At 50.9% G+C, this 42,662-nt stretch carries 39 protein-coding genes, 2 tRNA genes, 2 rRNA genes and 3 pseudogenes; 36 read left to right on the top strand and 10 right to left on the bottom strand.

Annotation, left to right across the window (positions count from 1 at the left end; translation table 11 throughout):
• The 4 genes from AACU94_RS16925 to dkgB form a co-directional block, all read left to right on the top strand.
• Nucleotides 1-151, top strand: a 23S ribosomal RNA gene (locus AACU94_RS16925); the annotation flags it as partial.
• Nucleotides 152-252: 101 nt separating this feature from the next.
• Nucleotides 253-368 (top strand): 5S ribosomal RNA (gene rrf / locus AACU94_RS16920).
• 54 nt (nucleotides 369-422) lie between these two features.
• Nucleotides 423-499, top strand: a tRNA-Asp gene (locus tag AACU94_RS16915).
• Between the two features lie 162 nt (nucleotides 500-661).
• Nucleotides 662-1,465: a 2,5-didehydrogluconate reductase DkgB gene (gene dkgB, locus AACU94_RS16910; RefSeq protein ID WP_135489853.1), complete on the top strand. Its 804-nt coding sequence runs from the start codon at nucleotides 662-664 to the stop codon at nucleotides 1,463-1,465.
• Here the strand turns inward: dkgB and yafC are convergent.
• The gene (gene yafC / locus AACU94_RS16905) at nucleotides 1,462-2,376 is read right to left on the bottom strand and encodes a DNA-binding transcriptional regulator YafC (protein WP_135489851.1); all 915 of its coding nucleotides are present in this window, start codon (nucleotides 2,374-2,376) and stop codon (nucleotides 1,462-1,464) included. The genes dkgB and yafC overlap by 4 nt on opposite strands.
• A 240-nt stretch (nucleotides 2,377-2,616) precedes the next feature.
• On the opposite strand from yafC, the gene AACU94_RS16900 reads away from it, so the two are divergent.
• Complete coding sequence (locus AACU94_RS16900; RefSeq protein ID WP_089628352.1) at nucleotides 2,617-3,417, top strand: endonuclease/exonuclease/phosphatase family protein; 801 nt, start codon at nucleotides 2,617-2,619, stop codon at nucleotides 3,415-3,417.
• Between the two features lie 76 nt (nucleotides 3,418-3,493).
• Complete coding sequence (locus AACU94_RS16895; RefSeq protein ID WP_130224082.1) at nucleotides 3,494-4,264, top strand: class I SAM-dependent methyltransferase; 771 nt, start codon at nucleotides 3,494-3,496, stop codon at nucleotides 4,262-4,264.
• Between the two features lie 47 nt (nucleotides 4,265-4,311).
• Here the strand turns inward: AACU94_RS16895 and mltD are convergent, their stop codons facing one another.
• Together mltD and gloB are read right to left on the bottom strand one after the other, a co-directional pair.
• A complete protein-coding gene (gene mltD / locus AACU94_RS16890) occupies nucleotides 4,312-5,670 on the bottom strand; it encodes a murein transglycosylase D (RefSeq protein WP_130218530.1) in 1,359 nt (452 codons plus the stop codon).
• A gap of 71 nt (nucleotides 5,671-5,741) precedes the next feature.
• On the bottom strand, nucleotides 5,742-6,497 hold the full coding sequence (gene gloB / locus AACU94_RS16885) for a hydroxyacylglutathione hydrolase (RefSeq protein WP_135489849.1): 756 nt from the start codon (nucleotides 6,495-6,497) through the stop codon (nucleotides 5,742-5,744).
• 33 nt (nucleotides 6,498-6,530) lie between these two features.
• Here gloB and AACU94_RS16880 point away from each other — a divergent pair, with 33 nt between their 5' ends.
• The gene (locus AACU94_RS16880; protein ID WP_130224088.1) at nucleotides 6,531-7,253 is read left to right on the top strand and encodes a class I SAM-dependent methyltransferase; all 723 of its coding nucleotides are present in this window, start codon (nucleotides 6,531-6,533) and stop codon (nucleotides 7,251-7,253) included.
• Here AACU94_RS16880 and rnhA read toward each other — a convergent pair.
• Nucleotides 7,250-7,717, bottom strand: a complete 468-nt coding sequence (gene rnhA / locus AACU94_RS16875; protein WP_000917883.1) for a ribonuclease HI — start codon at nucleotides 7,715-7,717, stop codon at nucleotides 7,250-7,252. The two genes, AACU94_RS16880 and rnhA, sit on opposite strands and share 4 nt — an antisense overlap.
• A 64-nt stretch (nucleotides 7,718-7,781) precedes the next feature.
• On the opposite strand from rnhA, the gene dnaQ reads away from it, so the two are divergent.
• Together dnaQ and AACU94_RS16865 are read left to right on the top strand one after the other, a co-directional pair.
• On the top strand, nucleotides 7,782-8,513 hold the full coding sequence (dnaQ, locus tag AACU94_RS16870) for a DNA polymerase III subunit epsilon (RefSeq protein ID WP_001366128.1): 732 nt from the start codon (nucleotides 7,782-7,784) through the stop codon (nucleotides 8,511-8,513).
• Nucleotides 8,514-8,645: 132 nt separating this feature from the next.
• Nucleotides 8,646-8,722: transfer RNA gene (locus AACU94_RS16865), tRNA-Asp, on the top strand.
• Nucleotides 8,723-8,872: 150 nt separating this feature from the next.
• Here the strand turns inward: AACU94_RS16865 and AACU94_RS16860 are convergent.
• Genes AACU94_RS16860 through tagK form a run of 6 tightly spaced genes read right to left on the bottom strand, consistent with a single transcriptional unit; the run spans nucleotide 8,873 to nucleotide 15,043 of the window.
• A complete protein-coding gene (locus tag AACU94_RS16860) occupies nucleotides 8,873-9,922 on the bottom strand; it encodes a type VI secretion system protein TssA (protein WP_131162117.1) in 1,050 nt (349 codons plus the stop codon).
• A 10-nt stretch (nucleotides 9,923-9,932) separates the two neighbouring features.
• The gene (gene tssG, locus AACU94_RS16855; RefSeq protein ID WP_135489847.1) at nucleotides 9,933-10,928 is read right to left on the bottom strand and encodes a type VI secretion system baseplate subunit TssG; all 996 of its coding nucleotides are present in this window, start codon (nucleotides 10,926-10,928) and stop codon (nucleotides 9,933-9,935) included.
• Nucleotides 10,925-12,808, bottom strand: a complete 1,884-nt coding sequence (gene tssF, locus AACU94_RS16850) for a type VI secretion system baseplate subunit TssF (RefSeq protein WP_135489846.1) — start codon at nucleotides 12,806-12,808, stop codon at nucleotides 10,925-10,927. The genes tssG and tssF overlap by 4 nt, the downstream gene beginning before the upstream one ends.
• Nucleotides 12,809-12,823: 15 nt before the next feature.
• Nucleotides 12,824-13,318, bottom strand: a complete 495-nt coding sequence (tssE, locus tag AACU94_RS16845; protein ID WP_130209743.1) for a type VI secretion system baseplate subunit TssE — start codon at nucleotides 13,316-13,318, stop codon at nucleotides 12,824-12,826.
• Nucleotides 13,315-14,145 carry a type VI secretion system accessory protein TagJ gene (locus AACU94_RS16840; protein ID WP_130218518.1) on the bottom strand — a complete coding sequence of 277 codons (831 nt, stop codon included), beginning with the start codon at nucleotides 14,143-14,145 and terminating at the stop codon, nucleotides 13,315-13,317. The genes tssE and AACU94_RS16840 overlap by 4 nt, the downstream gene beginning before the upstream one ends.
• Entirely contained in the window at nucleotides 14,132-15,043 is a 912-nt protein-coding gene (gene tagK, locus AACU94_RS16835) for a type VI secretion system-associated protein TagK (protein WP_135489844.1), read from the bottom strand. Before tagK ends, AACU94_RS16840 begins: the two co-directional genes overlap by 14 nt.
• Nucleotides 15,044-15,374: 331 nt before the next feature.
• Here tagK and tssH point away from each other — a divergent pair, with 331 nt between their 5' ends.
• The 27 genes and pseudogenes from tssH to AACU94_RS16700 all read left to right on the top strand — a co-directional run.
• Nucleotides 15,375-18,008 carry a type VI secretion system ATPase TssH gene (gene tssH / locus AACU94_RS16830; RefSeq protein ID WP_135489843.1) on the top strand — a complete coding sequence of 878 codons (2,634 nt, stop codon included), beginning with the start codon at nucleotides 15,375-15,377 and terminating at the stop codon, nucleotides 18,006-18,008.
• Between the two features lie 12 nt (nucleotides 18,009-18,020).
• Entirely contained in the window at nucleotides 18,021-18,224 is a 204-nt protein-coding gene (locus tag AACU94_RS16825; RefSeq protein WP_240725548.1) for a hypothetical protein, read from the top strand.
• Nucleotides 18,225-18,226: 2 nt separating this feature from the next.
• Nucleotides 18,227-18,517: a hypothetical protein gene (locus AACU94_RS16820; RefSeq protein WP_130218512.1), complete on the top strand. Its 291-nt coding sequence runs from the start codon at nucleotides 18,227-18,229 to the stop codon at nucleotides 18,515-18,517.
• Nucleotides 18,518-18,577: 60 nt separating this feature from the next.
• Nucleotides 18,578-19,123, top strand: coding sequence for a type VI secretion system contractile sheath small subunit (tssB, locus tag AACU94_RS16815; protein WP_130218510.1), 546 nt, complete (start codon nucleotides 18,578-18,580; stop codon nucleotides 19,121-19,123).
• 24 nt (nucleotides 19,124-19,147) lie between these two features.
• Nucleotides 19,148-20,662 carry a type VI secretion system contractile sheath large subunit gene (gene tssC, locus AACU94_RS16810; RefSeq protein WP_165383470.1) on the top strand — a complete coding sequence of 505 codons (1,515 nt, stop codon included), beginning with the start codon at nucleotides 19,148-19,150 and terminating at the stop codon, nucleotides 20,660-20,662.
• Nucleotides 20,663-20,712: 50 nt separating this feature from the next.
• The gene (locus AACU94_RS16805) at nucleotides 20,713-21,120 is read left to right on the top strand and encodes a BPSL0067 family protein (RefSeq protein ID WP_042102253.1); all 408 of its coding nucleotides are present in this window, start codon (nucleotides 20,713-20,715) and stop codon (nucleotides 21,118-21,120) included.
• Between the two features lie 12 nt (nucleotides 21,121-21,132).
• Nucleotides 21,133-21,585, top strand: coding sequence for an STY0301 family protein (locus AACU94_RS16800; RefSeq protein WP_072018659.1), 453 nt, complete (start codon nucleotides 21,133-21,135; stop codon nucleotides 21,583-21,585).
• 179 nt (nucleotides 21,586-21,764) lie between these two features.
• On the top strand, nucleotides 21,765-22,250 hold the full coding sequence (locus tag AACU94_RS16795; RefSeq protein ID WP_000312804.1) for an Hcp family type VI secretion system effector: 486 nt from the start codon (nucleotides 21,765-21,767) through the stop codon (nucleotides 22,248-22,250).
• A gap of 67 nt (nucleotides 22,251-22,317) precedes the next feature.
• Nucleotides 22,318-22,851, top strand: a complete 534-nt coding sequence (tssJ, locus tag AACU94_RS16790) for a type VI secretion system lipoprotein TssJ (RefSeq protein ID WP_130218544.1) — start codon at nucleotides 22,318-22,320, stop codon at nucleotides 22,849-22,851.
• A gap of 3 nt (nucleotides 22,852-22,854) precedes the next feature.
• Nucleotides 22,855-24,198 carry a type VI secretion system baseplate subunit TssK gene (tssK, locus tag AACU94_RS16785; protein WP_130209727.1) on the top strand — a complete coding sequence of 448 codons (1,344 nt, stop codon included), beginning with the start codon at nucleotides 22,855-22,857 and terminating at the stop codon, nucleotides 24,196-24,198.
• On the top strand, nucleotides 24,195-25,496 hold the full coding sequence (gene tssL, locus AACU94_RS16780; RefSeq protein ID WP_130218508.1) for a type VI secretion system protein TssL, long form: 1,302 nt from the start codon (nucleotides 24,195-24,197) through the stop codon (nucleotides 25,494-25,496). Before tssK ends, tssL begins: the two co-directional genes overlap by 4 nt.
• A gap of 7 nt (nucleotides 25,497-25,503) precedes the next feature.
• The gene (locus AACU94_RS16775; RefSeq protein ID WP_130218506.1) at nucleotides 25,504-26,190 is read left to right on the top strand and encodes a hypothetical protein; all 687 of its coding nucleotides are present in this window, start codon (nucleotides 25,504-25,506) and stop codon (nucleotides 26,188-26,190) included.
• A complete protein-coding gene (locus AACU94_RS16770) occupies nucleotides 26,187-26,474 on the top strand; it encodes a hypothetical protein (RefSeq protein WP_016233840.1) in 288 nt (95 codons plus the stop codon). The genes AACU94_RS16775 and AACU94_RS16770 overlap by 4 nt, the downstream gene beginning before the upstream one ends.
• On the top strand, nucleotides 26,474-30,340 hold the full coding sequence (gene tssM / locus AACU94_RS16765) for a type VI secretion system membrane subunit TssM (RefSeq protein WP_135489841.1): 3,867 nt from the start codon (nucleotides 26,474-26,476) through the stop codon (nucleotides 30,338-30,340). The genes AACU94_RS16770 and tssM overlap by 1 nt, the downstream gene beginning before the upstream one ends.
• Nucleotides 30,340-31,110, top strand: a complete 771-nt coding sequence (locus AACU94_RS16760; RefSeq protein ID WP_135489840.1) for a TagF domain-containing protein — start codon at nucleotides 30,340-30,342, stop codon at nucleotides 31,108-31,110. Before tssM ends, AACU94_RS16760 begins: the two co-directional genes overlap by 1 nt.
• Nucleotides 31,111-31,134: 24 nt before the next feature.
• On the top strand, nucleotides 31,135-31,551 hold the full coding sequence (locus AACU94_RS16755) for a glucosaminidase domain-containing protein (RefSeq protein WP_135489838.1): 417 nt from the start codon (nucleotides 31,135-31,137) through the stop codon (nucleotides 31,549-31,551).
• 38 nt (nucleotides 31,552-31,589) lie between these two features.
• A complete protein-coding gene (locus AACU94_RS16750; protein ID WP_130218498.1) occupies nucleotides 31,590-32,063 on the top strand; it encodes a hypothetical protein in 474 nt (157 codons plus the stop codon).
• A 27-nt stretch (nucleotides 32,064-32,090) separates the two neighbouring features.
• A pseudogene (locus AACU94_RS16745) lies at nucleotides 32,091-32,201 on the top strand (TagF domain-containing protein); the annotation flags it as partial.
• 192 nt (nucleotides 32,202-32,393) lie between these two features.
• The gene (locus AACU94_RS16740; RefSeq protein ID WP_135489836.1) at nucleotides 32,394-33,128 is read left to right on the top strand and encodes a hypothetical protein; all 735 of its coding nucleotides are present in this window, start codon (nucleotides 32,394-32,396) and stop codon (nucleotides 33,126-33,128) included.
• Nucleotides 33,125-33,496 (top strand): hypothetical protein, encoded by a 372-nt coding sequence (locus tag AACU94_RS16735; RefSeq protein ID WP_089621603.1) that lies wholly within the window; start codon nucleotides 33,125-33,127, stop codon nucleotides 33,494-33,496. The genes AACU94_RS16740 and AACU94_RS16735 overlap by 4 nt, the downstream gene beginning before the upstream one ends.
• Before the next feature lie 24 nt (nucleotides 33,497-33,520).
• Complete coding sequence (locus tag AACU94_RS16730; protein ID WP_135489834.1) at nucleotides 33,521-35,734, top strand: type VI secretion system Vgr family protein; 2,214 nt, start codon at nucleotides 33,521-33,523, stop codon at nucleotides 35,732-35,734.
• A 23-nt stretch (nucleotides 35,735-35,757) separates the two neighbouring features.
• On the top strand, nucleotides 35,758-36,201 hold the full coding sequence (locus AACU94_RS16725) for a DcrB-related protein (protein ID WP_135489832.1): 444 nt from the start codon (nucleotides 35,758-35,760) through the stop codon (nucleotides 36,199-36,201).
• A 20-nt stretch (nucleotides 36,202-36,221) separates the two neighbouring features.
• A pseudogene (locus tag AACU94_RS16720) lies at nucleotides 36,222-39,973 on the top strand (RHS repeat-associated core domain-containing protein); the annotation flags it as partial.
• Between the two features lie 291 nt (nucleotides 39,974-40,264).
• Entirely contained in the window at nucleotides 40,265-40,693 is a 429-nt protein-coding gene (locus tag AACU94_RS16715) for a hypothetical protein (RefSeq protein ID WP_135403844.1), read from the top strand.
• A gap of 39 nt (nucleotides 40,694-40,732) precedes the next feature.
• Nucleotides 40,733-40,910: pseudogene (locus tag AACU94_RS24785) on the top strand (RHS repeat-associated core domain-containing protein); the annotation flags it as partial.
• A 397-nt stretch (nucleotides 40,911-41,307) separates the two neighbouring features.
• Nucleotides 41,308-41,787, top strand: a complete 480-nt coding sequence (locus tag AACU94_RS16705; protein ID WP_135403843.1) for a HEAT repeat domain-containing protein — start codon at nucleotides 41,308-41,310, stop codon at nucleotides 41,785-41,787.
• 217 nt (nucleotides 41,788-42,004) lie between these two features.
• A partial coding sequence (locus AACU94_RS16700; protein WP_135489831.1) for an ISAs1 family transposase occupies nucleotides 42,005-42,662 on the top strand: 658 nt, incomplete at its 3' end.

Here is a 42,662-nt window from a genome sequence, read left to right as displayed (position 1 = left end):
ATCTAAGCACGAACTTGCCCCGAGATGAGTTCTCCCTGACCCTTTAAGGGTCCTGAAGGAACGTTGAAGACGACGACGTTGATAGGCCGGGTGTGTAAGCGCAGCGATGCGTTGAGCTAACCGGTACTAATGAACCGTGAGGCTTAACCTTACAACGCCGAAGATGTTTTGGCGGATGAGACATCGATAAGTAAGCTTGATACAGATTAAATCGACAGGTCAGAACAGGACATGTTGATAAAACAGAATTTGCCTGGCGGCCGTAGCGCGGTGGTCCCACCTGACCCCATGCCGAACTCAGAAGTGAAACGCCGTAGCGCCGATGGTAGTGTGGGGTTTCCCCATGCGAGAGTAGGGAACTGCCAGGCATCAAATAAAGCAGTAAGCCGGTCATAAAACCGGTGGTTGTAAAAGAATTCGGTGGAGCGGTAGTTCAGTCGGTTAGAATACCTGCCTGTCACGCAGGGGGTCGCGGGTTCGAGTCCCGTCCGTTCCGCCACTTATTAAGAAGCCTCGAGTTAACGCTCGAGGTTTTTTTTCGTCTGTATTTCTATTATTGCCAAAATCGCAAAAATCCTCTGCGTTTTACGCCCTTTTTCCGCAACAGTCTAAAGCTCATAATCACCTTAGTTAACGAAAATAGCATTAAAAGAGGCATATTATGGCTATCCCTGCATTTGGTTTAGGTACTTTCCGTCTCAAAGACGACGTTGTTATTTCATCTGTGAAAACGGCGCTAGAACTTGGTTATCGCGCAATTGATACCGCACAAATCTATGATAACGAAGCTGCAGTAGGTCAGGCGATTGCAGAAAGTGGCGTGCCACGTCATGAACTCTACATCACCACTAAAATCTGGATTGAAAATCTCAGCAAAGACAAATTGATCCCGAGTCTGAAAGAGAGCCTGCAAAAATTGCGTACTGATTATGTTGATCTGACGCTAATCCACTGGCCGTCACCAAACGATGAAGTCTCTGTTGAAGAGTTTATGCAGGCGCTGCTGGAAGCCAAAAAACAAGGGCGGACTCGTGAGATCGGTATTTCCAACTTCACGATCCCGCTGATGGAAAAAGCGATTGCTGCTGTTGGCGCTGAAAACATCGCCACCAACCAGATTGAACTCTCTCCTTATCTGCAAAACCGTAAAGTGGTCGCTTGGGCGAAACAGCACGGCATCCATATTACTTCCTATATGACGCTGGCTTATGGGAAGGCCCTGAAAGATGAGGTTATTGCTCGTATCGCAGCTAAACACAATGCGACTCCGGCACAAGTGATTCTGGCGTGGGCTATGGGGGAAGGTTACTCAGTAATTCCTTCTTCTACTAAACGTGAAAACCTGGCGAGTAACCTTAAGGCACAAAATTTACAGCTTGATGCCGAAGATAAAAAAGCGATAGCCACACTGGATTGCAACGACCGCCTGGTTAGCCCGGAAGGTCTGGCTCCTGAATGGGATTAAGTCTCTCTGACAGCTCCTCCGGGAGCTGTTTTCACATGCTCGCTAAGGAAATCGATAAAAGCCCGGATGCGCGTACTTACCGCACGGTCGCTGTAATAGACTGCACTGAATGGCATTTCCACTGGCAACACTTTATCTGCCATTAACTCCACCAATTCTCCGCGAGCGATTTCTCTGTCGATCATATAGTCGGACAAACACGCAATCCCGTTGCCACTCAGGCAAAGCTGTTTCAGTGTTTCCCCACTATTGGATGACAAACCGTACTCCACCTCATGTAATTGTCCATCACTACAGGCTATCGGCCAGGTATTGAGGGAAGCGGGTTCAGTGAATCCCAGGCAAACATGTTGCTTTAAATCGTCGATCGTTTCTGGCTTCCCGTAGCGGGAAATATAATCGGGGGAGGCGATAATTTTTCGATAACTGTTAAATAATGGCCTGGCACGTAAGCTGGAATCCGTTAACGTACCGGCGCGTATCGCGACATCCACTTTTCTTTCGATCAAATTAATAATCGTTTCGGAGGAGACTAGCGATAAAGTGACTTCCGGATAGCGTTCACGAAAAGGCTTAATCAACGGCATCAGAAAGTGCAGCACCACTGGAGTTGCGGCATCGATCCGTAACAGTCCACGCGGTGTATTACGCGTCTCCATAATTTCTGATTCTGCCGCTGCCATCTCCTGCAAAATTGACTGTACGCGACGAAAATAACGCTCGCCTTCTTCCGTCAGGCTAAGTTGTCGCGTGGTCCGATTAAGCAGGCTAACGCCTAGTTTCATCTCCAGCTTTTTCACCGCCCGGCTTATCGCTGAGTTTGCTTGCCCTAATTGTTCCGCTGCCCGGCTAAAGCTGCCGCTTTCGACGACCGAAACAAAAATGGCGAGTTCTTCCGACGTGGCTTTCATTTTTGCTCCTGTTGCAAAATAGAAGAGATATTTTGAATTTATTTGTCATTAAACCATCAGGATACGTGATATGTCATCCGATTTAATGATATCTATAAAGAGTAAAATTCAGCCTGGTGTAAGTACTTGCTTACATAACAATCTACAATTGCTCGTTGAAAGAGTGAGCTAAAATCCCTATAACAGTAGAACCCTCCTGAATGCGGAAGGGGTGACGTAATCGAGGTTTCAAAGTCAAAAGTGCGAAAAAACACCTATGCCATGCGCTATGTTGCCGGACAACCTGCGGAAAGGATTTTACCGCCGGGGTCTTTTGCGAGCATTGGCCAGGCATTACCGCCCGGCGAACCGTTAAGTACCGAAGAGCGTATTCGGATCCTGGTGTGGAACATATACAAACAGCAACGCGCTGAATGGTTGTCGGTATTAAAGAACTACGGCAAAGATGCACATCTGGTGTTATTGCAGGAAGCGCAAACAACGCCAGAGTTAGTACAGTTTGCGACTGCTAACTATCTTGCTGCCGATCAGGTACCCGCTTTCGTGCTGCCGCAGCATCCTTCCGGTGTCATGACCCTTTCGGCGGCGCATCCCATTTATTGCTGCCCGTTACGTGAACGTGAACCTATTTTACGTCTGGCGAAATCAGCGCTGGTGACGGTCTACCCATTACCTGATACCCGCCTGTTGATGGTCGTCAATATTCACGCCGTCAACTTTAGTCTGGGCGTAGATGTTTACAGTAAGCAGTTGCTTCCTATTGGCGATCAGATTGCCCATCACAGCGGCCCGGTCATTATGGCGGGAGATTTCAATGCCTGGAGCCGTAGAAGGATGAACGCGTTATATCGCTTTGCGCGGGAAATGTCGCTGCGCCAGGTGCGTTTTACCGATGATCAGCGCCGTCGGGCGTTTGGTCGCCCGCTCGATTTTGTTTTCTACCGTGGTCTGAACGTCAGCGAAGCTTCTGTACTGGTTACGCGCGCTTCCGATCACAATCCGCTACTCGTTGAATTCAGTCCCGGCAAGCCTGATAAATAAGGTATGTCAGGTCTGCCACAGGGCAGACCAACGTTTGGCGCTGCCCTTTATACTCAAACAACAAAAGGACAGCGCAATGACAACACAATCCCACCATGACCACGTAGAAAAGCAGTTTAGCTCGCAGGCCAGTGAGTATTTAACCAGTACCGTACATGCATCCGGGCGAGACTTACAGCGCCTGGCGGTGCGTCTGGCTGATTATCCTGATGCAAGTGTACTTGATATGGGCTGCGGAGCAGGGCATGCCAGCTTTGTCGCTGCGCAAAACGTGAGCACGGTGGTGGCGTATGACTTATCTGCCCATATGCTGGATGTCGTGGCACAAGCTGCCGAAGCCCGGCAACTGAAAAATATCACCACCCGCCAGGGATATGCCGAAAGTCTGCCATTTGCCGATAACGCATTTGATATTGTTATCAGCCGTTATTCTGCCCATCACTGGCATGATGTTGGTGCAGCACTGCGTGAAGTGAATAGGATATTGAAACCCAGCGGTAGGCTGATTGTGATGGACGTAATGTCTCCGGGTCACCCAGTGCGCGACATCTGGTTACAGACGGTAGAAGCATTACGCGATACCTCTCACGTACGAAACTACGCCAGCGGTGAGTGGTTGACGTTAATCAATGAAGCCAATCTGATAGTTGATAATTTAATTACAGATAAGTTACCACTGGAATTTTCTTCATGGGTCGCCAGAATGCGTACGCCAGAAGCGTTAGTAGATGCTATTCGCATTTACCAACAGAGCGCATCGACAGAGGTGAAAACGTACTTTGCCTTGCAGAATGATGGCTCTTTCACCAGTGATATCATCATGGTAGAAGCACATAAAGCGGCATAAATAAAAAAGGCACCGGGGGAATCGGTGCCTTTTTATTATCTGGTTTGTCAGGAATCTGGCATGTTGTTGTTTTTCACAAACAACGTCAGCTTATCGCCTGGTTGCAGATTCGCAGTGTCGCTGTTCCAGCGCATCACATCTTTGATGTTCACGCCGTGGCGTTTAGCAATGCTTGAAAGCGAATCGCCTTTGCGCACACGATACGTAATGCTATCGCTGTTGTTTGCCAGTCGCTGTGCGCTACTACCTGCGCCAATCGTCAAACTTTGGCCTGGTTTCAGCTTAGATCCGCGCAATTTATTCCACTGCTGCAAATCTTTGGTGCTTACGCCGAGACGTGAAGCGATACTTGAAAGCGTGTCGCCAGAACGAACGGTGTAAACACGACTGTTAAGCGGCGTATTGTCGGCAACCAGTGTCGACTGTACAGCAGCAATTTCGCCGGAAGCCAGAGATTCACGCAGTTGATCTGCATGCTTCTTTGGCACCATCACGTACTGCGGACCACTTGCGCCCAGCGTGGAGCCTTTTACACCAGCGTTGAATGTCTTCAGCTTGCTGACGGAAATTCCCGCCATATCTGCAACCTTCGCCATATCAACCGGGCTACTCAGGTGTACACGCGCCAGAGCACGGCTTTCATCGGTCGTCGGCAGACGTACACCATAACGTTTGCTGTTTTTGAGAATATCGCTCAATGCCAGCATTTTAGGCACGTACTGCTTCGTTTCCTGCGGCAACGGTAACGACCAAAAGTCCGTGGATTTCCCACGTGCTTTGTTCGTTTTAATTGCCTTCATGACCCGACCTTCGCCGCTATTATAAGCCGCTACGGTCAAAAGCCAGTCGCCGTCAAACATCTTGTTCAGACGTTGCATCATGTTCAGCGCGGCGGTTGTTGAAGCAACAACATCGCGACGCGCGTCATAAGTGCGAGTCTGTTTCAAACCATAATTGCGCCCCGTGCTCGGAATGATCTGCCAGATGCCTGCGGCATTGGCGCCAGACGTCGCGTGAGGATCAAAAGCGCTCTCCACTATGGGTAGTAGTACCAGTTCCATAGGCATGTTACGTTTTTTAACTTGCCCGGCGATCCAGTACATATACGGCTCTGCCCGTAAAGTTACATCGTGGAGATAGCTCTTATTGCGTAAATATTTCTGTTTCTGTTCGCGAATCCGGTCATTTTCCGGAATTCCCATCTTTAGCTCGTCGCCAATGAAAGCCCACAAGTCACCATCTGGCGCGATAGACGTCCCATCGTCCATCCATCGTGCCTGACTTGTAAACTTTGCTGCTTCCCCTTGACCAGCTGCAGAAAGGCTCTGTGCGTGCTGTTGGACGTTACCGGTACTCTGGCAACCCACGAGCAGGACAGAGGCGAGTAATATCGCTTTTGCCTTCATGTGTGTGTCAATAGTTGCTTAAAAGACGACCGATCATAACGGCGAACGAAGCCGATGACAAGAAAGTTTTATCAGAATCTATCTTTCTTTGACCTTAACCAGGCAAAACGCTCCTCAGGTTGTTGCAATAATGTTTCTTTATTAATTACATTAATTAAATCAATATCTTCTGTTCTTAAAAAAACATTAATTTTCCGCTCATTTTTGAGAATAACGGGGAGTGTAATTTGATTTTTTGCCCGTAACTCAATAACTTTACGATAATAATCATTTATGGACAAATCGTGCGGAAGAATACTCAAGGCAAACTTCATATTTGATAAAGTATATTCATGAGCACAACATACCAGTGTATCGTCAGGTAGAGCACTTAATTTTTTAAGTGATTGATACATTTGATAAGCTGTACCTTCAAATAATCGCCCGCAGCCACCAGAGAAAAGAGTATCACCGCAAAATAGATAAGGATTACTGAAGTAACAGATATGTCCTAAAGTGTGACCTGGTGTAGCAATTACACTAAATTCATGCCCCAAAACGAAGGCAGTATCACCATCTTTGACTACCTGCGTTGTTCCCTTATCTTGTGTCTCTTGTGGACCGTAGACCACAATTTGCGGAAACTTTTCCACCAGTTCTTTTACGCCGCCAACGTGATCGTGATGATGGTGGGTGAGAAATATGGCCTCCGGTTGCCAGTTATTGGCGGCAATGGCCTTTACTACCGGCTCCGCTTCTCCAGGATCGACAATCAGGCAACGGCCTGCTTCATCATTCAAAACCCAGATGTAATTGTCATCAAAGGCAGGAATACTGTTAAGATTCATATATTACCTCTCAGTGTGAAACGGAAGGTTGTGATGAAACCGGCAAGGAACCCTCAAACAGTCGTGGCTCCTGATTGCTGGGGCGATTTGCCCTGGGGAGAGCTTTATCGCAAGGCGCTGGAGCGCCAGCTCAACCCATGGTTCACGAAAATGTATGGTTTTCATCTGCTTAAGATTGGCAATTTAAGCGCAGAAATCAATTGCGAAGCGTGCGCGGTTTCTCATCAAGTGAATGTTTCTGCGCAAGGAATGCCCGTACAGGTGCAGGCGGACCCACTTCATCTTCCTTTTGCCGATAAATCCGTCGATGTTTGTTTACTGGCGCATACGCTGCCATGGTGCACCGATCCGCATCGTTTGTTGCGTGAAGCCGATCGGGTATTGATTGATGATGGCTGGTTGGTCATTAGTGGCTTCAATCCCATCAGTTTAATGGGATTACGTAAACTTGTGCCAGTCTTGCGAAAAACATCGCCTTATAACAGCCGGATGTTTACCCTGATGCGGCAACTGGACTGGCTCTCTTTGTTGAATTTTGAAGTGCTACACGCCAGCCGTTTCCACGTTCTCCCGTGGAATAAACATGGTGGAAAACTATTGAGCGCGCATATTCCTGCGCTTGGTTGCTTACAACTTATCGTTGCCCGGAAACGGACTATTCCTTTAACGCTCAACCCGATGAAACAGAGCAAAAACAAACCGCGAATTCGCCAGGCGGTCGGCGCCACCCGGCAATTTCGTAAACCACAGGCTTAAACTTCGACTTGGTAGCCTGTATCTTCCAGTGTGGGATTCATTGCCGCGGCACGAGCCAGTTCATCGCAACGTTCGTTTTCTGGATGACCGGCATGGCCTTTTACCCATTCCCATTTGATTTGATGCTGCCCCAACGCGGCATCAAGACGTTGCCAGAGATCGACATTTTTTACTGGTTTTTTGTCTGCTGTTTTCCAGCCACGTTTTTTCCAGTTATGGATCCACTGGGTGATCCCCTGGCGGACATACTGGCTGTCGGTACTCAAAATGACTTCGCAATGTTCTTTTAACGCCTCCAGCGCGACAATAGCGGCCATCAACTCCATACGGTTGTTGGTGGTGCGGGTGTAGCCAGCGCTAAAAGTTTTTTCGCGTCCACGATAGCGTAAAATAGCACCGTAACCCCCAGGTCCAGGATTACCCAGACACGAACCATCGGTGAAAATTTCTACCTGTTTAAGCATCTCTGGTAGACTTCCTGTAATTGAATCGAACTGTAAAACGACAAGTCTGACATAAATGACCGCTATGAGCACTGCAATTACACGCCAGATCGTTCTCGATACCGAAACCACCGGTATGAACCAGATTGGTGCGCACTATGAAGGCCACAAGATCATTGAGATTGGTGCCGTTGAAGTGGTGAACCGTCGCCTGACGGGCAATAACTTCCATGTTTATCTCAAACCTGATCGGCTGGTGGATCCGGAAGCCTTTGGCGTACATGGTATTGCCGATGAATTTTTGCTCGATAAGCCCACGTTTGCCGAAGTAGCCGATGAGTTCATGGACTATATCCGCGGCGCGGAGTTGGTGATCCATAACGCAGCGTTTGATATCGGCTTTATGGACTACGAGTTTTCGTTGCTTAAGCGCGATATTCCGAAGACCAATACCTTCTGTAAGGTCACCGATAGCCTTGCGGTGGCGAGGAAAATGTTTCCCGGTAAGCGCAACAGCCTCGATGCGCTATGTGCTCGCTACGAAATAGATAACAGTAAACGAACGCTGCACGGGGCATTACTCGATGCCCAGATCCTTGCGGAAGTTTATCTGGCAATGACCGGTGGTCAAACGTCGATGGCTTTTGCGATGGAAGGAGAGACACAACAGCAGCAAGGTGAAGCAACAATTCAGCGCATTGTACGTCAGGCAAGTAAGTTACGCGTTGTTTTTGCGACAGATGAAGAGCTTGCAGCACATGAAGCCCGTCTCGATCTGGTGCAGAAGAAGGGCGGAAGCTGCCTCTGGCGGGCATAAATACCTGTGAAAGGCGCTAAAAATAGCGACTTGGGCGATTTTTGCAGCAAACGATTCAAAAGATGAGAAAAATCGTTGACGAAGGCTGAGGCAATCCGTAATATTCGCCTCGTTCCCAAAGGAACACAACATGGAGCGGTAGTTCAGTCGGTTAGAATACCTGCCTGTCACGCAGGGGGTCGCGGGTTCGAGTCCCGTCCGTTCCGCCAATATTCAGAAAGCCTGAGTCAGTAATGATTCAGGCTTTCGTCGTTTTAGCCTTCAGGAGAGTTTGTTGCCCCTGAAGGCAAATAGATATAATCTAAAAAACTGTCACATCATATATAATGACCAGCTATTATAAATTCTGGCCATTTCTGTTATTCCAACGCATCCCATTTCTCCAGTAATTCTGCTGGAATTTCATTTATTACTTCCGAGAAGCGTTTTCCGACCAGGCGCTCTGCCTGACGCAACAAGGGAATAGTCGGACTGCTCGGCTCGCTATACTCAAACCAGCGACGTATAACTCTCAAACGTTCCAGCGCATCGTTCCGGTCGCTAATTTGCCTTTGTTCTGCGCAGACCTTTCCGGTCTTTTCAGCAGGTATATCTTCGAGTGGTGCAACATACTCTGCCTGTGCCGTTTCAGTATTATTGATGGAGACATGCTCCGGAAGAACAGCCAATGTTTCCTGTGATGGGATCTCTGGCGTGGTTGATTGCACCGCTCCCGGTAACAGAGTCAGCAGTTGCGTAAGCCGCGAAAAGTCCGGAGCATGGTCATTCAGCATTTTACGCGCATGGCGTTGCAGTCGCTCAGTGTTTTCAGCGGCCTGGCGAAAAGCGTCTAGCGGCAGTACACCGCGAGCTTCCAGATCGGCCAATTGCTGACGTACCGATTCCGGCGCCAGGGCATCCGCCGGGCGTGATGCAGACAACGAGCGTTCCACATCTCGTACCTGGAGGCGCAAAGCGGCATTATTTGACAGCGTAATGCCTCGGATATCCGCCATTACGCCTTCGTGGTCCAGCAACGCCGATAGTGCGTTGCTGCGCGCCACTGCCGCATCTTCGGCGGTGATATCTTCAGTTGCAAGCAGTTGTGGATGGATGGTATCCGGGTACAAGCTGCACAGCGTTTCGAGTTGCGTGAGTGCCTCTGCCAGTCCTCTGGCTCCGGCCTGCTGGATACGGCAGCGCAGTAGAATCACCAGGATTCGGATATCTTTGCTTCGTGTCAGCAGGCGGCGAGCGTCTCGCTCGAGTTCTGCCCAGTTAATGGTTTCCGGCGTACTGACAAAATCGCCATATTGCGCTTCTTCACGCGGTGCAGCGCGGGTGAACAGCAGCAGGTATTCCGGATCATATTCCAGATCCGGGCCACAGGGGCGTTCGGCCGAAATAGGGTCTGACAGAGATGTATCCATTAAATTATCCTTAGTGCGCCAGATAGTGCTCAGGTTCGAAAATCATGCCTGTCACCGGATCGTCGTGCATGGCTTTTCCAGCCCAGGCGGTCCAGCCTAACTGATATGGGCCGCCGGTAACGGCAGGAGGAGCGGCGTGTGGTTTTAGCTGTAGCTCAATTTCCCAGCAGTATTCAAACCCGGTAAAGGCGCGAACCAATTCCGTCAATACGGGCAGGTTGTTGCCGCCAGGCAGGAAGCGTTGATAATCGGCCAGCGTCAGTGGGCCAATCACCAGTCTGAACTTATACTGCATGTCCGGTACGGCCTGACCGATGAGTGCGCCGTTGCCAATGATGGAAGAAAGGGCTGATGTCCCCAGCCGGGTAATTTCATCATCTGCCACGGGTATCCAGTGCAGGACATATTCCTGTATCCGGAAAGGCACGCCGAAATAGTGCGCCAGCGTGGCAGCCAGCCCGTCTGGATTGCGTGATTCGCGCGCCAGATGAGCCGATGCCGCCAGGCGAACGTGATCCGGTAGCGGGCTGTCTACACTTTCTCGCAAATCTTGCCCGCTGAGGCTGGCGATATAAAAGGCAAATCGGTCATATTTCGGTTTATCCAGACCACCTCCAGCTGACTGGGCGCTGCGCCAGGCCTGATAAAACTGGGTCAGCCAGCGGTGATGAAAAAGGTCAGTAAAACAGGTTAGCGTCGGATCGCGGTAGCTTTCGGTCCGGTTACGCGCCAGCTCGGTGTAGTGCAGCGGCAGCGGGCCATTCGGCCCCCACAGCCCGAGGCTGTACAGACTGACGTGCAGGCGGCCTTCCTGCCAGCTTACGCTGGCGATTTCCCGTGGTGCAAAAGTCAGCGCAGGTGTTTGCCCGAGGCGGAATTTTTCCATTCGTGGCTGCCAGGCACTACCTGCAGGGACGGTACACAACTTTACATTCACGCGGCGCATCAGGTTCAGAAAACCGTAACGCCAGGGCATTCCCTGCGCCTGAGTGAAATCGTCGTTCATACACTTCCCCGCTGTCCGGCTCTGACCGGCCAGGTCATAATTTTGCCGCGCTGCATACTGTGCAGCGTCATCTGCGAGAAGGTATTAATGGAAACATGACGGGCGATATAGTGTTCCAGCACCAGGCCGAACAGATACGGACTGATGCCAGAAAAACCTTCCTCATCCACCGTCAGCTCACAACAGACGCCACGACCATAGACCAGCAGCCCGGAACCCGGCAGACGGCGGGTGACCGGCGTTGTTTTGCAGCCAATCAGGCTGCGTACCTGTCGTGATTGCGGACTGTCATGCGCCGGAATAAACAGGTTAAGCAGATCGCGTAGCGCTTGACCGCCGGTACGGTGATCCAGATCGGCCAACGGCAGATAATTAAAGGATAACTGGCGGATCAACCGCCAGGCCATTTCACGTTCCGCCAGTGGATGCTGCGGCGGACGAGGCGGGCGAATAAGTCCCACGCCCGCCACCGGGATGGCCGCATCCACGGTCAGATCGTCCCAGCCATTGCGTGCAATAAGGCAGGGGAGATCGCGGTTGGTGACCATGGCCGTGATGGTGATATGGCGCAGATTTTCCGGGTATGGCGCTTCATATTGGTCAACCAGTGACAGGAACACTTCCGATCCCGTATAGGGGGTGCGGGTGCCGTAGCGGCGGGCGTTTTCCGACAACCGACGCGGCTCCCGGCGCAGGGAAAAATAGCGCCCGTGGTTGCCTTCATCGTTATTGCGGGTGTGGTAGAGCGGGCGAAAGGTCATTTTCCGTGTAGTGTCGGTTTCCAGCCCTTCCACTTCCTGGACCGAGAACACCTCATAATCCAGTGGATGGGTCCTGTCCACCACAAGGTGCTGCTCTGTCGAGCTGTGGGTGACGTCGATTCGGGCGGTGACGCGGGGAAAAAGGTTAACAACCGGGGTGCAGAACAGGCTGAACTGTGACGCATTTGTCTGGTGGATCAGCCAGTCCGGTGGCAGGTGGTTTAGTAAGATCACAATCTCCGCCACGCCGCCGTTAATTTTCTGTAACCCGGCAGACAGACCTGCCGGGGTGAAAAAATAAAAGCGTTCCGGACATGCAAAATATTCATGCAGCAGGTTATGACCGTGAAATACGTTCCAGGCCAGTGGCAGCAGTCCCTGACCTGGTTCCAGCCCCTCGTAGGTAACTGGCTGTTTCAGATTTACATCCAGTACGCCGTCAAAATGACCCGGAACGCCTGCCAGTGTGGCAATGGAACTGGTATGCAGAAGTTCGAACAAGTGAGAGGCTGTGCGTTCCTCGCCGCAGAGATATAGCGGCAGCCTGTCCAGCCCGGCAAGTTGGCTAAACGTCAGTTCACCGAAGGTGCGCAGAGTAATACGCAGCGCACCGGCGACATGAATGTTGGTAGGTAGGTAGCGATGCAGAGCTGGCATATCCGGTGGAGCGGCGGTCAGGCGCACCTCTTCGATGGTGAGCGGCCACAGCGTCACATCCTGGCTGCTGCGAAACTGGCAGGCGGTACTTTCCCCTTCCGGAATGGCGGAAAAAAAAGCGGTGTCGCGTGGGACGGTGAATCCCTTTGCCAAATCGCCTTCTTCCGGATCGGGATGCAACTGTGCCATGCTCATTGAGGGCGTGGGAGTAACATAATTGGGGCTGACGACCTCCAGCAGGCGCTGGGTGAAACGCGGAAATTCAGCGTCAATTTTAAGCTGCGTACGGGCAGTCAGGAAGCTGAAGGCCTCAACCATCCGCTCCACATACGGATCGGCAATATCCGTTCCCTGCATTCCCAGCCGGGCGGCGACTTTGGGATGACGTGCGGCAAATTCGGCTCCCGTTTCACGCAGGTAGCTCAGTTCGCGGTTATAGTATTCCAGTAGCCGTGGATCCATCGGTCACCCTCTATATTAAAAAAACGTAATGCGGCTCTGTTCCATATCCAGCGCGCTGCGTACCCGGAATGCCGTCGGATACGGCTGCGTAAGGATTTCGCCACGAATTTCAAACTGTAATGTGTTATGGCCACTCTGGCGTTGTTCATCCTGTAGTGGAATTATTTGCAGGGTGGATGCTTTCAGCCGGGGTTCAAATCGAGTAATCGTGCGTAAAATAGCCCTGCGGATATCGTCCCACTTGTGTTCATACAGAAAGCTGCCTGCCAGTGGAGGCAGGCCGTAGTTCAGAACAGAAGCTGCCGCCTCTGGGTAGCGAGTGGCATCAATATCATCTTCATGACTGACGGTGTTGAGTAAAAATGATAAATCCCGGCGGATGATCTCCTTGAACTGGACTGAACTGACGCTGATATCGTGATCGCGCTTCTGCTGCGGGGCATCGTCACAAAGTCGATCAAACAATGTAGGCATCAGGTGGTTGCTTTGGCGCAAGCGAGAGGCGCTCATGCGTCACTGCTTTTGGGTGTATTAAAGGTACAAGAGGTCATATCCAGCAGGCTGATATCGCCGTGGCTGGTGAGCCACATTTTTTGTCCTAACGCCGTAACCAGAGTTTCTCCTGGCCCATCCTGCCAGGTGGTTTCCCGGCACAGACGCAAGGCGTCAGCAGCGCTTTCAGAACCACTGTAGCGAGGAAACAGCCAGGCGCTGTGTGTGTCGCCGTTGTGAAGTGTGATATTGACGGGTTTCCAGATTAGATCTGTCAGATTAGCCGGCAGGGGGGATTTCAGTGAACGAATTTGCGAAAATGGCAGCCAGATATACACGCCACCAGCGACCAGTTCCAGCACCGGGCCGGTACGCGAGTCACTGTCGCTTATCCAGTCGAATACGCCGCCATTCCACTGCCCGGTGGTGTCTGTTATAGCTTCAAGCGCGTGGCTGCGGTTGGCATCGGCTTCCTGCACTTCGCCGCGGGCGTTACAGGCGAGAGCAGCCAGTAAATCCTCCATCCAGGCGAGTGGTGGGAGAATAAAACCGGGACGCTGTTCGCCCTGAAAGCAGGAGTGACGGTATATTTCACAGCGGATCAGCTCGCCAAATACCTGTGCCTCGCGAGCATAATTTGCGTCCACTCGGGCGCACAGTTGAATTTGTTGCAGCGCCCGCGACCAGTCACCGATTGCGCACAATAACTGAAACAGGCTGTGCCGACGTGAAGCCTGTGCCGGGTGCATCTTTACCTGGTGTTCCGCCAGTTGAATGCCCTCCGCCACGGAATAGTCTCGCAGCAGCGCCGACAAGGTAGCCGGTAGCACGTTATTGTTTGTCATGAGTGATATCTCCGTGTTGTGCCGGGTTTATCCGGTAATGGCTGTCAATGCCGATGACACGGTGCTCTCGCTGCGTCAGATCGGGCAGAATGGCGTTATGCACTGCCTCCGGTTTGTATTCAGGAGAAAGCAGATGCAGGATATCAGGAGGAGTCTTTTTGGTAGGCCAGGTAGTTTCTCCTTCACCGGTGGCATCCAGTACATCGAGAATAGCGTCAATACTTAACCCGCCAGTGACCATATCCTGTAATGTATCGGCTTCAGTGACCAGATCACGCAATGAAGACAGCTCCTGCGTGCCACCCTCTCCATTAAGGGGGAAAGGATCGGCATGACGATGAATATCTTGTTCAGGAGACAACAACGCCTGGCGGTATTCCTGATAAAGCAAGGTTAGTGGGGTATCTGAATCTGGGGTGCCTTCAGTAGCGACTGCGCCATGAACCGGAATAATATCGAACGGATTTTGCTGCTGCTGTTGTTGTCGAAACCAGTCGAGATCGAGATATTCGGTTATTGTTTCAGGCGAAATGACAGGTTGCAGTGCCGTTTTTTTCTCGCATGGCTCAGGAGACATCGGATTGTCCCGGACTAGACACCAGGAAGATAACCCCCATTCAATCAGGTCCCCTTCATTCAGGCGCATACGGTGATGTGGCTCCACAATCAGGTCATTTACCGTGCAACAATATTCATCGGACAGATTGATTATCCACCATGCCTCTTCGTGGCGAGTCAGGCTGAGAGCAATCTTTGTATCCTCACCCACATCAAAAACAGGGCTCCATGGCGCTTTGACTGTGAAGATAATCTGTGTTCCTGCAGTGGCGTAAATGGTGCCATCGGTAACGCCGTGCCCCTGTATTTTTTGCAGTCCCCAGGTAATAATTTGTTTCATTACGTATCACTGTATAGAGTGTTTTTTTAATAGAGTATTTATTTTTATTTTTTAGATAAGTAACGCTGATTAATTTGCTTTATCAATATTAATTTTCTCGTAAATATATAATGGTGATTATTGTTGATATATATTCATGATATGAATTCAATTAACTTCTTGTATTGAAAATCATCATAAAAAAGATACTAACCGTTATATTACATTGCATTCTGTGATATGCATCATTGTTTCAATCTGAGATTTTGATAATTCTATTAATTAGAAATTTTAATCGGTACATTTATATTTATGTATCATTTATATGTTTTTACATCATTAGGTGTAACAGATGGACACTCCTGTTTCACGCAGTGCACTATATGGAAAGCTAACAAGACCTTTATTTCGGTCTTTAGAATCTGCGACAACGTTCTGTAAATTGCGCGCTAATCCTTATGTCGAACTGATACATTGGTTGCATCAGCTAATACAACAACCAGAGAATGATATTCACAATGTACTTCGACATTACCAAATAACATCTGCTGATGTTGAGACGGCGTTAATTCAGCAATTGAATATATTACCTTCCGGCGCGAGTGTAATTAGCGATTTTTCCCACCACATCGATCTTTCTGTTGAGAAAGCCTGGATGTTGGCAAGTATCCGCTTTGGTGATCAAAAAATTCGTAGTGGTTGGTTACTACTTGCCTGGTTAACCACACCAGAATTATATCGAGTGTTAAAAAAGATCTGTGCGCCACTAGCTGCGCTGCCGGTAGATGAATTGTTAGATATTCTTCCATCTTTAATCACATCATCTCCTGAAATAACAGAAATGCCATATGACGGTTCGGATTTGAATTCTGCTGTTCCGGGGGAAGCAAGTCAGGTATTTCCGAGCGAATCAGCCGGGAGCAAATCCGCATTGGCGAAATACTGCCAGGACATGACTGCACTGGCGCGTGAAGGTGGTATCGATCCGGTCACCGGTCGCGGGCACGAGATCCGTACCATGACGGATATTCTACTGCGTCGTCGCCAGAACAATCCCCTGCTAACCGGTGAGGCCGGCGTTGGGAAAACGGCAGTGGTGGAGGGATTCGCGCTGGCGATTGTTAAGAGTGAAGTGCCGCCTTCATTGCGTAATGTACGGCTGCTGTCGCTGGATGTCGGGGCGTTGCTAGCCGGGGCGTCCATGAAGGGCGAATTTGAATCCCGTCTGAAGGCGCTGCTGGAAGAAGCTGCGCGCTCACCGCAGCCGGTGATTTTGTTTGTCGATGAAGTTCACACCCTGGTGGGCGCTGGTGGTTCATCCGGTACAGGTGACGTCGCCAACCTGCTGAAACCGGCGCTGGCGCGCGGCAGCCTGCGCACCATCGGCGCAACCACCTGGAGTGAGTACAAACGGCATATTGAGAAAGATCCAGCATTGACCCGGCGTTTTCAGGTGTTACAGGTCGCAGAGCCGGAAGAGGTTGCAGCTGTTGAGATGGTCCGCGGGTTAGTCAACACGCTGGAAAAACACCATGACGTCCTGATCCTTGATGAGGCCGTGCGCGCCGCTGTACAGCTTTCTCACCGTTACATTCCTGCCCGGCAGCTACCGGATAAGGCCATTAGTCTGCTGGATACGGCGGCGGCCCGTGTGGCGTTGTCGCTCCATACCCCGCCTGCGAAAGTCCAGTATTTGCGTCAGCAGCTCAACGCTGCCGAACTGGAGCGGGAGTTGTTATTAAAGCAGCAAAAAATGGGTATCCGCGCAGAGCGGGGCGACACACTGGCGACACGGATCGCATCATTGAATACAGACCTTTCTGACACCGAAGAGCGCTGGCAGCAGGAACTGGAGTTGGTTCATACCTTACAAAAACAACGTTCAGCAGAACCTGACGAGCATGACGAAACCGCGTTGCAACAGTCGGAAGTGGCATTAAGAGGTTGGCAGGGCGAAAACCCCGTCGTTTTCCCGGAAGTCAATGCGGCAGTAGTCGCCGCCATTGTCTCCGACTGGACCGGTATTCCCGCCGGCCGCATGGTGAAAGATGAAGCCAGCCAGATTCTGGAACTACCCGCACGTCTGGCGCAGCGTGTTACCGGACAGATGGACGCGCTGGCACAGATTGGCGAGCGTATCCAGACCGCGCGGGCGGGTTTAGGTGACCCGCGTAAACCAGTAGGGGTATTTTTACTTGCCGGGCCGTCTGGTGTCGGTAAGACCGAAACCGCGCTGGCGTTGGCGGAATCTATCTACGGTGGTGAGCAGAACCTGATCACCATCAATATGAGCGAGTTTCAGGAGTCGCACACCGTCTCCACGCTGAAGGGGGCTCCGCCCGGCTACGTGGGCTATGGCGAAGGTGGCGTGCTGACGGAAGCCGTACGCCGTCACCCCTGGAGTGTGGTGCTGTTGGATGAAATTGAAAAAGCCCATCACGACGTCCACGAGTTGTTCTACCAGGTATTCGATAAAGGAGCGATGGAGGACGGCGAAGGTGTTCACATCGATTTCAAAAATACCACGTTATTGTTGACTACTAATGCTGGGGCGGAACTTATCAGCCAACTCTGTGAGGATCCGGCGCTGATGCCCGATTCGGCAGGGTTAAAAGAGGCGTTAATGCCAGAGTTACGCAAACACTTCCCGGCGGCTTTCTTAGGGCGTGTGACGGTTATTCCTTATTTACCGCTGGATGAGACGGCGCGTGGTGTTATTGCCCGCCTGCATCTTGGCAGATTGATGGATCGGATGGCGGAGCAGCATGGCGTTTCACTGGTTTATGGCGATGAACTGATTACGCATATTGTGTCGCGCTGCCCGATGCACGAAACCGGCGCTCGTTTGCTAATCGGCTATATCGAACAACATATCCTCCCACAACTGTCCCGATACTGGTTGCAGGCGATGACAGAGAAAACGGCCATCACGCAAATCCGCATTCGTGTTGATGACGATGAACAGGTTATTTTTGAAACGGATTAATGGAGCATCCTTATGGCAAAAGAATTAAGTGGCGCACTGTGGGTCAGTCGCTTTACTGGAAGTTCTTCCACCAATGATTTGCAGGGAGCTTTTCGTGCATCGGTTGATAATTTCTTGCACGCGTCTGGTAATGCGCATTCGAGGGGCCGTATTTCTGCAACATATCGTCCTCCTGCCAGAGCATATCTCATGCACTGGTCAATTGATGGACATTAAATATGACTTTTCGTTATTCGGCGTTGTGGACATTTCTGTTAATGATGTTCGCTTTCTGTGTTCAGGGGGAACCGCCTTTACCACAGGATGTGCAACATTTTCTGAGTAATGCGGAAATGTGCCAGCATTTTGCTGGTGAATGGGACAGTTCTTTAGCAGAGAAGGATAAAAGAGACATCGAAAAGGGGGTTGATACCTGGTGTCCTCCGGCGAAGAAATCACTCCCTGTGCTGCGGGAAAAGTACAAAGAAAACAAAGAGATTATAAAAATACTCTCTGCGTATGATTTTTAAACTGTACCGTCGGACCACTCCCCTGGTGTCGTCGGCTGACTGATAAGGAAATGAAGGATTATGGCTATCAACAATAGCGCGCAGAAGTTTATTGCCCGCAACCGAGCGCCCCGAGTGCAGATTGAGTATGACGTTGAGATTTACGGCTCCGAGAAAAAAATCGAGCTGCCGTTTGTCATGGCAGTGCTGGCCGATCTGGCCGGTAAACCACGTGAAGAGCTGCCATCGGTCACTGACCGTAAATTCCTTGATATTGATATCGATAACTTTAATGAACGTATGAAAGCCATCGCGCCGCGCGTGGCGTTTGCTGTCCCCAATACGCTGACGGGCGAAGGGCAGTTAATGGTCGATATCACGCTGGAGAATATGGACGATTTTTCGCCTGCGCAGATTGCCCGTAAGGTGGATGCCCTGAACCAACTGCTGGAAGCGCGTACACAGCTTGCCAACCTGCAAACATATATGGATGGTAAAGCGGGAGCTGAAAATCTGATCAATAAACTATTACAAGACCCGACGTTACTGAAAGCTCTGGCCAGCGCGCCAAAACCTGTCGCTCAACAGGAAAGTGTCTTATCAGGTGAAACGGGAACAGCAGACTAACTGCGATTTTATTAAGGAACTTTCATGGTAAACGATACTCTTCTGGCGACTGGCGGCCTCTCTGCTGCGCAAACCACTGCCTATCAGGAAACGGAATTTGATTCGCTGCTGGATAAAGCCTTCCGTCCCAAGACTCCTCAGGCTGCAAAGGCTGTTGAGGCGGCAGTTCAGACGCTGGCCCAACAGGCTCTGACAAATACGATCACTGTTAGTGATGATGCTTATAAAAGTATTGCTGCAATTATTGAGCAGATCGATTTCAAATTAACTGAGCAGATCAAACTAATCCTGAGTCATCCGGAATTTCAGAAACTGGAGTCCTCCTGGCGTGGGATGGAACATTTGGTTTACAACACCGAAACCGATGAAAAATTAAAAATCCGCTTTATGAACCTTTCGAAGGATGAATTGCGGAAAAATATGAAGCGTTACAAAGGGATCGCGTGGGATCAAAGCCCCATGTTCAAAAAGTTGTATGAGGCCGAATATGGGCAGTTAGGCGGAGAACCTTACGGTTGTATTATTGCGGATTATTATTTTGATCACACGCCACCGGATGTGGATCTGCTCGGCTCCATTGCCAAAGTGGCAGCCTCAGCCCATGCGCCGTTTATTGCCGGGGCCTCTCCGTCAGTGTTACAGATGGACTCCTGGCAGGAACTGGCTAACCCGCGTGACCTGACCAAAATTGTGACCCAAAACCTCGAATACGCACCGTGGAACTCGCTGCGAAAAAGTGAGGATTCTCGCTACATTGGCCTGACGATGCCACGTTTTCTCTCCCGTTTGCCTTATGGTGCGAAAACAAACCCCGTCGATGAGTTTGATTTTGAAGAAGATGCAGATGGCGCAGACCACAGCAAATATGTCTGGAGCAATGCCGCCTATGCAATGGGTGTAAATATCAACCGTTCTTTCAAACATTACGGTTGGTGTACGTTGATCCGTGGCGTGGAATCTGGTGGAGCGGTGGAAAATCTGCCCTGTCATACCTTCCCGACCGATGATGGCGGCGTGGATATGAAATGCCCGACAGAAATTGCCATCTCTGACCGTCGTGAAGCTGAACTGGCGAAAAATGGTTTTATCCCACTTATCCACCGCAAAAACTCTGATTACGCCGCCTTTATTGGCGCGCAGTCTCTACAAAAACCGCAGGAGTATTACGATCCGGACGCTACGGCCAACGCCAATCTCTCAGCTCGTTTGCCATATCTGTTCGCCTGTTCACGGTTTGCGCACTTCCTCAAATGTATCGTGCGCGACAAGATCGGCTCGTTCAAAGAGCGTGAAGATATGCAGCGCTGGCTCAATGAATGGATCATGAACTACGTTGATGCCGATCCGGTGAACTCCTCGCAGGAAACCAAAGCTCGCCGCCCGCTGGCAGCTGCCGAAGTGGTGGTGGAAGAGGTGGAGGGGAATCCGGGCTATTACGACGCCAAATTCTTCCTGCGCCCGCATTTTCAGCTTGAAGGGTTAACAGGATCACTGCGTCTGGTGACAAAACTGCCGTCAGTAAAACAGGGTAATGCCTGATTTTTATGAATATTTTAATGAATGATGCCGGGTAATACTCTGGGGGATATATGGCATATGTTTATGGACTGGTAGATTCATTGCAGGGCACTGACATGGTGGGAATGGCGGGGGCAGGAGACAGAAAGGAATGTGTGTTCTTAGTTCAGGTATATGCACATGTGGGGAATACTGGAGCCTGGAAGCAGGGGCGAAAGGTTTTTGGGGATAAATCGATCCCCAGAGGAACAGCAATTGCCACTTTTGTTAACGGAAAGTATCCCTCGAGGCAGAATGAGCATAAGCATGCCGCTTTCTATCTGGAACAGGATAGTCAGTATATTTATGTTATGGACCAGTGGACAGGTAAAACCACGAAAGTCTCTGCACGCCCTATTTCCCGAAAAGGTGGAATGCGCAGCGATGGAACATATCCTGATGCCAGTAATAATGCGGAAGCTTTTTATATTATTGAGTAGAGGATAGATTCAATGGGGACACGTTTTATTTTTTCTCTGTTGTTGGGTTTTATGTTGTTTTATTCACAATTTGTTACTGCGTGGGAAGTCAGTTGCCCCGTGTTTATCAATATAAAATCCTCAACAACAGTACTGGAGCCAGATATATCTGCATCGTGGCAGAGATCTTCCCGCTATGAACCCCGTCTGTGGTTGGACGGGGTAGGGATGTCGCAGGGAAAACCTGAAAATCGGGTGGATCTAAAACCAGAGACAGAGACAATAAAGGGTGAAACCAGGCAAATATGGGATACCACAATGGCCAGTAATCAGAATAGTGAACGTTACTGGGTTTCCTGTATTTATAACCATGGACAGGTTTGGTTATCACAACCGGTCCCTGCATTGGCGACACAGTGCCAGGCATCTTCTTTGCCGGGGCAGCGGGTACCAGGAGAGTCATCGGTATCTGTGACATGTAAATAGAAGTAATACATTCATTTTGTGAATTAATGACGTGCCGGTATCTCATTACCGGAAATTATACAGCCTTCTATTCTTCTGAAATTAAGGAGAGGGGGTTCTGTACGGCCATGGTTTACCTGAATTCATATGCGAAGATAAACCAGGGATTATTTTAAGTAATTCTTAATAAGGAAATGAAAATGGCTTATGACATTTTTCTGAAAATTGACGGCATTGACGGCGAGTCAATGGATGACAAACATAAAAATGAAATTGAGGTGCTGAGCTGGCGCTGGAATATCCACCAGGAGTCCACCATGCACGCAGGTAGCGGTCTGGGATCCGGCAAAGTCTCCGTGACTAACCTGGAGTTTGAACATTACATCGATCGCGCTAGCCCGAACCTGTTCAAATACTGCGCCTCTGGTAAGCATATTCCGAAGTCCATCCTTGTCATGCGCAAAGCAGGCGGCAATCCGCTGGAATACCTCAAATATACCTTCACTGACCTGATTGTGGCTGTTGTTTCCCCCAGTGGTAGTAAGGAGGGTGAGATCGCCTCCCGCGAGAGAGTCGAACTATCTTTCAGCACCGTGAAGCAGGAATACGTGGTGCAGAACCAGCAGGGTGGCAGTGGCGGCACTATCACGGCAGGTTACGATTTCAAAGCTAACAAAGAAATTTAAGCAATATTTTCCCGGCCAGGTATATAGCCTGGCCGGTTTTTATTATTTGATTTTAAAGGAAATTACAGTGAATAAATGGCGTAACCCCGGTGGGTGGTTATGTGCGGTAGCTTTGTCTTTTGTCTGCCTGCTTTCCGGGTGCAGCATTGACAGCGACGATGTGCCGGAGCTGATGTCACAAAGACTCGATCTGGTGGTTAAGGCTTCCGATAAGGTGAATCCTGACAATCAGAAAAAAGCCGCGCCCATAGAGATACGCGTTTATGAACTGAAAAATGATGCAGCTTTCATAGCGGCGGACTGGTGGTCCCTTCAGGACAATGACAAAGCTGTTCTTGCCGATGATTTACTCCACCGCGACAGCTTTATCTTGCGCCCGGGCGAGGAGAAAAAGCTGCGTCGTGCTCTCAATAAAGAAACCACGGCACTGGGGATCCTCGCCGGCTATCGCAATCTGGGAAAATCAGTCTGGCGGGCCACGTATAAAATTCCTGATCCCCCGGAAAAAAGCTGGTACAGCCGCTTTATGCCGAAGAAAAAAGTCGAACTGGATGCCGGTATAGAGCAAAGCGCTATAGTGATTAAAGAACGGGATGAGTAAATTATGAGTTGGAATAACCGTGTGGTCTGGAGTGAAGGACAATTTTTGCTGCCACAGATGTTTCAGCAGCAGGAACGCTATCTGGAACATATCATTCATTACCGCAGTTTGCCGCTTTCGCCTTTTTTCTGGGGCTTCAGTGAATACGGCATTGATAGTGAGGCGCTGAACATCGGAAAACTGGTACTCACGAAGGCTTCCGGAGTGTTTGCCGACGGTACGCCGTTTAATGCGCCGGGTCACACACCACTACCGCCGCCTCTGACCATCCTACCAGAGCACCTTAACCAGTTGATTTATCTGGCAGTGCCAATACGTACGCCGAACAGTGAAGAAACCAGCTTCGGCAATAACCCGGAATCACTGGCACGCTTTTCGGTGCATGAAAATGAAATCCGCGATGCCAACTCTCTGGGGCGCGGCGCACAACTGTTGCAACTTAGCCACCTGCGTCTGCGACTGTTGCCGGAAAAGGCGGTGACAGATGCGTGGATCGGTTTGCCCCTGACGCGCATTACGACGATACATCCTGATGGACGCATCGAGCTTGACAACGATCTGATCCCGCCGGTGGCAAATTACCAGGCAAGCGCACTGATATGTACGTGGCTGTCGTGGATCAACGATTTAATAAAAATGCGCGCAGATTCACTGGCGCAACGGTTGACGGGCAGCGATAAACACGGCCATGAGGCGGCAGAGGTATCGGATTACCTGCTTCTGCAAATTCTCAATCGTTTCGGCCCCTTACTGATTCATATGGCGAAAACGCCGCTGTCGCCAGAAGTGCTCTATCGGAACCTGTGTGAACTGGCTGGGGAACTCTCTACCTACGTACGGCCACAGACGCGCCGTCCGGAAGAATATAAAGAATATAAGCACCTGACGCCCTATGCCGGGCTGAAATCGGTAGTGGATGAGGTGCAGTACCTGCTGAATGCTGTGCTGATCCGCGGAGCGCAGCGAATCACTCTGGAGGAGGGAACTTACGGTATTCTCAATGCGGTGGTTGAGCCTTCCGAACTGTCAGATTTCAGCTCATTAGTGTTGGCGGTGAAGGCGCATATGTCCGCAGATACCTTACTGCAACATTTTTCGGCCCAGACCAAAATAGGGCCGTCCGAACGCCTGCCGGAATTGATTCGCTCGCACCTGCCGGGTCTTGCTTTACAGGTATTGCCGGTGCCGCCGCGTCAGATCCCGTTCCAGGCTGGCTACATCTATTACGACATCCGCCGCGACGGTGTGCTGTGGGAACATATCGCCCGCTATGGCGGTATGGCGATGCACACCGCCGGAGAATTTCCGGGGCTGGAGTTGGAGTTGTGGGGAGTTCGCGATAAATGACCGACGAGATTCTGACGCCACCTGCGGTGAATACCCTGTCATTCCAGCCATCAGTGGGTGGCACAAAGCCGCCTGATAATGACATCCAGGACAGCCTTCGTGGGGAAGATATCAAGGTGGTGGTTGAAGATGGCCCGGATATGAAGCTTCGTCTGGCCGAAATTACTGCTGCCGTGAATCCTCTACTGGCAGCGGCCAGCCCGTTGCTATGCGCACTGGCGCAAATGCCCCGCGAACTTTCCCCAGGTTTTGTCGAACATTACCGTGTCTTACTGGAGCGTGAAGTTCGTAGATACCAGACGCTGTGTGATCAGGCAAACCTGCGCCGCGAACATGTGCTGGCGGTGCGCTATTGCCTGTGTACGTCGCTTGACGAAGCTGCCAACAACACCACCTGGGGGCGTCGTGGTGTTTGGGCTGGAAAAAGCCTGCTGGTTACTTTTCATGGCGAAAGTGAAGGCGGCATCAAGCTATTTCAGATAATTGGGCGTCTGGCCGCAAGTTTCCAGGAGCACAGCGATGTGCTGGAAATCATATACCACATTCTGGGGCTGGGTTTTGAAGGCCGCTACAGCGTTCGGCCCGACGGGCGTAAGCAACTGGACGATATCCGTCAGCAACTGTTGACCCAATTGGTCCAGCGCCGCGATCCGATAACGCCGACGCTCTCACCGGGGTTTACCGGTGCCGTCAGCGGACGGATGCGGCGGATGCGCCGGATGCCGGTCTGGCTGAGTGCAGGAATAGCTCTGTTGGTGATGCTGACGGTATTTGGCCTTTATAGCCACCGGATGGATCTCGCCACCGAAACCGTACAGCAACGTATCGACGCCATCGGTAAACACCTGCCGCCACCGCCCGTTCCGGTGCACAAACTGCGGCTGAAAATCCTGCTGGCGAACGAAATCGCGCGTGGCCTGCTGACGGTTGAGGAAGATGAGCACCACAGTCGGGTGGTATTCCGTGGCGACACGATGTTTGTACCGGGGCAGAAAACCGTGAATGACACGTTGCGCTCGGTGATTGATAAGGCCGCGCGAGAGATTGCGCGTGTGGGCGGCGCGGTGACGGTGACCGGACATACCGACAGCCAGCCGATCCACTCCGCTGAATTCCCCTCCAACCAGGTATTGTCGGAAAAACGGGCGACGGAAGTGGCTTCGTTGCTGACATCTGGTGGCGTTCCGGCTAGCCGAATTCGGGGTGTCGGTAAAGGGGATACTATGCCGGTGGCTGATAATAGTACTAAAACTGGACGAGCGCAGAATCGCCGGGTGGAAATTCTGGTGGTGGAGTGAATTAATAATGGAAAAGCTAGAGTGTAATGCGTCTAACCATTCGCCAGTGTGGGGAGTAACAGAATTTATATTCTGGAAACTGGCGCCTAAAAAATGGGGGGGAGGCGTAGCATTTGGGCGTTATTTTAAAGATGGTTGGGTGAAGCATAACTGTCTTTTGATCAATGCAGCTGCAAATGCCTGGCATTTACCTGCCCCCTTACTTGCTGGAGTTTGTTGGATTGAAGTAGGGGGAGATCCTCAGATTATAGACACGCTGGCATTTGAATTTCGTGCTATGAGTTGGAGTGGGCCTGAATGGGTTGATGAACATATCACAATCGCTTCGAAACCAGAAAAAACTTCTTTTGGTGCGGTGAGTATACAATTGCGAACTGCAGCCAGAACACTCGGGCTTGATGAGACTAAAATGGACAACTCTCAGTTGCGTGAGCTGGCAAATTGTCTCCAGCATGATGTGTTTAATATACAATTAGCTGCAAGACATCTTTATCAATTGGCTGAAAAAGATGGTTTTCAGGTATCCTTACCTCACCTGACAAAAGAACAAATAAGAATTATTGGGGCTCGTTATAATCGAGGTGTTTCCCTTAGTCTGGAAAAAATAAAGGAAGATGCCAGCTATGGCGATTTTATTATAAATAACTGGTTACATTTCTCTAGTTTATTAATAACTACCTGGAAGTCTTCATGAGAAAAATAATTCAGATATCAGGGTGGTTATTATTTATTATGGGATTGGTCACTATCATGCTTTTTTCCGGGAGTGAGTACCAGTGGATGCAGGATATGGACCCTTCAATAACAGCATTACCTCAGGGAAACGGAAATAGAGATGTAATCAGAAAATTAATTTATTCTATTTCAGTGGCTATTCAGATTGTTCTTTATTTTCTTTCAGTATCGCGTACAGGAAAGGGATTTTCAGCCCTGGGTATTTTGCTATTACTGATTACCGCATGGAGCTCTGAACAATAATGCAAAAATTTCTCAGTCTGCTGTTTTCCCGCCGCACACTGGCCGTTGTCGGCGTGGTGGTGCTGGCGTTGCTGGTCTGGTTTATCGGGCCGCTGGTGGCGTTTGACACCTTGCATCCGCTTGCGTCCGTGGGTAGCCGGGTAGTCACTATCGTTCTGTTACTGATGTTCCTTGCACTGTGGCTGGTTAATTGGTCTATGAGCATCATTGGCGTTACGGTTCTGTGCCTGGTTATCGGCTTTGTTTCACCGTTGCTGGCCTTCGGTGATGTTCATCCATTTGCGCCGCTGTGGCTGCGTCTGACGCTTATCGGCCTAATCCTTCTGTCTTATGCGCTGTATGGTCTGTACCGACTGTGGCGGGCGCTGCGTCTGGATGAACAACTGTTGCGCCGTTTCCTGCATCCGCGTGGGGAAGACGTACCTGTGGCAGGGGAAATTAAAGCCGACCTGCGTACCGTCAGCCATATTGTCACTCGCGCCATCCGGCAACTGAAGCAACTGCGCGTAGACCTGCCGGGCTGGCGTAATGTGCTGGAAGGAAAGCGTTTTCTGTACGAACTGCCGTGGTTCATGGTTATCGGCAGCCCCGGTGATGGTAAAACTACCGCGCTGCTTAACACCGGGCTACAGTTTCCGCTGGCGGAGCAGATGGAGCAGACCGCGCATATCCTTACCGTGCCGGGCGGCGGCACGCTGCACTGCGACTGGTGGTTCACCAACGAAGCGGTGCTCATTGACACTGCCGGGCGCTATGCCCGCCACGATGACGGCGGTGAAATCAGTGCGACCCAGCGCAACGCCGGGGAATGGCAGGGGTTTCTGGGGCTGCTGCGTAAACACCGTCCCGGCGCACCGCTGAACGGCGTTATCCTGACGCTAAACGTGGCGGATCTGACCGCGCAGTCCCCGGCGGAACGACTGGCTGCCTGTGCGGCTCTGCGTGCGCGGCTGGCTGAACTGCGTGAGACGCTGGGTATTCGTTTCCCGGTTTATCTGGTTGTCACTAAGATGGATCTGCTGCCGGGCTTTACGGAGTATTTCCGTGGGCTGACCAGTCACCTGCGTGCCCAGGTCTGGGGCTTCACCCTGCCATACAGCCGCAGGCGTCACGCCAGCGATCCGCAGTCGTTGCATGCGCTCTGTGGCCAGGAACTGGCAAATCTGACGCTGCGGCTGGATCAGGGGCTGGATATCCGGTTGCAGGAAGAGTACGACCTTAAAAGCCGTCAACGGCTCTACCGCTTTCCGCGCGAATTTTCCGCGCTGGGCGCGCCGCTGCTGGAAGCCATTGAACAGATTTTCCTCGATTCAAAATTTGACGCCACTCAGCTTAACAACACCCTACGCGGCGTATTTTTTACCAGCGCCGCACAGGCGCAGGTAGACGCGGTGGCCGATCAGACGGGCATCTGGCAGCGCTTTGTCCGGGCGATCAAAGGGAAAGTGGAGTCACCTTCTCATACCTTACCGGACGGCAACCGCAGCTATTTTCTTCATGACCTACTGACCCAGTTTATCTTCCGTGAAGCACACCTGGTGGAGCCGAATCTTCAATGGGCCTGGCGTTATCGCCTGCTGCGTACTGGCGGGCATCTGCTGGTACTAGCGTTGGCTTTCTGGTTGTGGCAGGGAATGCAGGGCAGCCAGCAGGGTAACAGCGGCTATCTGAATGAAATCGCCAGCCGGACGGTCCAACTGGATGGTGACGTCAAAGCCTATACCGGAAAACCTGCTATGCAGCCTGTCCCAGTCCTGTTGAACCAGGCGCGGGCGCTCTCTGCCTGGCCGGGGCTGGACCCGGACTCACCGCCGCTGGCCTGGCGTTATGGCCTTTACAGCGTTCCGCCAGTAATGGAGAGCGTCGCATCCCTGTATGACCGCCTGCTGGACCAGCTCCTATTGCCGCCACTGGTGAAGCGCATGGAATATGTGCTTTCAGATGCCATTGCTCGTCAGGACAGCAAAGCCGCGTATGACGCTCTGCATGTTTATCTGCTGCTGAATCTTGATAAAGACCACGAGGACAAATACAACGCAGCGGAGATCCACGCCTGGGTACTGAACGATCTGGAAAACCGCGATAGCGTGGCGGAGTTCGGCGGCCGTGCAGCAGTGCTGGAACATATCGACGCCCTGTTTGACGGCAGCCGCGTGGTGCATTCGCCTTATGACAAAGATGAGGGACTGATCCGCATGGCGCGGGCTTTCCTTGACGGTCATACCAGCACCGAGCGTATCTATACTCGAGCCCTGGCTTCCATGGAGAGCGAAGCACCGCAGGAGTTTTCGCTGGTTCGCGCGGTGGGCGCGGATGCGGGGACGGTTTTTGTCCGCACGGATGGCGCGCCACTGGATAGGGGCGTGCCCGGCATCTTTACTCGCGAAGGCTACCGGGAACTGTTCGACAAACGGCTGTCGGAGTTTGTCGCCTCCGCATCAGTGGACGACGCCTGGGTAATGGGCCGGGAAAACGCGCAAAAAAAAACGACTGATATTGTGATGAGCCAGTTGCCGGGGCAGGAACTCCCGGTTACCCGTGAGGTACGCCGCCTGTATCTGGCTGAATATGCCCGCCGCTGGCAGGATTTTCTGGCTAGTATTCACAGCATCAACAGTGCCGGGGAAGACGGTAGTCCCGGACTGGCGTATGACCTTCAGGTGCTTCGCACACTGGCCTCGCCTGACTCACCTCTGATGCGCCTGAGTAAAGCGGTGGTGGAGCAGACCACGCTGGTACCGCCGCTGGATGCGCAGGCCAGACAAAAACAAATGGCCCAGCGCTCGCAGGACCGGCTCTCCGGTAATGCGGGTAAAGCAGTGCAGACGGCAAAGTTGTTGCAGGATATCCACCCGGAAGAGCGGCTGGAAAAATCGCTGGTGGATGACCGTTTCGCCGCTCTGCGGGAAGTGGTTTCCGGGCGGACGGACAGTGGACAGGGGGGCGGGGCGCCGCAGTTAAATTCGCTGCTGACGATGCTCAATGAGTATTACACCCAGCTCACCATCGCCGACAGTGCATTGGCAGCGAGCACATTACCGGGCCGCATTTCGGCGGCGGATAAACTACAACTGGAAGCGGCAAAACTGCCCGCACCGCTGAAAAATATTCTGCTGGATCTCACGCAGCAGGGAACGCGAAAGATCAACGCCGGCACCGGTGAAGTGCTGAACGCGCAGATGGAAGCGGTGATCGGCGATGAGTGCCGTGATGCCATTGACGGGCGCTACCCCTTCACCGACAGCCCGCAGGAAGTCAGCGCGGACGATTTTAACCGTATCTTTGCTAGCGGCGGTGTGCTGGATGCCTTCTGGACGAAGCAACTGGCCCCGCTGGCGGATACCGCCAGCAACCCGTGGCGCTACAAACCGACCGAAGGCAATATGACCTTACAGGGACCGGACCTGATGCCATTTCAGGAGGCGAAACAGATCCGCAGCGTTTTTTTTAATGGGGAAGGCGGGAAAAAGTTTTCCTGGGCGATGCAGGTCCGCGTCGTGGATATGGACCCTGCAATCACTGAACTGGTGATTGATATCGACGGCCAGGTGCTGCGTTACGCTCATGGCCCGGTCAGGCCGCTAAAAGTGAACTGGCCGGGGCCGCGTAACGGTTCAATGGCAGAAATCACCGCCAGCCCGCGCATTCGCCAGGACACCTCGACGCTACTGACTAATGGACCGTGGGCGCTGTTTCACCTGCTGGATGCGGGTAAGGCGCAGGAGACGGCGGTACGGGGAACACAGCAGGTGGAGTACAGCTTTGACGGGCGGCGGGTGGTGCTGGAAATCACCGCCGGACGAGACTTTGACCCGGTGGATCGCGAGCTGCTGCAAAACTTCAGTTGCCCTACGAGGATTCTCTGATGCGCCGCGCTACGGCAGTATCGGCCCCGGCGATGTTCGGCAGGCTGCCGGACCAGCGGGACTATGTACGCTGGCGGGTGAGTGCGAACGAAGGGCAGGTGTGGCAGGCGTGGCTGAACCAGCAGACGTGGCTGGGGCAGGGGCGGCATATTGTTCTGCCGGAAGGAACGGATGCTGCGAAGGCCGGAATAAATGACGGTTGGATGCACCTGTCACCGCGTGAGAAAACGGCGCTGCCGGAACACCACCCATTGCCGTGGAGTTTTGTCCTGTCGCCGGGATTTTTACCCATTGGCGGGCGTGATGAGTGGCTGACCGGAGTATTGACCGCATCGCGAGACAGTACGGGCAGACCGTGGCCGCTGGTGATTTACCAGCGTGCCGGGCGAGAATGGCTGGAAGAGAGCCTGGATGACACGCAGGGCTGGCTGTACTGGCTGGCGCAGTTGACGGCAGCTCATGTCTCACCACAGACAGAACGTTGCGGTCGACTGATGGAGGAGACCGACCAGTTGTGGGCGCTATGGCGACCGGGGCCGCGCTGGGCACAGTGGTTGCGCGGCTTGCGACGTGTACCGCAGCGCAGCCGGGAACTGACCGACCTGCCGGACGCGCCGGTAGTGGAGCTGCCCGGTGTGCGTCATCTGCCGTGGCCGGGTTGGCCGGACAAAATGCTTGCGCAGGCACAGCAAGGACAGGGCTGGTTCTGGCAGCAGAACAGCGAAGGGCGGTATGTGGATGCGCTGCGGTTGGATATCCGGCAGCATTAAAAATAATCAGATGAGGAGTGAATCATTGGTTCTTATGATAAAGCCTGTAATAACGCTGGTGTAGTAAGGTTTGTACAGCAATATCTGAAAGAATGTGAATTAATCGCTAAACAACTTGATGTGCCCGTAGAAAATATCCTGGGGCTTGCCGCAAAGGAGTCCTTTTACGGGCAGGGTCGAATCGCGACAGAATACAATAACTATTTTTCCATGCATGGTCCGACACCTTTACAGTCAGGGCAGGTTCACCCGCTGGGGAGTAATAAGGTTTGGGTTGCCACTTATACCTCTTTTTCAACTAGCGGAAAGTCCTTTGCAATCCGATTTGGTAATGCGGTCAGAAATAAAAAATCTCCGGAGCAATTTGCGCAGGCATTGATTGATTCTGGTTTTAATTCAGGTAAAAACAGTAATGGCGGCCATACCGGTTATGCTAGTTAGTTAGTGGGGGTGATTAATATGGTTAAGCGGAGAATAACATGTCCTGTAAATTAATATTAGTATTGCTTTTCATGGTCGTGTCCGTGAATTGTTGTGCTGAAATTCTTATCAGGAATGTGCCGCGGTTTGATCTAACGAATGTTAACCAGTCAGGTCTTACTGAAACACAGACGCAGGCATTATTGGTTTTTTCACTAAAAAATGAAAAATATAATGTGGAATTGTCTGGGGTTTTTCTTGACGGTTCTCTGAAAGATAAAAAAGGTAACCTGTTTCATCCTGGGTATTTTAGTTTTGGGGTAGGTTATAATTCTCCTTCCGCCGGTGCGACAGATGTGTGGGGACTATTTTCAGTTAGCCCTGTAACTGGTGATATATGGGAAGAGTATTCATGCAGGAGAATCTCATTTTCCGCGCTGCAAAAAATACAAAAAGGAATAATGAAAAAAACCGGAGCAACGTTTGCCAGTGAAGTGGTTCAGCGCCGGGGGCTGGGTTGTACGGATGAGTAGTACATGTCATGGAATTGCCTGCCGTGACCGTGCTGGCTAGCAAAAATGTTAACGCAGGCGCAGCAGGGGCATGGATGGTTCTGGCAGCAGAACAGCAAGGGGCGGTATGTGGATGCTTTGCGACTGGAGAAAAAATAATGTGCCCACGAATGCTGAGAATAGCTATACAAAAATATGACGATAAACGTGCAGATGGGGAAACAAATATACCCATGAACTTCAAGTTGATTGCTATCTGTTTACTTCAGGCTACCCTTGGTCCCATCTGCGTTGGTGGGTAAGCAAGCATCTTCAGGTTTATTGGATATATAGCAATATAAGGAGGTGAACATGGGTAACTCTCAGGATGAGGCTATTCAGCAGGCATACGATGCTTATGACGACTTAATGCTGGATAAACGATATATCAGGGACAATGATGCTTGGGGAGATTTAAAAATTGACCGTGAAAATGGTGCAATCTCATTGTTGCTCAGATGGAAATATAATTGGATAAAAAGATGGGATGCAAAAACTGATTGGACAGATATGGAGAAAAATGCCTTTCATGGGAAAGTTATTTTTGTCATTAATCAAACATGGAATAATAAGATTTTTTTATCCGTTTCTGGGAAGTCTGAGTTTGTCAGTAAGTTTAATGGTAAGGATTTATCTTTCACAATAGAAATAATTCAGACTGATCGGCATGGGTATTGGGATGTGGTGGTGTTTAAAATTGATAATGATGATCCAAATAGTTTTCGTCAGAGTTCCATTGTCTGGAATAGTCGATACGTTGAACTTGACTCTAAAGATATAGTTGCAGCAGCTAAATGCCTTGGTTCATCAAAAATTTGCCATGAGCAAATAGGGCTGTCTCACGAGCTTGGGCATATTATTGGATATCTTACTGATGAATACTATAGTGATGATGCAGATAAAGCAACTACACCATTCTCTGGGGACGCCAGTGCGTTAATGAATATTGGTATGGAACTGCGCTCTCGTTATATGGGAAATATCATTGAGCGGCTAAATAGAATGGTTCCGGGTTCTAATTTTTTTGTGAAAAGCGTAAAAAAATGAAACTAATATACGCTGTGATTATTTTTTTGATAGTGGGTGGGGCGAAAAATAGCATGCCTGATATTCCTGTACATGCTTATCTGAATGCGAGTGGTGTGTATAATAGAGTTGAAGAGAATGTTCTATTAAATAACTATGGTCAGCCAGCGTATGAATTTATAAAGCCTCGTTATAAACTTGTAGGTGAATATTATATAGAAATTGAAAATACCTATCGCTCAACAAATCCTGAATTCAGAAATATCCCCATCAAAGAAATGTTTTGGCATTTGCGGGGGGATTTAAATCTGACATGTTTTTTTCATTATAAAGATGGACAGTGGCGGGTTATTTCTTATTTTTTCTGGCAGCCGGGCGCTAAATTCTAATCCGATATTAAAGGAATAAATATCATGAGTTTTGTATCTACGGGTAATAAATCTGGCAGTAACGGTGGGCCAGCTATCTCCACGCCACTTATAGCCAGAGAAAGTGGTGGTATAAGCCCTGGTTCAGCCGCAACCGATGTAGCTGATGCAGCCGAGCAGATGGCAGAACAGGCCGCGGCGGACCTGTTTGGTGCGTTGCCGGAACCGTCAGGTCTGGTTAAAGCCGCAGTAGCTGCTGCGCAGGCTGCCGCTGCAGCAGCAGGGATATCGGATATGGCTGGTGCAGTTCAGGATGCGGCGGCGTCGATTGCAGCCGGTGGTCCGGGGGCGCATAACGTCACAGTAAGTGGTAGTGCGGTGCCGCCGCAGATGCTTTTGTTTGCAGGCATGAATGGTTCGGAAGGGCTTGGGAATCTGTTTTCCTACACAGTACAGCTTAAAACGCCGGATGCCCTGAACCTGGGGTACGTTTCCCCCGCAGCCAACCTGCCGCTTCAGCCGATGGTGGGCAAAGACCTGTGCGTCAGTATCGAACTGGACGGTGGCGGAAAACGGTATATCAGCGGGCTGGTGACGGCGGCGAGGGTAGTCGGCCATGAGGGCCGTTCGGTAACGTATGAATTACGCATTGAGCCGTGGCTGAAGCTGCTGACCCACACCAGCGACTATAAGGCGTTCCAGAACAAAACCGTGGTGGAGATTCTCGATGAAGTACTGGATGAATATTCTTTTCCGGTGGAAAAGCGGCTGGTGGAAAATTATCCACCCCGCGCCTGGCAGGTGCAGTATGGTGAAACCGACTTCGATTTCATCCAGCGCCTGATGCAGGAATGGGGGATTTACTGGTGGTTTGAGCACAGCGAGAACAGCCACACGCTGGTGCTGGCGGATGCCATCAATGGTCATAAAGCGTGCCCTGACTCGCCGCTGGTGGAGTGGCACCAGGAAGGGCTGAAACTGGATAAGGAATTTATCCACACCATTACGGCCAGTGAGAGGCTGCGTACTGGAAAGTGGGTGATGGACGATTTTGATTTTATGAAGCCTCGTTCGCTGCTTAAAAGTACCGTGGCCAGTCCACGTGATACCGGTCATGCTGAATACGAGCATTACGAATGGCCGGGAGACTACTTCACAAAGAGTGAAGGTGAAATGCTGACGCGCATTCGTATGGAAGCGCAGCGCAGCCCAGGCAGCCGGGCACATGGGGCCGGTCATATCCGTACCCTCATGACCGGGTACACCTTTACATTGATGAATCACCCGACGGCAGAAATTAATCAGGAATACCTGCTGGTACAGACCACGCTGTTTTTACGGGACAATGCGCAGCACAGCGGCCAGGATCAGCATTTTACCTATGTCACCACGTTTGAACTGCACCCAACCAGCGAAGTTTACCGCCCACAGCGAACCCTGAGCAAACCCCACACCAAAGGCCCGCAGAGCGCCATCGTCACCGGCCCGGCGGGGCAGGAAATCTGGACGGATAAATATGGCCGGGTGAAGGTGCAGTTTGGCTGGGATCGTTACGGTAACAATGACGAAAACAGCTCCTGCTGGGTCCGTGTCAGCTATCCGTGGGCAGGGAAAGGATTTGGCATGATCCAGATCCCGCGTATTGGCCAGGAAGTACTGGTGGATTTCAAAAACGGCGATCCGGATTTGCCCATCATCGTGGGGCGCACCTATAACCAGGACACGATGCCGCCGTGGGGGCTGCCGGGCATGGCGTCGCAGAGTGGGATATTCAGCCACTCATTGCAGGGAGGGCCGACTAACGGAAATATGCTGCGTTTTGACGATAAAACTGGTGCGGAAGAAGTGAAGTTCCACGCGGAAAAAGACCTGAATACTACGGTAAAAAACAATGAAACCCACACGATCATGGTCGATCGCACAAAAACCATTGTCAAAAATGAAACCATCAGCGTGGGAGAAGACCGTAATGCCACCATCACAAAAAATGATGGTCTTTCCGTCAAACTGGCTCAAACCATCAATGTCGGAACGACATATCGTCTGGATGTTGGCGATCAATTTACCCTTCGTTGCGGCAATGCAGCGCTTGTATTACACAAGGATGGCTCGATTGAGTTTTGCGGAAAACAACTTTTACTGCACACCAGCGATGTTATGCAACTCATTGGCAGTGGCATTGATATGAACCCGGATGGCGGAAAAGCCATTACTGCGGATGATATTGCCCCGTTATCCACTCCGGATGCTTCTGAATAAAAAATAATAAAAGGATTTTATCTATGACCAGCCTTTACCGTATTCAGGAGGGCAGCTTTGCCCTGCCTGAAACTTTTCTTGATCGCACCGTCAATATCTTCGTCCCGTCGGGCAATGAGAGGGCAACTCCCAGTCTGAATATTTCCCGCGATACGCTCAGGCCAGATGAAAATCTGACCACCTATATTGACCGCCAGATAGCCTTGATGAAAAAAAACCTGGGCCAGCACCGGATACTTTCGCGGGGAACGGCACTGGCGGGAACTGGCGAAGCTGCCATGACAGGTGAACAGATTCTCGCAACTCATCGTTCTGGAAAAACAGAAGTGTACCAGCGTCAGGCCGGGTTTATCACCGGGCCAGCAAAGGTACTGGTGTTGACGCTGACCAGTCAGCGTCCTTTTGATGAGCACACCGACCAGCTATGGACTGCATGGTTGACCAGTTTTCAGCCTGCTAAAAGCTAAAAAAACAGGGAGGTTTTGTCATGTATGAAGCCGCACGGGTGGATGATCCCATCTACCACACCAGCGCCCTTGCCGGGTTTTTGATAGGGGCCATCATAGGTATCGCCATTATTGCCGTCGCCAGCTTTGCTTTTGTTACCTGCGGCTTTTTGGCCGGGCTGATTTTAGGTTTTCTGGCAGATCAGATAGCGTCCGGAGTCCTGCAACTGGGAGAAGCCATCGGGCGCTCGATACATTCCACAGTGGGAAAAATTCTAACCGGTTCTGATAATGTCAGCACCAACAGTCGCCCGGCCGCCCGTGCCGTACTGAGTACGGTGGTATGCGAAGACCATTCCCCGGAAATCCGCATTGCCCAGGGTTCCGGCAACATCTACATCAACAGCCAGCCTGCCGCCCGAAAGGATGACCATACCGAATGTGATGCAGTGATTGAGGACGGTTCTCCCAATGTCTTTCTCGGCGGCGGTACGCAGACGGTACTGGAAATCAGCCCGGAAATCCCTGACTGGCTGCGTCAGGTGGTGGATGTGCTGTATGTGGTCGCCGGAATGCTTGGCGGACTTGCCGGAGCCGCACGCCAGGCGGCAAAGATGGGGTCGAAATTTGGCACAAAATGCGCGGCCAAATTTATTGGCGGCGAAATTACCGGGATGGCCGTTTCCGAGGTCGCTATGGGGTTGTTCAGTAACCCGGTGGATGTCACTACAGGGCAAAAAATTCTGCTGCCGGAAACGGATTTCACCCTGCCGGGTCGTCTGCCTGTTACCTGTTCGCGCTTTTATGCCAGCCACCTGGAAACTGAAGGATTGCTGGGCAGAGGATGGCGGCTGAACTGGGAAATAACCCTGCGAGCTGATGAGGAACATATCACTCTGATTGGCGGACAAGGTCGGGAGTTAAGTTATCCGAAAGCGATGCTTACACCGGGTCACCAGATATTTGACCCCGAAGAGCAGTTTTACCTTAGCCGCCTGCATGACGGACGCTATGTGCTGCATTACACCGACCGCAGCTACTACGTGTTTGATGAGTTTGATGACCACGGCGTCGCGCCATTACTTTTTATGGAGACACCGTACCGGCAGCGAATTGCTTTCGGGCGTGAGAACGGCAGGCTGGTGCGGGTGGCTTCCAGCAGCGGGCACCATCTGTTACTGCACCGCACAGTGACGCCGGCAGGGGAAAGACTTTCGCATATTGAACTGGTGAAAGGCGGGCGTCCCGGTAACCTGGTGGAATATCGCTACGACGATAACGGGCAACTGACTGGCGTGGTGAACGGGGCCGGTGTGACGGTACGCCAGTTTGCCTATGAAAATGGCCTGATGACAGAGCACCGCAACGCGACGGGCTTTACCTGTACCTACCGCTGGGAAGAGATTGAGGGGGTTCCCAGAGTGGTGGAGCACTCGACCAGCGACGGCGAGGATTACCGGTTCCACTATGATTTTGCTGGTGGGCAGACGGTGGTAACCGGCAGGCCGGAGCAGAAGTGGCAGTGGTGGTTTGATGAAGATACGTATGTGACTGCTCACCGGACGCCGGGCGGCGGAATGTACCGCTTCACGTACAACGAAAACCATTTTCCCGTAGCGGTGGAACTCCCCGGCGAACGCAGGGTAACGCTGGAATACGACACCCTGAGCCGGGTGGTGAAAGAGACGGACGCGGCAGGCCGGGTGACGCAGACGCAGTGGAACGGCAGTTTGATGAAATCACGCGCCGGGCGCTGGATGACGACCACATATGGAAGGCGGATTACAACGAACACGGGCAGGTGATACGGGAGACGGACCCGGAAGGGCGCGTCACGCGGTACGGGTATGATGAACAGGGGCTGGCGGTCAGCCGCACGGATGCGCGGGGCGGCCTGGTTGCACTGGTGCATGATGCGCGCGGCCAACTGAGGCGTTACACCGACTGTTCGGGGCGCGCCACGGGTTATGAATACGATGAAGACGGCAATCTGACGGCGGTGACGGACGCGGAAGGGAAAACAGTACGCATCAGCTATAACCGTCTGGGGCTGCCGGAGACGGTCAGCCACCCCGGTAAACAGCAGGACCGTTACACCTGGAACGCGCTGGGGTTACTGAGCAGCCACCGTCGCATCACGGGCAGCGTACAGTCCTGGCAGTATACGCCGCGCGGGCTGCTGGCGCTCCATACGGATGAAGAGAAACGGGAGACGCGCTGGCATTATACCGCGGAGGGATGGATTGCCAGCCTGAGCAACGGCAACGGGGCGCTTTACCGGTTCAGCTACGACGGCAACGGACGGCTGACGGGAGAACAGCGCCCGGACGGCCTGATACGGATTTTTGTGCTGAATGCGGGCGGGTATCCGGTCATCATCCAGACGCAGGGCACAGAAGGCGGGATGCGTAATGAGCGGCAGGAGCGTGACGCGCTGGGCCGCCTGTTGCGCAGTGACACGCAGCACAGTACACGGACCTTCAGCTACAACCGTCTTGACCAGATAACGGAAGTGACGCTCACCCCCACGCAAGTAGGGGAACGGCTGCACCACATGCAGGCGGACAGAGTGCGCTTTGCGTATGACCGCAGCGGATGGCTGACGGCAGAGCACAGCGTGCACGGCAGCATAAAGTACCGGCGTGACGCGCTGGGCAATCCCACCGACATTACCCTGCCGGACGGGCAGCATCTCAGCCATCTTTATTACGGCAGCGGGCACCTGCTCCAGACAGCGCTGGACGGTATCACGGTCAGTGAATATGAGCGTGACAGCCTGCACCGGCAGGTGATGCGTACCCAGGGGGCGCTGACGACGTTCAGCGGCTACAACGCCGACAACCGGTTAAGCTGGCAGCGCAGCCTGCCAGGCGGCAGCCAGAATCCGCAGCAGGCCGGTCAACCTCCGGCGCAGAACGACAGCGTGACGGCGCGGGACTATATCTGGAATGCGGACGGTGAAGTCGGCGGCATCAATGACAAACTGCGCGGTTGCCTGGTGTTCAGCTATGACCGCAGCGGCTGGCTGACCAGCCGCACGGGGCAGATGTACGACCATGACCATTATTATTACGATAAAGCCGGCAACCTGCTGACGGATGAATATCAGGGAGCGGTGATGGATAACCGCCTGCCGGGCTACGGGCGTGACCGTTACCGCTATAACGAATGGGGCGAACTGACAGAGCGCAGGGACCAGCAGCAGGAGTGGAACGCGCAGGGCCAGTTAACGCGGGTCATCAGCAGCAACAGCGAGACGCGGTATCAGTACGATGCACTGGGCAGGCGCATCAGCAAGGCGACCAGCAATCTCCATACCGACCGGGGAGAACGAAGCCGGACGACGTTTGTGTGGGAAGGGTTCCGGCTGTTGCAGGAGACAACGTGGCAGGGAAAGCGGACATACCTGTACGACGCGGAACAGCCGTACACGCCGGTGGCAGCCATCACGGGGCGCGGAGAGAGCCGGAAAATCTGGTATTACCACACGGACCTGACGGGCGCGGTACAGGAGGTGACCGCGCCGGACGGGAGGCTGGTGTGGGCGGGCTACCAGGCGGGATTTGGTGAAAACCGGGGCGACATCAGCAACAGCGGGGCGTACTTTGAGCAGGCGCTGCGACTGCCGGGGCAGTACTTTGACGAAGAAACAGGACTGCATTACAATCTGTTCAGATATTATGCGCCGGAGTGCGGGAGGTTCGTAAGCCAGGACCCGATAGGGCTGGCGGGGGGATTAAACCTCTACCAATATGCACCGAATCCGCTGGGCTGGATCGATCCACTTGGATTAGCCTGTTATCAAGCAACGCGAACAGATAAGGGTGTTTCTGTAGGTAAAAAGATATCTTGGAAAAATGCAATAGGTAGGCTTCGTGCAGGAAAAGATGTATTTGTTGAGTCCATCAAAGAAGCTCGTCGTTTGTCAAAAGCAGCTGGAAGAGGTAAACCTATGCGACACAGGCCCCATCCTGATAAGTTGGGAAGCACAAAAGGCCGATTACCTCATATGCACCCAAATCAACATCAGGGGCCTGCTGGTAATGGGCATATTTTCCACCCTGACTCTCATGTAAGTGATTAAATGTCTGTATATTTAATATATTTTGAAAAAAAACAGCAGCCCATGAATAATCATTTTAATGGTTTTAACAGTGTTAATGATTATACATTGCCAAATGTTTTACATGGTGAGGAAATAAGTGTTGAACATTTAGGGAAAAATATTAAAGCCAATATTATATATGATGGCATATCTTCAGGCGATTTTTATTTTTTTGGGAAAAATAGAGAAGGCAAAAAAGGTGAGTTATATCGTAAGTCACTAAAGGAATTCATCTTGAATCGAATGAAAAATGAATGTGTTAATCCATTTATTTATCTTAATATTTTTGATGGTGAAAATGTTAGCTGTATTAAATTGCCTGAATGCTACACTCAGATTTCTTTAGATGAGTTAGATTCTATTTTTAAAGGTGGCACATATAGAGGATTTTTTAATATAGTAAAATAAAATTCTATAACCGAACTCGATAGCGGTGTGCTTCGCTGCTTTCAGGGACAATATCTTGACCGTGAGGCAGGACTGCATTATAACCTGTTCAGGTACTACAATCCGGAGTGTGGGCGGTTTACGCAGCCTGACCCGATAGGGCTAAGAGGCGGGTTAAACCTCTATGCTTACGCGCCTAATCCGTTGTCATATATTGATCCACTTGGATTAAAATGCGCTACTCTTGAATATCATCATCGTCAGAAACCAGGTAAAATAACTAATTTGCGAGAACTTAAACGACAAATTAGGGGACAGATAAGAGCTTTCAATAAAATATTGAAAGAAGAAGGAATGGAAGGTTTAAAACGACGCATAAGTAATTATACGGCTAATGTGGAAAAGCAAGGTCGCGATTATGTTAGAAAGCTAGGGTCAGCCGGAGATGGGAAAGTTTGGTTGCATGAACCAGATATGCGAACAGGTGGGCTACCCGGTGATGTAAGCAGAACTGGGCTTAGTAGAGAGAATTCAATTCTCGGGGGGAATGCCCCTCAAATTGCAGACCAGATATTATCAATGTCTAATGATGTTGATAAGTTAACAGCTAAACTAATTCTTTCTGGAATATCACCATGAATAACAGCAAGAACATTATAGAAACTTATAAATCATTAAAAGAATCAGAGAAATTTGATTTTTTAGTATGCTTCAATTCGACGTTAGATCTTGAACTTGCATCATTTTTTCTTGCTTTGGTAAAAGATGATTCATGTGATGATGATTTGCGAATTGAAGCGGTAAAAATCATTGGGTTGTACAAGGGTGATTATGATGATCGTTTTATTATAAATGATCTTATTGAAATAATTAATTCAGATGAGGATGATAGCTTAATCGTCTCTTGCATAAATACATTATCCCTATTAAATATTGGTGATAATGAAATAAAATTTGCCTTAAGTATTATACAAAAGGATAGTTATATTTTGTTTAAAGGGGCTGCTTTTTCTTTAATATCCCATAATAAACACATTCCATCTGCTATTGACGCTTTAAGAGAGCTATTAAACAACACAGAGTATGGAAGATCAGCGGCAAGAGAATTGGCTTGATTCGTTTGATATAAAGCCGGGAAGCTTATTTACCTTCCCGGCTTTTTTATTATTTAACCTTCGTTCAGCACACCAGGGAAAGATCATCAGAAGTACACTTTTTGTACTAAATAATTCGCATTTTATGTTTAAAAATTGAGATATTCCTCATTACCTGAAGCTGTTTTTTATTACTTATACATGATCAAATACTCCTTACATAATTAAGGAGAGCAAAATGGAACTTAAAAAATTGATGGAACATATTTCTATTATTCCCGATTACAGACAAGCCTGGAAAGTGGAATATAAATTATCGGATATTCTACTGTTGACTATTTGTGCCGTTATTTCTGGTGCAGAAGGATGGGAAGATATAGAGGATTTTGGGGAAACACATCTCGATTTTTTGAAGCAATATGGTGATTTTGAAAATGGTATTCCTGTTCACGATACCATTGCCAGAGTTGTATCCTGTATCAGTCCTGCAAAATTTCACGAGTGCTTTATTAACTGGATGCGTGACTGCCATTCGTCAAATGATAAAGACGTCATTGCAATTGATGGAAAAACGCTCCGGCATTCTTATGACAAGAGTCGCCGCAAGGGAGCGATTCATGTCATTAGTGCGTTCTCAACAATGCACAGTCTGGTCATCGGACAGATCAAGACAGATGAGAAATCTAATGAGATCACAGCTATCCCTGAACTTCTTAACATGTTGGATATTAAAGGAAAAATTATCACAACTGATGCGATGGGTTGCCAGAAAGATATTGCAGAGAAGATACAAAAACAGGGAGGTGATTATTTATTCGCTGTAAAAGGAAACCAGGGGCGGCTAAATAAAGCCTTTGAGGAAAAATTTCCGCTGAAAGAATTAAATAATCCAGAGC

It is taken from the genome of Escherichia sp. E4702, assembly GCF_963883545.1.
Lineage (GTDB): Bacteria > Pseudomonadota > Gammaproteobacteria > Enterobacterales > Enterobacteriaceae > Escherichia.
Note: the sequence above shows the minus strand (reverse complement) of the source record. Positions and strands in the feature narration are given on the sequence as shown.

Coding starts and splice junctions, on each gene's coding strand:
- AACU94_RS16800 (WP_072018659.1), top strand. CDS start 21,133: ATGGGGACACGTTTTATTTTTTCTCTGTTGTTGGGTTTTATGTTGTTT.
- AACU94_RS16705 (WP_135403843.1), top strand. CDS start 41,308: ATGAATAACAGCAAGAACATTATAGAAACTTATAAATCATTAAAAGAA.
- AACU94_RS16880 (WP_130224088.1), top strand. CDS start 6,531: ATGAAACCGGCAAGGAACCCTCAAACAGTCGTGGCTCCTGATTGCTGG.
- mltD (WP_130218530.1), bottom strand. CDS start 5,670: ATGAAGGCAAAAGCGATATTACTCGCCTCTGTCCTGCTCGTGGGTTGC.
- dkgB (WP_135489853.1), top strand. CDS start 662: ATGGCTATCCCTGCATTTGGTTTAGGTACTTTCCGTCTCAAAGACGAC.
- AACU94_RS16895 (WP_130224082.1), top strand. CDS start 3,494: ATGACAACACAATCCCACCATGACCACGTAGAAAAGCAGTTTAGCTCG.
- AACU94_RS16795 (WP_000312804.1), top strand. CDS start 21,765: ATGGCTTATGACATTTTTCTGAAAATTGACGGCATTGACGGCGAGTCA.
- AACU94_RS16775 (WP_130218506.1), top strand. CDS start 25,504: ATGGAAAAGCTAGAGTGTAATGCGTCTAACCATTCGCCAGTGTGGGGA.
- dnaQ (WP_001366128.1), top strand. CDS start 7,782: ATGAGCACTGCAATTACACGCCAGATCGTTCTCGATACCGAAACCACC.
- yafC (WP_135489851.1), bottom strand. CDS start 2,376: ATGAAAGCCACGTCGGAAGAACTCGCCATTTTTGTTTCGGTCGTCGAA.
- rnhA (WP_000917883.1), bottom strand. CDS start 7,717: ATGCTTAAACAGGTAGAAATTTTCACCGATGGTTCGTGTCTGGGTAAT.
- AACU94_RS16840 (WP_130218518.1), bottom strand. CDS start 14,145: ATGACAAACAATAACGTGCTACCGGCTACCTTGTCGGCGCTGCTGCGA.
- tssE (WP_130209743.1), bottom strand. CDS start 13,318: ATGAGCGCCTCTCGCTTGCGCCAAAGCAACCACCTGATGCCTACATTG.
- tssF (WP_135489846.1), bottom strand. CDS start 12,808: ATGGATCCACGGCTACTGGAATACTATAACCGCGAACTGAGCTACCTG.
- tssC (WP_165383470.1), top strand. CDS start 19,148: ATGGTAAACGATACTCTTCTGGCGACTGGCGGCCTCTCTGCTGCGCAA.
- AACU94_RS16820 (WP_130218512.1), top strand. CDS start 18,227: ATGACTTTTCGTTATTCGGCGTTGTGGACATTTCTGTTAATGATGTTC.
- AACU94_RS16735 (WP_089621603.1), top strand. CDS start 33,125: ATGAAACTAATATACGCTGTGATTATTTTTTTGATAGTGGGTGGGGCG.
- tssK (WP_130209727.1), top strand. CDS start 22,855: ATGAGTTGGAATAACCGTGTGGTCTGGAGTGAAGGACAATTTTTGCTG.
- tssL (WP_130218508.1), top strand. CDS start 24,195: ATGACCGACGAGATTCTGACGCCACCTGCGGTGAATACCCTGTCATTC.
- AACU94_RS16740 (WP_135489836.1), top strand. CDS start 32,394: ATGGGTAACTCTCAGGATGAGGCTATTCAGCAGGCATACGATGCTTAT.
- AACU94_RS16730 (WP_135489834.1), top strand. CDS start 33,521: ATGAGTTTTGTATCTACGGGTAATAAATCTGGCAGTAACGGTGGGCCA.
- AACU94_RS16760 (WP_135489840.1), top strand. CDS start 30,340: ATGCGCCGCGCTACGGCAGTATCGGCCCCGGCGATGTTCGGCAGGCTG.
- AACU94_RS16770 (WP_016233840.1), top strand. CDS start 26,187: ATGAGAAAAATAATTCAGATATCAGGGTGGTTATTATTTATTATGGGA.
- AACU94_RS16715 (WP_135403844.1), top strand. CDS start 40,265: ATGTCTGTATATTTAATATATTTTGAAAAAAAACAGCAGCCCATGAAT.
- tssM (WP_135489841.1), top strand. CDS start 26,474: ATGCAAAAATTTCTCAGTCTGCTGTTTTCCCGCCGCACACTGGCCGTT.
- tagK (WP_135489844.1), bottom strand. CDS start 15,043: ATGAAACAAATTATTACCTGGGGACTGCAAAAAATACAGGGGCACGGC.
- tssB (WP_130218510.1), top strand. CDS start 18,578: ATGGCTATCAACAATAGCGCGCAGAAGTTTATTGCCCGCAACCGAGCG.
- gloB (WP_135489849.1), bottom strand. CDS start 6,497: ATGAATCTTAACAGTATTCCTGCCTTTGATGACAATTACATCTGGGTT.
- AACU94_RS16825 (WP_240725548.1), top strand. CDS start 18,021: ATGGCAAAAGAATTAAGTGGCGCACTGTGGGTCAGTCGCTTTACTGGA.
- AACU94_RS16860 (WP_131162117.1), bottom strand. CDS start 9,922: ATGGATACATCTCTGTCAGACCCTATTTCGGCCGAACGCCCCTGTGGC.
- AACU94_RS16805 (WP_042102253.1), top strand. CDS start 20,713: ATGGCATATGTTTATGGACTGGTAGATTCATTGCAGGGCACTGACATG.
- AACU94_RS16750 (WP_130218498.1), top strand. CDS start 31,590: ATGTCCTGTAAATTAATATTAGTATTGCTTTTCATGGTCGTGTCCGTG.
- AACU94_RS16725 (WP_135489832.1), top strand. CDS start 35,758: ATGACCAGCCTTTACCGTATTCAGGAGGGCAGCTTTGCCCTGCCTGAA.
- tssG (WP_135489847.1), bottom strand. CDS start 10,928: ATGAACGACGATTTCACTCAGGCGCAGGGAATGCCCTGGCGTTACGGT.
- tssH (WP_135489843.1), top strand. CDS start 15,375: ATGGACACTCCTGTTTCACGCAGTGCACTATATGGAAAGCTAACAAGA.